This window comes from Halorubrum sp. Ea8, from assembly GCF_002252925.1.
Taxonomy (GTDB): Archaea; Halobacteriota; Halobacteria; order Halobacteriales; family Haloferacaceae; genus Halorubrum.
On the sequence record NZ_NHPF01000134.1, the window covers coordinates 1 to 54,671 of the forward strand.

Annotated in this window: 56 protein-coding genes, 1 tRNA gene and 3 pseudogenes (1 of these 60 running past the window's edge); 27 read left to right on the top strand and 33 right to left on the bottom strand. The window is 69.8% G+C overall.

Annotation, left to right across the window (positions count from 1 at the left end):
- A pseudogene (locus DJ74_RS19735) lies at positions 1–155 on the bottom strand (methyltransferase type 11); the annotation flags it as partial.
- A gap of 80 nt (positions 156–235) precedes the next feature.
- Here DJ74_RS19735 and DJ74_RS15815 point away from each other — a divergent pair.
- Positions 236–850, top strand: coding sequence for a GNAT family N-acetyltransferase (locus tag DJ74_RS15815; protein WP_094527874.1), 615 nt, complete (start codon positions 236–238; stop codon positions 848–850).
- Positions 851–859: 9 nt separating this feature from the next.
- Here the strand turns inward: DJ74_RS15815 and DJ74_RS15820 are convergent, their stop codons facing one another.
- From DJ74_RS15820 to DJ74_RS15830, 3 genes are all read right to left on the bottom strand, one after another.
- A complete protein-coding gene (locus DJ74_RS15820; RefSeq protein ID WP_094527875.1) occupies positions 860–1,378 on the bottom strand; it encodes a TspO/MBR family protein in 519 nt (172 codons plus the stop codon).
- A gap of 63 nt (positions 1,379–1,441) precedes the next feature.
- Positions 1,442–2,491, bottom strand: coding sequence for an AI-2E family transporter (locus DJ74_RS15825; RefSeq protein ID WP_094527876.1), 1,050 nt, complete (start codon positions 2,489–2,491; stop codon positions 1,442–1,444).
- A gap of 59 nt (positions 2,492–2,550) precedes the next feature.
- The gene (locus tag DJ74_RS15830) at positions 2,551–3,147 is read right to left on the bottom strand and encodes a DUF6149 family protein (protein ID WP_094527877.1); all 597 of its coding nucleotides are present in this window, start codon (positions 3,145–3,147) and stop codon (positions 2,551–2,553) included.
- Positions 3,148–3,279: 132 nt separating this feature from the next.
- Here DJ74_RS15830 and DJ74_RS15835 point away from each other — a divergent pair, with 132 nt between their 5' ends.
- From DJ74_RS15835 to DJ74_RS15855, 5 genes are all read left to right on the top strand, one after another.
- Positions 3,280–3,867, top strand: coding sequence for a DUF1684 domain-containing protein (locus DJ74_RS15835; RefSeq protein WP_094527878.1), 588 nt, complete (start codon positions 3,280–3,282; stop codon positions 3,865–3,867).
- An 86-nt stretch (positions 3,868–3,953) separates the two neighbouring features.
- Positions 3,954–5,192 (top strand): NAD(P)/FAD-dependent oxidoreductase, encoded by a 1,239-nt coding sequence (locus DJ74_RS15840; RefSeq protein ID WP_094522035.1) that lies wholly within the window; start codon positions 3,954–3,956, stop codon positions 5,190–5,192.
- A gap of 116 nt (positions 5,193–5,308) precedes the next feature.
- Complete coding sequence (locus DJ74_RS15845; protein WP_094522034.1) at positions 5,309–5,524, top strand: hypothetical protein; 216 nt, start codon at positions 5,309–5,311, stop codon at positions 5,522–5,524.
- 82 nt (positions 5,525–5,606) lie between these two features.
- Positions 5,607–6,026 (top strand): hypothetical protein, encoded by a 420-nt coding sequence (locus tag DJ74_RS15850; RefSeq protein ID WP_094522033.1) that lies wholly within the window; start codon positions 5,607–5,609, stop codon positions 6,024–6,026.
- 89 nt (positions 6,027–6,115) lie between these two features.
- Positions 6,116–6,982 carry a molybdenum cofactor biosynthesis protein B gene (locus DJ74_RS15855; protein WP_094527879.1) on the top strand — a complete coding sequence of 289 codons (867 nt, stop codon included), beginning with the start codon at positions 6,116–6,118 and terminating at the stop codon, positions 6,980–6,982.
- A 33-nt stretch (positions 6,983–7,015) separates the two neighbouring features.
- Here the strand turns inward: DJ74_RS15855 and trpG are convergent, their stop codons facing one another.
- From trpG to DJ74_RS15885, 6 genes are all read right to left on the bottom strand, one after another.
- The gene (trpG, locus tag DJ74_RS15860; RefSeq protein ID WP_094527880.1) at positions 7,016–7,633 is read right to left on the bottom strand and encodes an anthranilate synthase component II; all 618 of its coding nucleotides are present in this window, start codon (positions 7,631–7,633) and stop codon (positions 7,016–7,018) included.
- Positions 7,630–9,282, bottom strand: coding sequence for an anthranilate synthase component I (gene trpE, locus DJ74_RS15865; protein WP_094527881.1), 1,653 nt, complete (start codon positions 9,280–9,282; stop codon positions 7,630–7,632). Before trpE ends, trpG begins: the two co-directional genes overlap by 4 nt.
- The gene (locus tag DJ74_RS15870) at positions 9,279–9,923 is read right to left on the bottom strand and encodes a phosphoribosylanthranilate isomerase (protein ID WP_094522029.1); all 645 of its coding nucleotides are present in this window, start codon (positions 9,921–9,923) and stop codon (positions 9,279–9,281) included. The genes trpE and DJ74_RS15870 overlap by 4 nt, the downstream gene beginning before the upstream one ends.
- Complete coding sequence (gene trpD / locus DJ74_RS15875; RefSeq protein WP_094527882.1) at positions 9,923–11,002, bottom strand: anthranilate phosphoribosyltransferase; 1,080 nt, start codon at positions 11,000–11,002, stop codon at positions 9,923–9,925. The genes DJ74_RS15870 and trpD overlap by 1 nt, the downstream gene beginning before the upstream one ends.
- A 126-nt stretch (positions 11,003–11,128) precedes the next feature.
- Positions 11,129–13,675: a DUF2309 domain-containing protein gene (locus DJ74_RS15880; protein WP_094527883.1), complete on the bottom strand. Its 2,547-nt coding sequence runs from the start codon at positions 13,673–13,675 to the stop codon at positions 11,129–11,131.
- Positions 13,672–15,174, bottom strand: a complete 1,503-nt coding sequence (locus DJ74_RS15885; protein WP_094527918.1) for a proton-conducting transporter membrane subunit — start codon at positions 15,172–15,174, stop codon at positions 13,672–13,674. Before DJ74_RS15885 ends, DJ74_RS15880 begins: the two co-directional genes overlap by 4 nt.
- A 350-nt stretch (positions 15,175–15,524) precedes the next feature.
- Between DJ74_RS15885 and DJ74_RS15890 the strand changes: the two genes are divergently transcribed.
- Positions 15,525–16,541 (top strand): amidohydrolase family protein, encoded by a 1,017-nt coding sequence (locus DJ74_RS15890; protein WP_094522026.1) that lies wholly within the window; start codon positions 15,525–15,527, stop codon positions 16,539–16,541.
- A 14-nt stretch (positions 16,542–16,555) separates the two neighbouring features.
- On the opposite strand, the gene DJ74_RS15895 is transcribed toward DJ74_RS15890, so the two are convergent.
- The 3 genes from DJ74_RS15895 to DJ74_RS15905 form a co-directional block, all read right to left on the bottom strand.
- Positions 16,556–17,029 (bottom strand): Lrp/AsnC family transcriptional regulator, encoded by a 474-nt coding sequence (locus tag DJ74_RS15895; protein WP_094522025.1) that lies wholly within the window; start codon positions 17,027–17,029, stop codon positions 16,556–16,558.
- An 85-nt stretch (positions 17,030–17,114) separates the two neighbouring features.
- Positions 17,115–17,738: a universal stress protein gene (locus DJ74_RS15900; RefSeq protein ID WP_094522024.1), complete on the bottom strand. Its 624-nt coding sequence runs from the start codon at positions 17,736–17,738 to the stop codon at positions 17,115–17,117.
- Between the two features lie 62 nt (positions 17,739–17,800).
- Positions 17,801–19,084 carry a tRNA pseudouridine(54/55) synthase Pus10 gene (locus tag DJ74_RS15905; RefSeq protein ID WP_094527884.1) on the bottom strand — a complete coding sequence of 428 codons (1,284 nt, stop codon included), beginning with the start codon at positions 19,082–19,084 and terminating at the stop codon, positions 17,801–17,803.
- Between the two features lie 129 nt (positions 19,085–19,213).
- On the opposite strand from DJ74_RS15905, the gene DJ74_RS15910 reads away from it, so the two are divergent.
- The 3 genes from DJ74_RS15910 to DJ74_RS15920 all read left to right on the top strand — a co-directional run bounded on the left by DJ74_RS15910 (position 19,214) and on the right by DJ74_RS15920 (position 23,635).
- Complete coding sequence (locus DJ74_RS15910; protein ID WP_094527885.1) at positions 19,214–19,600, top strand: DUF5830 family protein; 387 nt, start codon at positions 19,214–19,216, stop codon at positions 19,598–19,600.
- 341 nt (positions 19,601–19,941) lie between these two features.
- A complete protein-coding gene (locus tag DJ74_RS15915) occupies positions 19,942–21,282 on the top strand; it encodes a hypothetical protein (RefSeq protein ID WP_141212732.1) in 1,341 nt (446 codons plus the stop codon).
- 652 nt (positions 21,283–21,934) lie between these two features.
- The gene (locus DJ74_RS15920) at positions 21,935–23,635 is read left to right on the top strand and encodes a tryptophan--tRNA ligase (protein WP_094527887.1); all 1,701 of its coding nucleotides are present in this window, start codon (positions 21,935–21,937) and stop codon (positions 23,633–23,635) included.
- 406 nt (positions 23,636–24,041) lie between these two features.
- Here the strand turns inward: DJ74_RS15920 and DJ74_RS15925 are convergent, their stop codons facing one another.
- A complete protein-coding gene (locus DJ74_RS15925) occupies positions 24,042–24,404 on the bottom strand; it encodes a DUF5518 domain-containing protein (protein ID WP_094527888.1) in 363 nt (120 codons plus the stop codon).
- Between the two features lie 292 nt (positions 24,405–24,696).
- On the opposite strand from DJ74_RS15925, the gene DJ74_RS19460 reads away from it, so the two are divergent.
- Positions 24,697–25,599 carry a helix-turn-helix domain-containing protein gene (locus DJ74_RS19460; RefSeq protein WP_217900347.1) on the top strand — a complete coding sequence of 301 codons (903 nt, stop codon included), beginning with the start codon at positions 24,697–24,699 and terminating at the stop codon, positions 25,597–25,599.
- Positions 25,592–27,589 (top strand): ATP-binding protein, encoded by a 1,998-nt coding sequence (locus DJ74_RS15935; RefSeq protein ID WP_394338319.1) that lies wholly within the window; start codon positions 25,592–25,594, stop codon positions 27,587–27,589. The genes DJ74_RS19460 and DJ74_RS15935 overlap by 8 nt, the downstream gene beginning before the upstream one ends.
- 209 nt (positions 27,590–27,798) lie before the next feature.
- On the opposite strand, the gene DJ74_RS15940 is transcribed toward DJ74_RS15935, so the two are convergent.
- Positions 27,799–28,758 (bottom strand): acetamidase/formamidase family protein, encoded by a 960-nt coding sequence (locus DJ74_RS15940; RefSeq protein ID WP_094527889.1) that lies wholly within the window; start codon positions 28,756–28,758, stop codon positions 27,799–27,801.
- A gap of 227 nt (positions 28,759–28,985) precedes the next feature.
- Here DJ74_RS15940 and DJ74_RS15945 point away from each other — a divergent pair, with 227 nt between their 5' ends.
- Together DJ74_RS15945 and DJ74_RS15950 are read left to right on the top strand one after the other, a co-directional pair.
- A complete protein-coding gene (locus DJ74_RS15945) occupies positions 28,986–30,440 on the top strand; it encodes a lamin tail domain-containing protein (RefSeq protein ID WP_094527890.1) in 1,455 nt (484 codons plus the stop codon).
- Positions 30,437–30,733, top strand: a complete 297-nt coding sequence (locus DJ74_RS15950) for a DUF3006 family protein (protein WP_094527891.1) — start codon at positions 30,437–30,439, stop codon at positions 30,731–30,733. Before DJ74_RS15945 ends, DJ74_RS15950 begins: the two co-directional genes overlap by 4 nt.
- Positions 30,734–31,171: 438 nt before the next feature.
- Here the strand turns inward: DJ74_RS15950 and tnpA are convergent, their stop codons facing one another.
- Complete coding sequence (gene tnpA / locus DJ74_RS15955; RefSeq protein WP_094527892.1) at positions 31,172–31,570, bottom strand: IS200/IS605 family transposase; 399 nt, start codon at positions 31,568–31,570, stop codon at positions 31,172–31,174.
- A gap of 53 nt (positions 31,571–31,623) precedes the next feature.
- On the opposite strand from tnpA, the gene DJ74_RS15960 reads away from it, so the two are divergent.
- A complete protein-coding gene (locus DJ74_RS15960; RefSeq protein WP_094527893.1) occupies positions 31,624–31,779 on the top strand; it encodes a DUF2080 family transposase-associated protein in 156 nt (51 codons plus the stop codon).
- The gene (locus tag DJ74_RS15965) at positions 31,776–33,071 is read left to right on the top strand and encodes an RNA-guided endonuclease TnpB family protein (protein WP_094527894.1); all 1,296 of its coding nucleotides are present in this window, start codon (positions 31,776–31,778) and stop codon (positions 33,069–33,071) included. The genes DJ74_RS15960 and DJ74_RS15965 overlap by 4 nt, the downstream gene beginning before the upstream one ends.
- Positions 33,072–33,148: 77 nt before the next feature.
- Here DJ74_RS15965 and DJ74_RS15970 read toward each other — a convergent pair whose 3' ends face one another.
- The 7 genes and pseudogenes from DJ74_RS15970 to DJ74_RS16000 all read right to left on the bottom strand — a co-directional run bounded on the left by DJ74_RS15970 (position 33,149) and on the right by DJ74_RS16000 (position 37,994).
- Positions 33,149–33,700: a hypothetical protein gene (locus tag DJ74_RS15970; protein ID WP_094527895.1), complete on the bottom strand. Its 552-nt coding sequence runs from the start codon at positions 33,698–33,700 to the stop codon at positions 33,149–33,151.
- Positions 33,701–34,021: a hypothetical protein gene (locus DJ74_RS15975; RefSeq protein WP_170938244.1), complete on the bottom strand. Its 321-nt coding sequence runs from the start codon at positions 34,019–34,021 to the stop codon at positions 33,701–33,703.
- Positions 34,022–34,193: 172 nt separating this feature from the next.
- Positions 34,194–34,487: a chorismate mutase gene (locus tag DJ74_RS15980; protein ID WP_094527896.1), complete on the bottom strand. Its 294-nt coding sequence runs from the start codon at positions 34,485–34,487 to the stop codon at positions 34,194–34,196.
- Between the two features lie 15 nt (positions 34,488–34,502).
- Complete coding sequence (locus DJ74_RS15985; RefSeq protein ID WP_094527897.1) at positions 34,503–35,414, bottom strand: shikimate kinase; 912 nt, start codon at positions 35,412–35,414, stop codon at positions 34,503–34,505.
- A gap of 121 nt (positions 35,415–35,535) precedes the next feature.
- Complete coding sequence (locus DJ74_RS15990) at positions 35,536–36,144, bottom strand: hypothetical protein (protein ID WP_094527898.1); 609 nt, start codon at positions 36,142–36,144, stop codon at positions 35,536–35,538.
- Between the two features lie 53 nt (positions 36,145–36,197).
- Positions 36,198–36,660, bottom strand: a pseudogene (locus tag DJ74_RS15995) (hypothetical protein).
- The gene (locus DJ74_RS16000; RefSeq protein ID WP_094527899.1) at positions 36,660–37,994 is read right to left on the bottom strand and encodes a hypothetical protein; all 1,335 of its coding nucleotides are present in this window, start codon (positions 37,992–37,994) and stop codon (positions 36,660–36,662) included. Before DJ74_RS16000 ends, DJ74_RS15995 begins: the two are co-directional and overlap by 1 nt.
- A gap of 137 nt (positions 37,995–38,131) precedes the next feature.
- Between DJ74_RS16000 and DJ74_RS16005 the strand changes: the two genes are divergently transcribed.
- The 5 genes from DJ74_RS16005 to DJ74_RS16025 all read left to right on the top strand — a co-directional run bounded on the left by DJ74_RS16005 (position 38,132) and on the right by DJ74_RS16025 (position 40,138).
- Positions 38,132–38,590, top strand: a complete 459-nt coding sequence (locus DJ74_RS16005; protein WP_094527900.1) for a DUF5796 family protein — start codon at positions 38,132–38,134, stop codon at positions 38,588–38,590.
- Positions 38,587–38,826, top strand: a complete 240-nt coding sequence (locus tag DJ74_RS16010; protein WP_094523439.1) for a hypothetical protein — start codon at positions 38,587–38,589, stop codon at positions 38,824–38,826. Before DJ74_RS16005 ends, DJ74_RS16010 begins: the two co-directional genes overlap by 4 nt.
- Positions 38,827–38,926: 100 nt before the next feature.
- A complete protein-coding gene (locus DJ74_RS16015) occupies positions 38,927–39,280 on the top strand; it encodes a ferredoxin (RefSeq protein ID WP_094523436.1) in 354 nt (117 codons plus the stop codon).
- 85 nt (positions 39,281–39,365) lie between these two features.
- Positions 39,366–39,450: transfer RNA gene (locus DJ74_RS16020), tRNA-Leu, on the top strand.
- 376 nt (positions 39,451–39,826) lie between these two features.
- Entirely contained in the window at positions 39,827–40,138 is a 312-nt protein-coding gene (locus DJ74_RS16025) for a HalOD1 output domain-containing protein (protein WP_170938245.1), read from the top strand.
- 184 nt (positions 40,139–40,322) lie between these two features.
- Here the strand turns inward: DJ74_RS16025 and DJ74_RS16030 are convergent, their stop codons facing one another.
- A complete protein-coding gene (locus DJ74_RS16030; protein WP_094523432.1) occupies positions 40,323–40,763 on the bottom strand; it encodes a MoaD/ThiS family protein in 441 nt (146 codons plus the stop codon).
- A 69-nt stretch (positions 40,764–40,832) separates the two neighbouring features.
- Between DJ74_RS16030 and DJ74_RS16035 the strand changes: the two are divergent.
- A pseudogene (locus tag DJ74_RS16035) lies at positions 40,833–41,684 on the top strand (cbb3-type cytochrome c oxidase subunit I); the annotation flags it as partial.
- Between the two features lie 89 nt (positions 41,685–41,773).
- Here the strand turns inward: DJ74_RS16035 and DJ74_RS16040 are convergent.
- Positions 41,774–42,220, bottom strand: a complete 447-nt coding sequence (locus DJ74_RS16040) for a hypothetical protein (RefSeq protein ID WP_094527901.1) — start codon at positions 42,218–42,220, stop codon at positions 41,774–41,776.
- 82 nt (positions 42,221–42,302) lie between these two features.
- On the opposite strand from DJ74_RS16040, the gene DJ74_RS16045 reads away from it, so the two are divergent.
- A complete protein-coding gene (locus DJ74_RS16045) occupies positions 42,303–43,130 on the top strand; it encodes a BtpA/SgcQ family protein (protein WP_094527902.1) in 828 nt (275 codons plus the stop codon).
- An 18-nt stretch (positions 43,131–43,148) separates the two neighbouring features.
- Here the strand turns inward: DJ74_RS16045 and DJ74_RS16050 are convergent, their stop codons facing one another.
- From DJ74_RS16050 to DJ74_RS16070, 5 genes are read right to left on the bottom strand one after another with little or no spacing between them, the layout of a single operon-like run.
- Entirely contained in the window at positions 43,149–44,189 is a 1,041-nt protein-coding gene (locus DJ74_RS16050; RefSeq protein ID WP_094527903.1) for a carbohydrate kinase family protein, read from the bottom strand.
- Positions 44,190–44,216: 27 nt separating this feature from the next.
- A complete protein-coding gene (locus DJ74_RS16055) occupies positions 44,217–44,750 on the bottom strand; it encodes a nucleoside deaminase (RefSeq protein WP_094527904.1) in 534 nt (177 codons plus the stop codon).
- Positions 44,751–44,808: 58 nt separating this feature from the next.
- Entirely contained in the window at positions 44,809–45,165 is a 357-nt protein-coding gene (locus DJ74_RS19320; protein WP_094527905.1) for a hypothetical protein, read from the bottom strand.
- Positions 45,166–45,174: 9 nt separating this feature from the next.
- A complete protein-coding gene (locus DJ74_RS16065) occupies positions 45,175–45,879 on the bottom strand; it encodes a hypothetical protein (protein WP_094527906.1) in 705 nt (234 codons plus the stop codon).
- Positions 45,880–45,881: 2 nt separating this feature from the next.
- A complete protein-coding gene (locus tag DJ74_RS16070) occupies positions 45,882–46,061 on the bottom strand; it encodes a zf-TFIIB domain-containing protein (protein ID WP_094522008.1) in 180 nt (59 codons plus the stop codon).
- A 161-nt stretch (positions 46,062–46,222) separates the two neighbouring features.
- Between DJ74_RS16070 and DJ74_RS16075 the strand changes: the two genes are divergently transcribed.
- The 4 genes from DJ74_RS16075 to DJ74_RS16090 all read left to right on the top strand — a co-directional run bounded on the left by DJ74_RS16075 (position 46,223) and on the right by DJ74_RS16090 (position 51,819).
- Positions 46,223–47,173, top strand: a complete 951-nt coding sequence (locus DJ74_RS16075) for a permease (RefSeq protein ID WP_094527907.1) — start codon at positions 46,223–46,225, stop codon at positions 47,171–47,173.
- Between the two features lie 431 nt (positions 47,174–47,604).
- Positions 47,605–48,471 (top strand): PHP domain-containing protein, encoded by an 867-nt coding sequence (locus tag DJ74_RS16080; protein ID WP_094522006.1) that lies wholly within the window; start codon positions 47,605–47,607, stop codon positions 48,469–48,471.
- A 94-nt stretch (positions 48,472–48,565) separates the two neighbouring features.
- Complete coding sequence (gene glp, locus DJ74_RS16085; RefSeq protein WP_094527908.1) at positions 48,566–49,855, top strand: gephyrin-like molybdotransferase Glp; 1,290 nt, start codon at positions 48,566–48,568, stop codon at positions 49,853–49,855.
- On the top strand, positions 49,852–51,819 hold the full coding sequence (locus tag DJ74_RS16090; protein WP_094527909.1) for a molybdopterin biosynthesis protein: 1,968 nt from the start codon (positions 49,852–49,854) through the stop codon (positions 51,817–51,819). The genes glp and DJ74_RS16090 overlap by 4 nt, the downstream gene beginning before the upstream one ends.
- Here DJ74_RS16090 and DJ74_RS16095 read toward each other — a convergent pair.
- The 3 genes from DJ74_RS16095 to DJ74_RS16105 all read right to left on the bottom strand — a co-directional run.
- Positions 51,789–52,250: a PaaI family thioesterase gene (locus tag DJ74_RS16095; RefSeq protein ID WP_094527910.1), complete on the bottom strand. Its 462-nt coding sequence runs from the start codon at positions 52,248–52,250 to the stop codon at positions 51,789–51,791. The two genes, DJ74_RS16090 and DJ74_RS16095, sit on opposite strands and share 31 nt — an antisense overlap.
- Positions 52,251–52,539: 289 nt before the next feature.
- Complete coding sequence (locus DJ74_RS16100) at positions 52,540–53,520, bottom strand: hypothetical protein (protein ID WP_094527911.1); 981 nt, start codon at positions 53,518–53,520, stop codon at positions 52,540–52,542.
- A 104-nt stretch (positions 53,521–53,624) separates the two neighbouring features.
- A protein-coding gene (locus DJ74_RS16105; protein ID WP_094522001.1) for a histidine kinase N-terminal 7TM domain-containing protein crosses the window boundary here: on the bottom strand, positions 53,625–54,671 show its 3' portion. 633 nt of this gene lie beyond the right edge of the window; only the last 1,047 of its 1,680 coding nucleotides appear in the window; the start codon falls outside the window, past its right edge; the stop codon is at positions 53,625–53,627.

Consider the following 54,671-nt stretch of genomic DNA (forward strand, 5'->3'; position numbering starts at 1 on the left):
CGCCCCGACCCCCCGCCGACGTCGAGCAGGCGGTCGATCGGTCGCGTCGCGTGGGCGAGCCCCGCGGCCAGCGCCTCGCCGTTCGCCGGCGGCATGACGCGGTCGTACAGGGGGGCCACCCGGTCGAAGAAGCGGACGTCGCCGAGGCCGTACATGGTCGCTCTCGGCGGCGGAGCCACTTAACAGGCCGCGGGGGCGCCGCTCCGTATTTATCCGAACGGGCCGTAGCGCAGGCATGGAGTACGCGCTCGTCGGCGATCCGGGCTCCGGGGCGACCCTGCGGCTGGACTACCGCGCGTTCGCCTACGCCGGCAAGTTCGTCGTGGGCAAGCCCGGGAAGGCCGTCCTCCGGACGCCCGACGGCTCGCCGGCGGTCCCGCGGTGGGAGCCGGAGGAGCCGCTGCCGCCGACCGTCGAGGCGAGCGAGTTCGACGACGACGTGGTCGCCGCGGTCTCCTTCTCCCCCGACCGGACCGACCCCGCCTGCTGCCGCCTCCGGTACGTCACCGTCCACGTCGCACGCCGAGGAGAGAGGCTCGGTCCGCGGCTCGTGGACCGGACCGTCTCGCGGCTCGCGGCGGACGGCTACGACCGGGTCCGGATCGCCGTGAACAACCCGTTCGCCTACGCGGCGCTCCACAAGTCCGGCTTCGCGTACACGGGCGAGCGGACCGGGCTCGCCGAGCTGGAGCTGGAGCGCCCGGCGACCGAGCCTGCCCCGGAGAGCGACGGTGACGGGGAGCGGTACCGGGCCGGGCTCCGGGCGTTCCGCGAGGACGACCGCGAGCTCGACCCCCGCGAGCGGCGGTTCATCGCGGAGCGACTCGGAGAGGAGCCGGAGTCAGGGTGACCGACCGGCTCAGTTCAGCGCCCAGATCCCGTAGTTGAGCGCGGTCGCGAAACAGACCCACGCGAGGTAGGGGACGAGCAGGGCCGCGGCGCGCCGGTCGACGCGGTCGAAGGCGAGGATCGTCGCGGCGACGAGCGGGAGGAGCGCGACGAGCACGGCGAGCCCGAGGTCTGGGCGTTCGAGCCCCCAGAAGACGGGCGACCACGCGACGTTGACGCCGAGCTGGACGGCGAACAGGCCGAGCGCGGTCCGGGCGTCGCGGGCGATTCGGGCGTCGCGGGCGTCGCGGCCACGGAGGTAGACGAGCGCCGCGGCGGCGCCGAGCAGCGCGTACAGTATCGGCCAGACCACGCCGAACGCCCACCCGGGCGGGTAGTACGCCGGCAGCGCGAGCTCGGCGAACCACGCGCTCTCGGTGGCGGTGAAGGGGACGCCGACCGCCCCGATCAGGTTGACCGCGACGGCGGCGGCGACGATCAGGAGGGCGTCCCGGCGGTCCGGCAGCCGGGATCGGGCGGCGGTTGCCATAGGTCCGTGTACGCGGCTGATCGGTTTAAATCACGCCGCCGGCTACCCGCTAAATCACGCCGCCTACCCGCCGCCGATCGCGTCGTAGTCCTCGCGGAACGTCTCCAGCGTCGCCGCGAGCACGCCGATGACGATGGGGCCGACGAACAGCCCGGTGAACCCGACCGAGTAGATCCCGCCGAACACGCCGAGGAGGATCACCGCGGGGTTCAGGTGCGCCTGCTGGTCGATGACGATCGGCCGGGCGTAGTTGTCCACCAGCGCGATGACGAACACCCCGTACAGCGCGAGCAACACCCCGGCCGTGACCTGGTCGACGACGACGAGGTACGCCGCGGCCGGCCCCCAGACGAAGAACGCCCCGATCAGCGGCAGCAGCGCGAGCACGGCCATGACGAACGTCCAGAAGACGACGTTCGGGACGCCGGCCGCCCACAGGCCGACGCCGGCGACCAGCGCCTGCAGCAGCGCCACGGCGATGTGTCCGATCACCACGCCGCGGGTCATCGCGTCGACGCGGTCGACGAGGTCGGCGGTGACCTCCGCGGGAAGCGGGCTCGTGTCCCGGATCCAGCCCACGAACGCCGGTCCGTCGAGCAGCGTGTAGTAGACGAGAAACAGCGCCAGAGAGAGGCCGACGGACGCCCGAAGCGCCGTGGTGACGACCCCGCTGACTCCGCCGAACAGCGTCTCGACGAGGAGCTGTCCGGCCATCGCGAGCACCTCGCCGACGTCGATCTCCCGGCCGGTGAGCACCGCGAGCTCGGCCTCGATGGCGCTCACGTCGATCTCCGTGTTCCCGCGGGCGATCTCGGTGAGGTCCCGGATGAAAACCCACGAGATGTACGCGAGCGGAATGATGACGGCGACGACGGACGCGAGGATGAGCGAGATGCCCGAGAGCATGCGGCCGAGCCGGGTCGACACCGACTCCCGCACGTGGCCCGCGAGGCGGTCCCGAAGCCATCTCGAGAGCCGCACGTGGAACGGGTAGAGGACGTACGCGAGGATCGCCGACGCGACCACGTACTCGACGAACGGGAGGATGACGAACAGCGTCAACAGCGCGACGATACCGATGAGGAGGAGGAGAAACGATTGACCGCGGTTCATGTCGCCCGCTCTCGCCGCCGAAGTATAAACGTGGGCGGCTCTCGGGGCGACCGGCTTCGTTACGCGCTCGCCTCGTCCTCGTCGAGCCCGGGCGCGGCCGACGGGTCGACGTCCTCGGGCTCCTCGGCCCCCCCGCCGACGACCGTCTCGCCGTCGTCGGTATGGACGTACACGTCGTCGGCGAAGCCGGCGAGCGCGTTCTCGTACTCCGCGGTCTCCAGCCGCTCGGGCGTCTCGGGGGCGACGGCGACGCCCTCGATCGGCCGGAAGTCACCGAGCGGGTCGTCGATCGTGATCCCGTGCTCGGTGAAGAACTCCTCGTAGCGTCGGTAATGTTCCTCTAACTCGTCGCCCGGGATCTCCATCATCTCCGTCCAGCCGTGGTTGAAGAAGTCGAAGTTGGCCTGGACGTGCGTGATCTCGCGGGCCTCGGCCTCCGGGAAGCCGGTCTCTAAGCCGGCGACGTAGGTGTCCATCGTCGCGTCGAAGAAGTCGTCGAGGTGCTCGCGGCGCTCCTCCCGGCGCTGTTCGTCGGCCTTGTTCAGGAAGATGCTCGTGTGGAGGTCGACCAGCTTGTCGTTCGCGACGTCGCCGACGACCGGCGTCGTCAACGCCTTCTTGGCGGCCCAGTGGCGGATGTTCTGCCGGATCTTCATACGTCTCGTTAGGTCGGCACGTCCTTGAATCTGTGGCGCCTCGGCCGCGACGGACCGCGGTCGCGGCGGCGGTCCACCGCCGCACGGACCGACGCAATTGTTATTGCATAGTAAGCACAATATTACGGTGTGATGAACGCGAACGAGACCGACGACTGGGCGCGGCGGATCGAACGGGAGCGTCGCGCGAAAGAGGAGCAGTTCCGGGAGTCGGCGCGGTCGCCGCTGCCGATCGAGATGCGCGGCGACGCGTTCCCCGGGCTCTCGTTCTACGACCCCGACCCGGCGTATCGCTTCGTGCTCCCGCTCCACGAGCACGACGAGACGGAGACGATATCCGTCGAGACCACCGCGGACGGCGAGCAGACGTACCGCAGATGGGGGGAGTTCAGGTTCGAGTTCGACGGCGACGCGCACTCGCTACAGGCGTACCGTCCGACCGACGGCTCGGACCGGTTCTGGGTCCCCTTCCGCGACGACACCAACGGCGAGGAGACGTACGGAGCGGGGCGCTACCTCGACCTCATGCCCGACCGCGACCGCGTCGACGGGGAGTGGACGCTCGACTTCAACGTCGCGTACAACCCCACGTGCGCGTACAACCACGCGTACGAGTGTCCGCTGACGCCGACGGAGAACTGGCTCGACGCTCGGATCGAGGCGGGCGAGCGCGATTTCCCCGCCGAACCCGCCGGTGGCGGCGACCACGGCGGTGAATAAGTCCGACCGCGGCCTCGAGCGCAAGTGTATCACGGGTATCAGTGCGGATGGCAACCCACATTAACCCCGAATCCGAACGCCCGCACATGAGCGATTCGTACGTGATCGTCGGGGACGGTATCGCGGGTGCGTCCGCGGCCGAGACGCTGCGCGAGCAAGCGCCTGACGCCGAGATCACGGTTCTCACCGACGAGGGAGAGTCCCTCTACAACCGGATCCTGATCAAAGAGTACGCGAAGGGGAAGCTCCCCGAGGCGCCGATCTCGATCCACCAAGAGGAATGGTACGACGAGCACGACGTCGACCTCCGGCTCAACACCGTCGTCGTCGACATCGACGTGGAGAACGACGCGGTCCACACCCACGAGGGCGAGACGTTCGAGTACGACTCCCTCCTGCTCGCGATCGGCGGCACCCCCCAGCAGCTCCCCGTCGAGAACGCGGACGCGGACGGGATCCACCACTTCTGGACGTTCCAGGACGCTCGGCGGATCAAAGAGAGCGTCGAGGGCGCCGAGCGGGCTGTCATCGTCGGTGCGGGGCTCCTCGGGATCGACTTCGCGGCCATCTGCGGCGCGCAGGATGTCGAGGCGAAGTACCTGATGCGCGGCGACTGCTGGTGGCGCTACGCGCTCTCCGAGGAGGGCGCGTCGATCATGCACGACGCGATGCGCGAGCGCGGCGTCGAGCCCGTCTTCGGCTCCGGCGTCGATCACTTCGAGGTCGACGACGACGGCCACGTCGAGGCCGCAGTTGACCCGAACGGCGAGCGCTACGAGTGCGACTTCGCGGGCGTCGCGATCGGCCTGAACTTCAACACCGAGATCGTCGAGCAGACCCCGCTGGAGACGGACAACGGCATCGCCGTCGACGAGTACATGCGAACCAACGTCGACAACGTGTTCGCGGCCGGCGACATCACCACGTTCAACGATCTGGTCCTCGGCGAGCAGGGGAAGAACGGCTCGTGGGGCTCGGCGAAGGAGCAGGGAACGATCGCCGCCCGCAACATGCTCGACTACGGCAGCGAGGCGTTCGAGTGGGTCTCCTCGTACTCGATCACCCACTTCGACTTCCCGTTCCTCTCGTTCGGCCACCCGACCATCGGCGACGACTCGGTCGAGGCGACCACGGCCGAGGGCGAGTGGCGCCGCGTGGCCCTCAAGGACGGCAAGGTCGTCGGCGGCGTCCTCATCGGCGACCTCTCCCCGCAGTCCGCGTTCAAACAGCTCATGCGCGAGGGCCGCGACGTGAGCGATCAGACGGATCTCCTCATGGAGCCCGGCTTCTCCGTCGACGACCTGGCGGCGACGACCGAGCAGTAACGCGGGACGCTCGCCCCCGATCCGTCCGTTTCTCCGGTCGCTCCGTTTACGCTCGTTCGACCCGCTCGCTCGGAACCGACGCAACGTTTATGATTAATCGTGACATGCGTTATCGTATGCCACTCCGAGAGACGGGGCGACGGCTTCGGCTCCGGCGGACCGGCTGGATCCCGCCGGGTGCTCGCGTGCGTCACTACGACGAACTCGGCGAGGACGCACAGATCCTCGTGCGGAAGCTCGCCGGGCGACCGAGAACGGCGCCGGAACACGGCGACCTCGACGACGGCGACTTCGTGAAGTTCACCGACTACTACCAGGTTCGCACGCGCTGAGGGTCGGAGAGGCGACGTCGGTCCCACGCGAACGCCACCCCCGAAGCGAAGTTGTTTTCGCTCGCCGCGCGAACACGGATCCATGGACAGTGGCGGATCTACCGACATGACGCTCGCGTTCGAGCTGGAGGCGCTGAAGACGCTCGCGGACCCCAACGACGTGTTCAACAACGCCCGGCAGTGGACGGAGTACGTCGGCGTGGTCAGCGAGAAGCCGACGTACGTCGTCACCAACTTCACGCGCAAACACCGCGTTCGCCAGGACTTCTTCTCGGGCCCGCGCGGCGTCGAGGAGAGCCTGGAGAACATCGCCGGCCAGTTCGACACGGACCGGCACGTGTTCGTCGGCGTCGACGACGAGGACGAGGCGGTCGCCGAGGCCACCGGCTGGGAGTTCCTCCACGTCGAGGACGCGGCCCAGGCCGCGGGGTGGATCCTCGCGGCGGACGAGCCGGACGAGGAGGAGGCGCCCGAGGAGTCGTCGCGGGACGACTGGCCCTAGGTCGGTCCGATAGCGCGCGAACCGGGCGACCGCCGCGTCCGGGGGTCGGAGGTGGTGGTGTTTTCACCGTCGCCGGGAAACGTGGTGCCATGAGCGACGCGCACGACCACGGCGAGGGCGAAGCGGACCACGGACAGGGCGGCGACAGCGGAGAGGACGCGGACGGCGGCCGCGGGGAAGACGGCGACCGCGGCCACGACCACCACCACGACGACGGAGACCACCACGACGGAGACCACCACCACGATGACGACCGCGGCCACGACCATCACCACCACGACGCCGAGTCGGTCGAGGTCGCGGTCGTGACGGTGTCGTCCTCGCGCTCGCTCGACGAGGACCCGTCCGGCGACCACGTCGCCGCCGCGTTCGAGGACGCGGGCCACGAGGTCGCCGTCCGCGAGCTGGTCCCGGACGAGTACGACAGCGTGCAGGGGACCGTAGACCGATTGGCCCGCCGGAAGGACGCCGACGTCGTCGTCACCACCGGCGGCACCGGCGTGACGCCGGACGACGTGACGCCGGAGGCGGTCGACGGCCTCTTCGCGAAGAAGCTCCCCGGCTTCGGCGAGCTGTTCCGCCGGCGCTCGGAGGCCGAGGTCGGGACGCGGACCATCGGGTCGCGGGCGACGGCCGGGATCGTCTCCGCCACGCCCGTCTTCTGTCTCCCCGGCTCCGAGAACGCGGTCCGGCTCGGCGTCGACGAGATAATCCTCCCGGAGGTCGGCCACCTCGTCGGGCTCGCCGGACGCGACGCGGACGACGAAGACGACGAGGAGGAGACGGAGGGCGACGCCGGCACCGAAGAGGAGACGGAGGGCGACGCCGGCACCGAAGAGGAGACGGAGGGCGACGCCGGCACCGAAGAGGAGACGGAGGGCGACGCCGGCACCGAAGAGGAGACGGAGGGCGACCGCGAGGCGAGCGGGGAGTCGGCGGACGAGGGAGCGAAGTAGGACCCGCGTCGCCGCGCGGTCTCGACGTCCGCCTCAGACGGCTTCGAGGAAGTTCCGGATCAGGTCGTGGCCGGCCGCGGTCAACACGCTCTCCGGGTGGAACTGCACGGCCTCGATCGGGTGCTCGCGGTGGCGGATCCCCATCACGATCTCGTCGTCCTCGTGGTCCGTCGTCGCCGTCACCGCGAAGGCGTCGGGGACCGCCGTGGCGGCCAGCGAGTGGTACCGCCCGGCGCGGAACCCCTGGTCGAGCCCGGCGAACACCCCCTCGCCGTCGTGATCCACCGGGAACGCCTTGCCGTGGATCGGCTCCGGCGCGTGACCGACGGTCCCGCCGTACTCGTACACGGCGGCCTCTAGGCCGAGACAGACGCCGAGCGTCGGGACCTCGGGCGAGAGCTCCCGGAGCACGGCCGTCGTCACGCCCACGTCGCGCTCGTTCTTCGGGTGACCAGGGCCGGGGCTGATGATAACCGCGTCCGGGTCGGCGTCGCGGATCGCCGCCAGCGACGCGGTGTTCTTGAACACCTCGACGTCGATCGGCTCCGGGTCCCCGCTCGCGTCGTCCTCGCCGTCGAGCGTCTGATCGGAGACGTACTCGACGAGGTTGTAGGTGAACGAGTCGAAGTTGTCGACGACGACGACGTTCATTCGTCGACCTCCGCGCCGGCGGGGAGGGGGTCGTCCGCGGGCGACTCCTCGTCCCGGATCCGGTCGATCGCGGTCAGCACGCCGTCCATCTTCTGCTCGGTCTCCTCGTACTCGGCGGCCGGATCGGAGTCGGCGACGAGCCCGGCGCCGGCCCGGACGGTCACGGCGGCCTCGTCCGGACCGCTCGCGCCCGCCGGCGACTCGTCGAGCGTCGCGGTCCGGATCACGATGGCGAAGTCCGCGTCGCCGGTCCACGCGTAGTAGCCGACGCCGCCACCGTACGCCTCCCGCGGCGTGGTCTCTAACTCCTCGATGATCTCCATCGCGCGCACCTTCGGCGCCCCCGTGAGCGTGCCGGCCGGGAACGTCGCGCGCGTGGCGTCGAAGGCGTCGGCGTCGGCCGCCATCGTCCCCGTGACGGTCGACTCGATGTGCTGGACGTGGCTGTACTTCAGCACGTTCATGAACTCCTCGACGCGGACCGATCCCGCCTCCGAGACGCGCCGGACGTCGTTGCGCGCGAGGTCGACGAGCATCGTGTGCTCCGCGCGCTCCTTCGCGTCGGCGAGCATCTCGCCGGCGAGCCGGCGGTCCTCGACCGGGCTCGTCCCGCGGGGACAGGTGCCCGCGATGGGGTTCGAGACGATCCGGTCGCCCTGCACCGACACCAGCGTCTCCGGGCTCGCGCCGACGATGCTCCGGTCGTCGTGGCGCAGCACGTACATGTACGGCGAGGGGTTCACCTCGCGGAGCGCCGCGTACAGCCCCAGCGAGTCGACCTCGCCGCGGAGCTCCCGGCTCCGCGAGATCACGCCCTGGTAGATGTCGCCGTCGAGGACGTGGCGCTTCGCGGTCCGGACCGCCTCCTCGTACGCCTCGCGTGGGTCCGCGGACTCCGCGTCGACTCGGATCCCGTCGGGCTCCGGCGGCGCGGCCTCGCGGAGCTCGGCGCTCACCCGCTCCGCCTCGGCGACGAGGTCGTCGTACACCGCCGCCGGGTCGTCGTCGACGCCGATGACCGGCGTGAAGACGAGCTCGGCGCTCCCCTCCTTCTCGTCGAAGACGACCGTGCGGGTCGTGAACGCGAACTCGGCGTCCGGGAACTCGGTCTCGGGGCGCTCGACGCCGACCTCCTCCAGCCAGAGGTCGTAGACGGCCTCGTACGCGAGGAAGCCGACGAACCCGCCGGAGAGGATCTGCCGGTCGGTGTCGGGGAACCCGCGCAGGCTCACGTCGGGGAACGACGCGCGGATCCGGTCGACCGCGTCGCCCGCGCCGGGGCCGATCTCTTTCTCAGATCCGTCCCCGACGAACTCCGCCGCCGGCCCGAGCCGGGTCACCTCGGTGCGGTCGGGGTGGACGGAGACGATCGCCTCGGGGTCGTAGCCGACGAACGAGTAGCGGGCGTGCCGGTCGGCCTTCCCGCCCGACGTGAACGCGCCGTCGGGGTCGCTGGAGGCGACCTTCTCGCCGGACTCCAGGAGGAACCCGTACGGCCCGTCGCCGACGAGGGTCGCGTACGCCGCGAGCGGGGTCACGTCGGCGTCGAGCGCCGCGGACGCCCGGACGACGACCGGCTTCTCCGCGTCGTCGGCGAGCTCGACGAACGCGGCCTTCGAGCGGTCGAGCGGGGAGCCGTCGTCGCTCATGCGAGCTCCATCTCCCGGCCCGCGTTGGCGACGAACCGGGCCACCGCGTTGTGGTCCTTCCGCCCGTCCGCCAGCTCGACGCCGGAGGCGACGTCGACGGCGTACGGGTCGGCGACGCGGACGGCCTCGGCGACGTTGTCGGCCGTGAGCCCGCCCGCGAGCACGACCGGCGACGTGAGCCGGGCCGCCAGCTCGCCCGTCTTCGCCCAGTCGTGGGCCTCGCCGGTGCCGCCGGCGCCGGAGTCGTCGGTCGAGTCGATCACGAGCGCGTCGGCGACCGCGTCGAACTCCTCGGCGCGGGCCGGGTCGTCGGCGTCGACGGCGAGCAGCACCTTCCGCTCCGTCTCCGCGCGGATGTACCGGATCTCGTCGGGCGTCCACTCGCCGTGGAGCTGAATCGCGTCCGGACCGACCGTCCGCAGGAGCTCGACCGCGCGCTCGGCGGAGTCGGGCATCGTGACCAGCGTCGCCGTGACGAACGGCGGGACGTCCGCGAGCAGCTCCGCCGCCGTCGCCGAGTCGACCTCGCGCCCGGAGTCGACCGGCACCTCCGAGATCACGCCGACCGCGTCCGCGCCCGCGTCGACCGCGGCCCGGAGGTCCGCGGCGTCCGTGAGCCCGCAGATCTTCACCCGGGCCATCAGTCGTCGCCCTCCGAGCCGGCGGTCGTCGCCTCCTCGGCGTCGTCCGCCGGGGTCGCCGCTCCCTCCGCGATCCCGTCGTCGCCGCACAGCGCCGCGAACTTCTCGGCGGCCGCGCCGGAGTCGATCGCCTCGGCGGCCCGCTCGACGCCCGCCGCGAGCGTGTCGGCCTCGCCGGCGACGTAGATCGCCGCCCCCGCGTTCGCGAGGATCAGGTCGCGCTTCGGCCCCGTGACGGAGCCGTCGACGATCCCCCGCAGGTCGGCCGCGTTCTCCGCCGGCGTCCCGCCCGAGACGTCCTCGATCGGGGCGCGGTCGAGCCCGAGGTCCTCCGGCGCGATCGTGAACTCGGTCACCTCGTCGCCGACGACCTCGGCGGCGACCGTCTCGTCGTGGATCCCGATCTCGTCCATCCCCGCGCCGTGGACCACCAGCGCGTGCTCGACGGGCATGCGCGCGAGCGACCGGGCGATCGTCCCGACGAGGTCGGGGTCGTAGACGCCGAGCACCTGCGCGTCGGCGCCGGCGGGGTTGGTGAGCGGGCCGAGCACGTTGAATATCGTCCGCATCCCGAGCTCCTTGCGCGGGCCGATCACGGCCTTCATCGCCGGGTGGAAGACGGGCGCGAGCATGAAGCCGATCCCGTCGGCCTCGATGGCGTCCTCGACCGCCGGCGGCTCGGCCTCGACGTCGGCGCCCGCGACCTCCAGCACGTCGGCGCTCCCGGAGGAGGAGGAGACTGAGTAGTTGCCGTGCTTGGCGACCGTGACGCCCGCGCCCGCGGCGACGATCGCGGCGGTCGTCGAGACGTTGATCGTGTCGTAGTCGTCGCCGCCCGTCCCGCAGGTGTCGACGAGCGGCTCGCGGGCCGGCTCGATCGTGCGGGCGGCGTCGCGCATCCCCTGCGCGAAGCCGGCGATCTCGGCCTCGGTCTCGCCCTTCGCCCGGAGGGCGGCGAGGAGGGCGCCGATCTGCGCCTCCGTGGCCTCCTCGAAGACCAGCCGCGCGGCCTCGCGCGACTCCTCGACAGTCAGATCCGTCCCGTCCGTCACGCGTTCGACCGTGTCGTTGATATCCATAGTGTTCACCGATGTATTACTTCGCGTTGTGATGTACAAGTCTGTACACCGATTTAACGCTGTCGCCGCGGTGGTACTCGGTCACGCGGAGCGCGGAAGGAGACAGAACGGGACCGCAGGGACGGCTCAGTCGTCCGCGACGGTGGGAGCGACCGGCGCCTCCGGTTCGGTTTCGGTCGGCGCCTCCGGTTCGGTTTCGGTCGGCGCCTCCGGTTCGGTTTCGGTCGGCGCCTCCGGCTCGGCGGCGGCCGGCTCCGAGGCCGGTGCCCAGCTCAGGTCGCGCTCGTACTCGAACGCGCGGTGGTCGCGCGTCGGGTCGACGACCGTCAACGAGAGCCAGTCGTTGTCCAGCAGTTCCGTCACCTCGTCGTGGTCGGCCAGCGCGTCGGTGACGCGTTCCACGGGGGCGTGCACGACCGTCGAGAGGCGGAGCGGCTGGTGGTACGGGACGCCGTCGGCGGCCATCAGCGACTGGCTGGGGAGCCCGGTCATCAGATCGCCGCCGTTCCCCTGGTAGACGCCGACGTTGCCGACGGGGTTCTGCGTCGCCTTCGACCCGCTCCCGTAGGTCGCGTTGTCGACGGTCGAGAAGTAGTACTGCGCGTTGATCCACTGGGTGACGACCATCGGCCCGGCGAGGATCGCCTCGAGCGCGTCGCCGTCGGGGTCGGTCGACCAGTCGTACGAGTGGAGGAACGCGCGGCCGTCCAGGTCGAGGTCGCTCGTCAGCTCGCGGGGCCCGACGACGAAGCCCGCGTTGCCGGCCAGTCCCCACTCGGGGCGCGTCTCGGCCCAGTCGCCGGCGCGGCGCTCGGTCTCGCCGACGCCCGCCGAGGCGTCGGCGCCCATCGCGTCCGCGCGTTCGGCGGCCGCGCTCTCGCGGGCCGCCGCGAGGTCCGCGCGCAGCGCCGCGAGGTCGTCCGCGTGGCTCTCGGGCACGTCCCCGTAGAGCTCGATCTCGTCGGTCGTCGTGTTGTGTTCGCCGGCGAGGAAGACGGTGTCGTCGGGGACGTCGAAGCCGCGCTCGCGCAGCGCCGCCTTCACGTCGGGGTCGGCGCAGATCGCCGCGAGGACGCGGGCGTTCGGCCCGCCGGGGTTGCCGGCACACGCGCCGCAGTCGAGGCTCGAGTCGTAGGGGTTGTTGGTCGTCTCGCTCGCGTGGCCGGCGAACACCACGAGCCGGCCGAACTCCGTCCAGCCCATCAGATCGAACGCGGTCGCGGCGTACTCGACCTTCTCCTCTTGGATCAGTCCGATCGGGAGATCGCCGGCGTAGGCGTGCTGGTGGTGGACGGTCTGCTCGCAGAACTCGCGGTCGTCGGGCACCGCGTCGTCCGCGGCCCCCAACAGGTCGCGAACGCGGCTCGGCACCAGCGTGCGGGCCGCGAGCGCCAGTCCGTACCCGCTCCCCGCGTTCTCCACGAAGCCGAAGGCGCTGGCGGGGTTCGTCTTCAGCTTCTTGACGACGTCACCCGCGACCTCGCGGACGCTCGACCGGCGGTCGCGGCGCGCCTGCGCGTCTCCGTCGGTCGGTATCTCGCTGATGCGGTGCCGGGGATCGAGGATGGGCGGGCAGGCGTCGACCGACACGTCGGCGTCGTACGCCTGATACTCCATCGGAACGCCGAAGAAGCCGGCGTACCCGTGGGTCTCGTACTCGCCCTCGTCCTCGATGTGACGCCGGATCACCTCCGACCGCGTGTCGATGCAGAACACCAACTGCGCGTCGGGGCGGGCCGACGGGTCGCTCTCGCCCGAGGAGTCGCCCCCGGCCGGCGGGTCGCTCTCGTCCGGCGACTCGCAGCCGGCCAGGGACCGGCTCTCGGCGAGCGACCGGCTCTCGGCGGTCACGCGCCCGACGACCTCGGAGCGGTAGCTCGCCTCCCAGGCGCTCAGAAACGCCTCGGCGAGCTCGTCGGCCGGATCGGCGTCGGCGCTCCCGGGATCAGTGGACGGCTCGACATCGACGCCGAACCCGTCGAGGAGCGCGAGACGGACCGCGACGTAGTCCGCGAGCGTGATCGGGTGGGCCGACTGCCACGCCCCCTCGTCGTCCGCGCGCTGCTTGATGAACCCGGCCCAGCCCGGAAGCGCGGCCAGCTGTTCCTCGAAGACGGGGACCCACTGGCTCTCCGGGTACGGCTCCAAGACGGCCTCGATGGCCTCGGTCGGGGTCTCCGGGAGCGACGCGACGACCCCCTCGTCCGGGACGTCGGCGTCGTGCGGTGCCAGCTCGCGGAAGGCGGCGTAGAACCCCTCGTCGCGGTTCGGCATCGGCCACGCGGCGCCGCCCTCGTCGAGGAACGCCGACAGCCACTTCGTCAGCACGTGATCGACCCGCTCGGCTCCGCCGTCCGGCGCCGCCGACTCGACCGACGCGTCCACGCGTTCGAGCAGCGTCTCCGGGTCGGCCTCGTAGCCGCGGTCGGCGAGCTCCGCGGCGAGCGTCTCGCGGTCGATCCGGCCGTCGTCCAGCGCCGCGCGGAAGACCTCTCGGCTCGGGTAGCCGCGTCCGCCCAACACGTCGGCGGCCTGCGTCACCGCCTCGTCGAACGGTATGTTCTCGAACCCCGAGAGGGGGTTCGCCGTCACGAACGAGTGGATCGGCCAGACCGATCCGACCGTCGCCGCCGCGTCGTCGATGCCGTCTCGGATAGTGGATTGAGTGCTCATTGAACTCCTCCGTTGTCGTACTCCTCTGCGTTCGTCAGCACGGTTCCGGACGACGGGTGGCCCCAGTTCAGGAGCGCGACGTAGAGCCGGCGACTGCGCTCGTGGACGCCGGTCTCTATCGCCACGTACGCGGCGAGGAAGGCGGCGGCCACGAGCCCGTGTAGCGCGGTCAGTTCGGTCGGCGCCGCGACGACCGGGAGCCCGGTGAGGAGCGACGAGACGCCCCTGTAAACGAGCGCGTACACGGTGATCGCCGGCAGGAAGACCAGCGGGACCGCCCCGTAGCGGACCGCCGGCGGCAGCGACGCGTGCCGGACCGCGCCCCGCGCCGCGTGGAGGGTCGTGAACACCACGAACAGGACGAGCAGCAGGCCGGAGTCGACGCTCGTTCCCTTCCCCGTCAGGAGCACGAACGCCGCGCCGCCCGCCAATCCGGTCAGCAGCGTCACCGCGCCGTCGGCGACGCCGGAGACGCCCGTCCGGGGGGCCGTCTGCCCGCTCGGGGCCGTCCGTTCGACCGCACCGCCCGCACCGAGGAAGTGGTAGGCCTTATAGAAGCCGTGCAGGATGAGGTGGGTGACGGCGGCCCCGAAGAACCCCAGACCGGCCTGCATGATCATGAATCCCATCTGCCCCACCGTCGAGCAGGCCAGCTTGCTCTTGACGTCCGGCCGGACGGACTTGAGGAGCTTCCCGAGCAGCGCGCTGGTCGCGCCGACCGCGACGATAGCGAGCATGAGGCCGGCGTCGACGGTGACGACCGGCGCAAACCGGAGCAGCAGGACGCCGCCGGCGTTGACGAACCCGGCGTGCATCAGCGCCGACGCCGGCGTGGGGGCGGTCATCGACGAGAGCAGCCAGCCGTGGAACGGAAGCAGCGCGGACTGGATCATCGCCGCGAGGACGAGCGCGCCCGCGGCGACGACCCACAGCGGTCCGCCGAGCCCGTCGGCGGCCGCGGCGACGCCGGAGACCGTCGTGGCGCCGGTCGTCCGCCAGAGCGCGGCCAGCGCGACGCCGAGGAGCGCGCTGCTGGCGACGAAGTACCGCCGAGCGAGCGACGCGGCGGCCCGCGCCTGTCTCCACCCGTCGACGACGCCGATGAGCCTCGCCATCACCAGCCCCATCGCCAGCCACAGCAGTCCGAACGCGGCGAGGTGGTCGGCCGCGACGAGGGCCATCACGGTCACCTCGAAGGCGAACACGGCGAGGAAGAACCGCGTCTCGTGGGCGCTTCCCGCCATGTACCGGCGCGAGTAGCTGTGGACGACGCCGCCGAAGAAGGCGACGACCACCCACATCAGGACGGTGAGTCCGTCGACGGCGAACGCGCCGGGGACCGCCGGGGCGAAACCGAATCGGACTCGGGCGACGAGGACCGCGAGGCTCGCGGCGAACAGCGACCAGGCGAGCCACGTGAGTGCGACGGGCGCGAACGGCGTCTCCGCCGTCGCGTCCGGGAGCGCTCCGACCGTCGTTTTCGAGTTGGATTCCGACATCGTTCGGCTCGTGCGACCAATCTCCGTAGCCGACCCGCACGGCGAACCGGTATCGGTCGTCTTCACTCCGTCTAGTGAACAGATTGTGTATTAAATCTGTTTATCTTCACAAACTGTTCGATATAATCTCATTATAGAACATTATAGTTATCGCGAGGAGACGGGTCCGCGTCGTGAACCGAGCGAAGCGGGTTCGCAGGCGTAATCGTGGACGTGTCCGGACGGGGTTCGTCCCGAGCGGCTCGTCCGCGGGTCCGTAACGGATACGTCGCCGACGGCCAGTCCAGTTCTCGGTCCGTTCGCGAATCGCGTTCAGAAAACCATATCGTTATCCGATCCGCAGTGTCGGTATGGAGGAACTCACCGGGACCGTCCTCGCCGGCGAGTCGTTCGAGCCGACTCGCGGGCGTCTCGTCGTCGACGACGGTCGGATCGAGGCCGTCGAGGAGACCGACACGGAGTCGACCGACATCGTCCTGCCCGCGTTCGTCAACGCCCACACGCATCTAGGGGACTCCGTCGCGAAGGAGGCGGCCGTCGGGCTGTCGCTCGACGAGGCGGTGGCCCCGCCGGAGAGCCTGAAACACCGGCGGCTGGCGGCCGCCGACCGCGCCGACCTCGTGTCGGCGATGCGCCGAACGCTCCGGTTCGCGCGGCGGACCGGTACGATCTCCTGTTTGGACTTCCGGGAGAACGGAGTGGCCGGGGCGCGGGCCCTCCGCGAGGCGGCGTCGTCGGTCGCCGTCGACCCGTTCATCTTCGGGAGCGGCGACCCCGCCGTCCTCGACGTCGCCGACGGGTACGGGGCCTCCGGGGCGAACGACGACGACTTCGCCGACGAACGCGCCGCGTGCGAGGACCGCGGCGTTCCCTTCGCCATCCACGCCGGCGAGCCGGACGCGACCGACATCCACCCGGCGCTCGACCTCGATCCGGACCTGCTCGTTCACATGGTACACGCCGAGCGGGAGCACCTCGAACGCGTCGCGGACCGGTCGGTCCCGGTCGCCGTGTGCCCGCGCGCGAACGAGGTCCTCGACGTCGGAACGCCGCCGGTCCGGGAGCTGCTCGACCACACGACCGTCGCGCTCGGCACGGACAACGTCATGCTGAACGCCCCGTCGATGTTCCGCGAGATGGCGTACACGGCGAAGCGGTTCGACGTGACCGCCCGGGAGGTGCTACGGATGGCGACCGCCGCCGGCGCCGAGATCGCGGGGCTCGACTGCGGCGTCATCGCGCCCGGGCGACGGGCCGCGCTCGTCGTCCTCGACGGCGACTCGGACAACCTGGCCGGCTCGGAGGACCCGGTGCGGGCGGTCGTCCGGCGCGCGACCGCGCTCGACGTCAAGCGGGTCGTCGGGTAGCGACCGGTCCGCGTTCAGGAGTCGGTCTCGGCGTCGAACTTGCCGAACGGCGTCGCCTCGTGGCTCCGAACGAGCACCTCGTCCGCGACGGTGAGCCCCATGTCGAGGAGCTCCTGTGCCACGGGCGTGATGTCGCCGTCCGACTCGCCGACCGCCGTCACGAGGAGGTTCTGTTCGCCGGTGACCAGCTCCTGCACCGAGATGACGCCGTCGATCTTCAGGATCTCGGGAAGCAGCTCGCCGCGCTCGGGTATCGACGCGGTGCAGTAGAGCAGCATCCGGAGCGGATACCCCGATTTCTGGTAGTCGACGTCGGCGCTGTACCCCTTGATTATCCCGTCTGACTCGAGGCGCTGGATGCGTTTGCGGACGGTGCTGTCCGACGTCCCGGTGCGCTCCGCGATGTCCCCTGACGAGGTGTTTCGGGCGTCCTCTTGGAGCGCGTACAGGATCGCCCTGTCCACGTCGTCGATCGCTTCGTCAGCCATACCGGAGCCTCCGTGGCATAGCCACTTTACTGTTCTATGTCGCTTTTAAACGGAGCGGGGACGCCCGACGCGAGTCCACCGCGGCCTACGCCACGTCCAGCGACGTGTCACCCTGCGCCTCGACGACGACCACGGGGACCTCGGCGTCGTCGATCACGGTGTCCGTCGTGGAGCCGAACACGAACCGGCCGACGGCGCCAGTGGTGGGGGCGCCGACGACCACGAGGTCGTAGTACGGCGACTGCTCGACGATCGCGCCCGCGGCGGTCCGGTCCTCGACGAGCCAGCGGTCCACCCGGTCGAAGTCGCCGAGGCGGTCGCGGGCCGACGAGAGGAGGCGATCGCCGGCCGCGGCGTACTCGGCGGCGTCGGCGTCCTCGCGGTCGCCGACCGGCGTCGCGTCCCCGTCGACGAGCGCCTCGTCGGAGGGGACGACGTGGAACAGTTCGAGCCAAGAGCCGGTCGCGTCGGCGATCTCGCGGGCCACGTCGACGGTCGCCCCCGTGTGCGGGCCGGCGCCGACGGCCACGAGGATCGAGGACACGCGGTCCGGCCGCGCCGCTCGGTCTTTCCCCTTCAGACGGGCGTGCGCCGCCGTCGTGGTCGACGCGGCCGCCTCCCTGACCGCCGGTTCGACGACAGGCTCGCCGACACCGTCGCCGACCGTCGGCGCCTCGGCGCTCGCTTCGTCCGCGTCGCTCCCGTACATACCCCCAACGTCAGACGCGCGTCAGATAAATCCCGCCGGTCCGCGCCGACCGTTCGGGGGCGTCAGTCTCTGAAGAACGCGTCGCGCTCGAACGGCTCCGCCTCGCCCTCGACGGCGACGACGTCGAGCGCGGTGACTTCTGCGCCGACGCCCAGCAGCCCGGCGAGGCTCGGCTCGGTGCGGCCCTCGTCCCCCGAGATCAGCTCCTTGATGTAGAGCCCGCCGGCGCCGCGGACCTCGACGGTCGCGTGACGCGGGTCGTCGATCTCCGCGGTCGCCTCGTACACGTCGCGCTCGCGGGTGAGGCTCGCGCGCCGGTGGTCCACTCGGTTCGGGGTGTACTGCTCGACCGTCGTCCCCTCCAGTTCGTCGACCGCCTCGGCGAGGGCGTCGGCGTCGACGTCGGCGTCGAACGCCACCTGCGCGCGGTAGCGCTTGGCGGCGTCGTGCTCCTTCACGCGCTCGACCATGTCGTAGGTCGCGAGCCGGAGCCCCTCGACCTCGACGGCGCCGTCGGCGAAGGCGTTGATGTCCGACTGGAGGCGCTCGACGTCGACCCGACGCCGACGCGGCTCCTCCACCTCGATCACGAACGGCCGTCCGGTGCCGAGCATGAGCGCGTCGACGTCCTCGCGGCCCGCCCCGTGGAACGTCGCCTCCGTCCCGTCCATCACGTCCTCGACGATCGGCGCGGTGTACTCCTCGACGCTGTCGTCGTAGAGGTAGCCGGAGCCCCCGCAGTGGTCGCAGGGGTCCGCGCCCTGCCGGCCGGAGCCCTTGCACTCGCGGCAGGGCCACTCGGTCTGGGGGATGTCGCGCTCCAGTTTCCTGTATCGCCCGTACACGAACGTCGAGTTCACCTTCGCGTCGATCGCGTCGTCCGCGAGGTCGATCGTGAACTGCACGTCCGGGCGGTCGAAGGACACCTCCGCGCCGGTGAGTCGGCCGAACCGCTTGCCGACCTCGCGGTTGAACTCGGATTTAAACGGTTCGCCCGCGTCCTCGTCCAGCCCGGCGTCGGCGCGGAGCAGCGCCTCGTTCTCCTCGATCAGCGGCGGCGGGCGCGTGCCGACGTTGTACGTGGCGAACTCGATCCCCTCGACCGCCTCGGCGGCGCGCTCGGCCCACGCGTCGAACTCGGTGCAGCGGCCCTCGCAGACCCAGCAGTCCGCGGTGTCGACCGGTTCGTGGTCCTCGTCGTCGCGCAGCGAGAGCGAGACGCGCAGCGCCGACCCGCGCTCGGCGTTCGACAGCCCGAAGCTCCGGTCGGCGACGAGCCGGCCGAGACAGGCGTCACACACCGGTCCCGTCTCGGTCGCCCGCGCCGCGACCTCCAGTACGTCCATACGCCCTCCAGCGGCCCGCGTGGTAACTGTCTTACTACATCGGGGGCGACGGGCGGTCGCGGGGGACCGGCGCCGCGGGACGCGCGGCCTCCCGGCCGACTTAAGAGGGTCCGATTCGTTTCGCCGGGCGTGAACGAGCCGGCGTCCCGGGAGGAGAAGCTGGAGCTCGGCGTCGAGCTGCTCGCGCACCTCGAGCACGAGGAGCTGGCGCTCCCCGACGCGATCGACCGGATCGAGACGGTGACGACGAGCCCCGCGCTCACCCGCGACATCCTCGACGCCGCCGAGAAGCGCGGCGTCATCGAGCGCGAGGACGCCCGGCTCCGAGTCCAGCGAGGCGGCACCTACGTGAACTACGACAGCCAAGTCACCCAGCGCGAGGGCGACTTCGAGTGCCGCCGCTGCGGGACCTCCATTACGACCGGCCACTTCGTGAAGCTCGACGCGGGCGAGCTCGGCCCGTTCGGATCCTCCTGCATCCGAAAAGTGACTGGGCGCGATAGCGACGACGAGTGAGCGTCGCAGCCGCGACTCACGAATGTGAGGCCCTGTTGAAATCCACCATAGCTGATAGTTTGGAGAGGCCGTGATGAATACAGCGCGCGTGTCTCGCACTGATAGGGTGGCAGATCAAGATGACCGGCTCAGTTTGATTAGGGAGACCACATAACATACAGACCGTCATTCTATCCGGTTTCTGTCACAAGCGCCGTACAAGACTCAGAGTCCGAATTCAGTATATGTTAAAGGCAGACTGTATCAGTAATTAAGCCTTAGAGCGGGTAATCCCTGTATATTAATGTTAGTTCTTTGAGATTATATCATGCCCCTCGTAAGATTAGGGGGGAGGGAGAGCCATGACAAGAAGAAACCGACCGTTTCAGCGACGCAACGTGTTAAAAACAATCGGTACGGCGGCTCTGGGGGCCGCCGTTTACACAGGGAGTGCCACGGCGCAAGCCGATATCAATGTTCCCGATGATTACGGGACTATTCAAGAGGCGGTCAACAATGCTAACGTTGGCGATATGATTGAGGTTTCGGCGTCGGGCGGACCCTACAACGAAAGTGTCGATATCGACGGACCGGACAGCCTCACGCTACGAGGGGTCGACGATCCGACGGTCGTCGGGGATGGTACCGGCAGTCGGCCCCTCGCCACGTTCCACGTCGACGATGGGAATGGTCCCATCCGGAACGTCGCCATCGAAGGGTTCACCGTACGGAATCCGGACGGGAAGTTCGGCATCTTCGCCGGGACGGGAACGACCAATAGTAATCCCGATGGGATCGGTGGACTCGTTGTCCGGAACAACGTCGTAGAGGACATCTCTACTAACAGCACTGGCGGCTCACTCACGGGCGGCCCTGCGGGGATCGGTATCCGCGGTGACTACGGCACCGACGGGAACCCCGGAATCGAGATCAGTGACAACGAGGTCAAAAACGTCCAGACGAGCAGTAGCGTGAATGCGGCCGGGATCACGCTCAAAAGCTTCACTGGCGATGCGGGGTTCGGCAGGGACTCCAACGGTGATAGTGTGAGCGACCCCTCCAGTCCACCTGCCACGGACACTGACATTCGCAACAACGACATCTCGGACATCGCCGGCGGCGGCGGGAGTCGTACGAAAGGCATCTCGGTCAGTGGTGAGTTCGAGGACGTGCTCATCAAAAACAACAGTATCACTGATATCAGTAGTTCTGGCTCGACGACCCTCGCAATCACCCTCACCGAGAACGGCGGTTCGTTCAGCGGCAATGGATACGACATCGATGACGACGGTAACGGCGAACGCATCGGCCCGCGGAACTTCGTGATCGAGCGTAACGATATCGACAATCTCACTGGACTGAGTGGCCGTGTGTCTGCCCTGTTCATCGGTGGCTACGAGGACCTCGGCGACGACCACGATGTCCACTTCAACAACTTCCTCTCCGGCGCGGTCTCCCGGATCTTCTTCGATCAAGACGGATTTCAGGAAGCTGATGCAGACGTGCTCTCTGCCAATTGTAACTACTGGGGCCACGCATCTGGACCCGACGACGGAGACCAGCCACAGGGCAAGGGCCAACCTGTTTTCGGTGAAGTCGACTATCGTCCGTGGTCCGTTCGAGAGATCGGACAAGGAGAAAACCCCGACAAATCGTGTGTCGGTGGAAAGAACGATGACAGAGGAGGGGGACAAGGAAACTAATACTATCCGCTGAATAGATCTGCTTATCGTTCTCTCCGTATTGATCGATTTTTCCTATCCCTCCGTTACGATCTATATAGGGTGCAGAATACACGCTGTGTGTAGGACCGGTGGGGGATACCGCCCTTTTCTGACAAGATTATGAGTGGTCAGTATGTCGATCTTTCTCCTTCTGATTCAGAACCGCTTGCCTGGAAGAGCGGGCTCTGGATTGCTGCATACGACCTCTGTATCTCGCACCCAGCTTGTATCAGTTTCATAGGATTTCAACAGAGCCGAATGTGAAGAATTTGCGCAGTGGCGCGTGCGACTCTCGGCCTTCGGCCGCTCGTCAACACGCGCGAGGTCGCCGGCGCTACGCGCCGGCTGCCAGAGAATCTCCGATTCTCGCTGGAGCCCGCGGCCGCCGGCGGCCGCGACAGGGCGAGAGCGAAGCTCTCGCTTGCGACCGGACGTAGTCCGGTGACGAGGCTGGCGAGGCGTGAGGTGCGGTCGCTGTGCGGGGCGGGTCTCGAAGGGGCCGCCTCGAGGCGGCCCATTCGGTGGAGTTCACCGCAGCGTGGTCGAGCACGTATCGCGGGCGACCGACCTCGCATGCCACGTCCTCACGCGCAAGCGAACGGTTTTTGCGTCGACCGACGGGAGGAGACGTATGGACGAGGACACCCCCGAGGAGACGGGGTCGGCGGCGGGCGGTGCCCGCGACGAGACCCCGGGATCGCCCCGCGCCGACGGCGGGACGGAGCGCGCGGACGGACCGACCGAGGACGTCGCGCTCGACCCGTGGGGGTCGGCGTCGGTCGGCGACTACGCGGACCTGTTCGAGGAGTTCGGCATCGAGGCGTTCGACGACGTGGCCGACGACGTGGTCGACCCGCACTACCTGATGCGCCGCGGCGTCATCTTCGGGCACCGCGAGTACGACGCCGTCGCCGAGGCGATGGCGAACGACGAGCCGTTCGCCGCGCTCTCCGGGTTCATGCCGACCGGCGACCCGCACATCGGCCACAAGCTCGTCTTCGACGAGATCATCTGGCATCAGGAGCAGGGCGGCGACGCGTTCGGCCTGATCGCCGACCTCGAGGCCCACTCCGCGCGGGGGATGTCGTGGGACGAGATCGACGAGCACGCGCGCAACTACCTCCTCAGCCTCCTCGCGCTCGGCTTCGACGCCGAGGACGGCGAGCTGTACCGGCAGTCGGATAACCGCGAGGTCCAGGACCTCGGCTTCGAGCTGGGCTCGAAGGCGAACTTCTCGGAGTTCGAGGCCATCTACGGCTTCGACGGCGAGACCAACATCTCGCACATGCAGAGCGTCGTGACCCAGACCGCGGACATCCTCTACCCGCAGCTCGTCGACGAGCCGAAGCCCACCGTCATCCCCGTCGGCCCGGATCAGGACCCGCACGTCCGGCTGACCCGCGACCTGGCGACGCGGATGCGCTACTTCAAGGTGACCGAGGCGTTCGCGAGCTTCGAGCTGGACGACGCGGAGCGACAGCTCGTCCGGGCCGCCTACGACGCGCTCGCGGCCGACGTCGACGACGCCGAGACCGACGTGCGTTGCGAGGGCGCCGCCGCGTGGCTCGCCGACTACGAGCCGCCGGAGGCCGGCGCCGCCGACAGAGACGCCGCCGATGGGGACGCCGCCGACGGAGACGCCGACGACGCCCCCGACCTCGCGGCCGCCAAGTCGACCGCCCTCGACAAGCTCCGCGCGGGCGGTAAGGAGCCGCTCCGCCCCCGCGTGCGCTTCTTCGACCGCAACGCCACCGACGAGGCGTTCGAGGCCCTGATCGAGGCGGTCGAGGGCGACAAGCGCGTCTTCGAGGGCCACGTCGACGCCTTCGACCTCACCCGCGGCGAGGCCGAGTCGCTCGCGCGCGAGGTCGAGATCGATCACGACGGGTTCGGCTTCCGCCAGCCCTCCTCGATCTATCACCGGTTCATGACCGGGCTCACCGGCGGGAAGATGTCCTCGTCGATCCCGGCGAGCCACATCTCCCTGCTCGACGACCCCGAGGACGGCTACGAGAAGGTGAAGGCGGCGACCACCGGCGGGCGCGACACCGCCGAGAAGCAGCGCGAACTCGGCGGCGAGGCCGACGAGTGCCCCGTCTACGAGCTGTACGCCTACCTGCTCGCGGGCGACGACGACGAGCTCACGAAGACCGTCTACTCCGAGTGCGTCAACGGCGAGCGCCTCTGCGGCGGCTGCAAGGAGCAGGCGGCCGAGCTCATGCGAGAGTTCCTCGAAGACCACCAAGAGAAGCGCGAGGAGGTCGAGGAACTCCTCGACGACCTCGACATCGACCTCGACTCCGACCGGCGCGGGACGGGCGGCGAGCACTGAGGCGTCTCCGCTGGAGTCGCGGGCCAACTCTCACGCACTCTTTTATAAATAAACGGTGCGGTGGCGCGTGCCGACGAGCGTCCGGAGGGCGCGAGTCGCACGCGCGAGGGAGTCGGCCGACCGGAAGGAGGCCGACGAGGCTGGGGAGGCGTGAGGCTGTGGTGCGGTCGCGGTCGGGTGAGACTCGAAGGGGCAGCCGCGAGGGCGAAGGCGCGCGACGCAAGGACCGCAGGCGCGAACGGAGTGAGCGCCGAGGACTGCAGCGAGCGCACCGAGTCCTCGCGGCTGGGGCTTTGGTGGTGCTCGCTGTCGATCCGGATTCGATCATTTATATGTGAGTGGCTGGGGCTTCGGAGGTGTTCGCCACCGATCCGAATTCGATCATTTATAAGTAACAGCGACCGACCTACAGCTCGTTTTTTACGTACACGCCCAGCAGTCCGCCGAGCGCGCTCAACACCACGGAGTAGGCGACGCCGCCCAACACCACGATGACGGCGACGAAGACGATCCCTCCGGCCGCGAGGCCGACTTCGAGCGGGAACCCGAAGACTCCAAGGAACGGAAGGATCACCAGCGCGAGCAGCAGCAGCCCGACGATCGGGATCGACGCGATCGCACCGGAGAGCGCGCCGACGCGCAGCCCGTCGTCGCCGTTTAAATACCCGGCGACCGCGCCGCCGAGGAGCGGTGAGATACCGGTAAACGAGAGGAGGGCCGACGCGATAGCGCCGACGACAGCGTTGAGGAGGGTGTTCTCGGTGTCCATGTGCCGTCGGTCTTCCGGGGACGGCATACGTCTTGCGGACCTCGAAGTGCGAGCCATCCACGACCGACGCGACCGGCCGACGACCGAGGCGATAGTTTATGAGGCGGGCGCCACCTCTCACGGGTATGAGCGAGCAGGAGACGATCCACGTCGCGGACGTCAGCGAGGGGATCGGCGGCGACGCGACGGTACGGATCGGGCTGTTCCAACCTCCTGAAGAGTTACGTGACATCACATGACTAGTACCCAGCATGAACGGGACTCTCACTCACGAGCGAACCGGATGTCTGAAATGACCGAGGAAGCCCCGTGGAGGCAGGCGGATCGCCTCCGATCGCTGTACATCGGAGAAGACCTGTCGACGAGCGAGATCGGTGAGCAACTCGGTTGTAGCCGCAAGACTGTCGAGAACTGGTTAAAAAAGCACGACATCGAGAAATCCAGACCTTGGGAAGACGAGGAACGACTTCGCTCTCTCCGCCAACAGGGAATGAGCGAAGCCGACATCGCAGACGAGTTGGACTGTAGTCAAGCAACCGTTCACAACTGGCTAACCAAATTCGGGATCGACACGAGTCGGACGCGACCGGAACGGCCGTGGCACGACGAGGAGACGTTACGTGAACTGTACGTCGAATCGGAGATGACGATGGACGAAGTCGCCTCGGAACTCGGCTGTGGTCGGCAAGCGATAGAGGTGTGGATACATCGTCACGATATCGAAACGCGGTCGTACAACCCGGAAACGCCGAAAGCACTTCAAGATGAATCGAAGCTCAGATCGATGTATCTCTCGGACGGAATGAGTACGTACGCGATAGCAGAGCAACTCGACTGTGCTCCGTCTACAGTCCATGACTGGTTACACGACCACGGAATTGAAACCCGGACAGTCGGTTCACAGCCCGGAGAACTACACCATCGCTGGGAGGGTGGTGTAGACGAATACTACGGCGACAACTGGGCGAAACAGCGGCGTAAGGCCCTTCGGCGAGACGACTACGAATGTCAACGGTGCGGCATCACGCAGTCCGAACACAGGAACCGGACTGACATCGGCTTAGACGTTCACCACAAAACGCCGATCCGTACGTTTCAGTCCCCCGAAGACGCGAACACGTTGGATAACCTTGTAACGCTTTGTCGTTCGTGTCACAATACCATTGAGCCGCCAAACGAGAACCAAAATGACTGACGCTCAACAACAGATCCCTGTCGGCGTCGATCAGGAACAGGACACGGAAATTTCACTCCCAGTAGTGGAGCTGCTCACCGGACGGGGATTTATAACGGGCAAGTCCGGATCGGGTAAAAGCAATACCGCCTCGGTCGTCGCCGAGAAACTCCTCGATTCGGCGCTTGGTATTCTCATCGTTGACGTAGACGGTGAATATTACGGTTTGAAGGAAGAATACGAGATCCTCCACGCCGGCGCCGACGACGAGTGCGACATCGTCGTCTCGCCCGAACACGCCGAGAAGCTCGCGACGCTCGCCCTCGACCAGAACGTCCCGATCATCCTCGACGTCTCCGGCTACCTGGAGGAGGAGACCGCGAACGAGCTCCTCTTGGAGGTCGTCAAGCAGCTGTTCGCGAAGGAGAAGCGCATGAAGAAGCCGTTCCTCCTCGTCGTCGAGGAGTGCCACGAGTACATCCCCGAGGGCGGCGGGATGGACGAGACGGGCAAGATGCTGATCAAGGTGGGCAAGCGCGGCCGGAAACACGGCCTCGGCATCGTCGGGATCAGCCAGCGCCCGGCCGACGTCAAGAAGGACTTCATCACGCAGTGCGACTGGCTCTGCTGGCACCGGCTCACCTGGGACAACGACACGAAGGTGGTCGGGCGGATACTCGGCTCCAAGTACTCAAGCGCGGTCGAGGACCTCGGCGACGGCGAGGCGTTCCTGATGACCGACTGGGACGAGTCGATCCGCCGGATCCAGTTCCACCGCAAGGCGACGTTCGACGCGGGCGCGACGCCCGGGCTCGACGACTTCGAGCGCCCCGAGCTCAAGTCGGTCTCCAGCGACCTCGTCGGCGAGCTCCAGTCGATCTCCGACGAGAAGGAGCGCCGCGAGTCGGAGATCGCCGACCTCCGGCAGGAGCTCGACAAGAAGGACCGGCGGATCGCCGACCTCGAACGCGAGCTGGAGGAGGCCCGCGACCTGAGCAGCATGGCCGACCAGTTCGCGCAGGCGCTCCTCGGGAAGGCCGAGGCGCCCTACCGGGGCGGCGGCGGGGCCGCGCCCGGTACCGAACCGTCTGCGGTCGGCGCCGGCGAGAGGGTCGGGGACGGCGGTGACGAGGACCAGTCGGTCCTCAAATCGTATGACGAGGCGGTCGCAGCGACCCTCGACGGCGACGACATATCCGACGCCGACGGAGGGACGGACGCCGACGACGCGACCGAGACCGCGGCGGACGCGGACGACGCCGAGGACGCCCTCGACGCCTCCGACGCCGCCGACGCCCCCGCCGCCGTCGACGGCGACCCCGAGGACGCCGCCGCGCCGCCGGACGAGGACGTCGAACCCGTGACGCGCGCGGACGTGGCCGAGAGCGCGCTCCGCTTCGACGACGCGGTCGAACTCGGCACCCGCGAGGCGGTCATCGAGGAGCTCCGCGGCCGGATCGAGGCCCTCCCGGAGCTGTCGCGAGGGATGCTCCGTCACTACCGCCGCGAGGGCGTCAGCGACCCCGTCGCCGCCCACATCGACGCCGGCGGCGACGGCGACTCCGGCCACGCCTACAGCCGCCATCGCCCGGTCCGGCGCGCGGGGCTGATCCGGCACGCCGGGCGCGGGCACTACGCTTACGCCGTCCCCGACCTGATCCGGGAGGCGTACGCCGACCGCCTCGACGAGGAGAGCGTCCGGGAGATCGTCCGGGCGGTCGAGACGGTCTTCGTCCCGCCGGCGGAGCGGAGCTATCCGCCGGACGCGGACCCCTCGGCGGTCGATCCGAGCCGAGATCGGACGCCGGGCGACGAGGGCGACGCGGCGCTCGTCAGCGGCGACGGCGGCGCCCCAACCAGCGACGGGTCCGACGTCGGCGACGGAGACGCGCCCGACGGTGCCGCGGACGCGGACGAGAGCCCGGCGGAGACCACCGACCGATCGGACGCCGGCGGCCTGACCGACGCGGCGCGGCGGTTCGCCGACCGCGGCCCGACCGCCGACGAGTGAGCCGGCGGCGGTCGGGGCGCTCGCGGCCTTCGACTCGCCGGTCACCGTCGTCGGACTGCCGCGCCTCGCCGCCGGACTCGCCGCGGTCGCCGCCCTCCTCGCGGCCCGCGGCGGCGGCCTCCCGCGCGCCTGGCTCGTCGGGTTCAGGCGGCTGGGCGGTTCGGCGACGGGGGCGCCGAGTCGGAGTCGGATCGGCGCGGCGGCGACGCTCAGAACGGGACCGAGAGGTACTCGCTCGGCACCGCGTTCCGCGCCGTCACCTGCGGGTCGACCACCTGACTGATCTCCAGGCCGCCGACGAGGCTGGAGAACAGGTACGCCTCGGTCTTGGAGAGGCCGTGGTCGCGCGCCAGCAGCCGAACGATATCGCGGTTCGCGATCGCCACCGCCTCTTCCATCGTCTCGGCGCTCGCGACGGTCTTGACCGCGTCGCCGGTGTCGACGAGCGGGCGGTCGAGCGGGACCTCCGGCTCCTCGATCACGGACAGCGTCACGTCGATCTCGGTGGCGATCTCGGCGCCGGTCCCGCACATCTCGCCGTCGGCCATCGCGGCCTTGGAGTCGCCCATCGCGAGCATCGCGCCCGCCTGGAAGACCGGGAAGTACGCGGTCGTCCCGGCCGTCATGTCGGTCGTGTCGAGGTTCCCCCCGTGGTCGTCCGGCGTCAGGGTCGAGATCGCCTCGTCGGCGGTGGCGACCCCGATCGTGCCGATCACGGGATCGATCGGGACGTCGATCCCCTCGAACTCGATCCGGTCTCCGCCGCCGATCCCGTCGCTCCCGCTGCCAGCGCCGTCGCTCCCGTCGCCCTCGCCGTCCACTTCGGTGATCCGCGTCGCCGGATGCTCGATCTCCGGGTCGTCCTGCAGGAGGCCGAACCCGGGCGCCGTGAGGACCCGCCCGCGGTCCTCTGCGACGCGCACGTCCTCGATCTTGACCGCGAGCACGTCGCCGGGGCTCGCCCCCTCGACGGCGATCGGACCGGTCGCCGCGTTCACCTCCTCGGGGATCGCGTCCAGCAGGTCGTCGTCGCTCTGGATCTCGCCGTTCAGGCTGTCGATGGTCTCGATCGTGAGCGACTCCCCGTCGGCCGCCTCGTAGACCGGCTCCATCTCCGGCGCGAACTCATACACGTGGCCGTCGGTGTGTGAGATCACTTCTCGTGACATGTCGGTCTCGACTCGGGGGCGCGCCGTCAAAAATCCCGGCGGGGAGGTTCCGTTTGAACGGGACGGCGGAACGGAACGCGCGAGAGGGTACAACGGAACGCACGAGAGGGTACAACGGAACGCGCGAAACGACGGAACGGAACGCCTCTCTCACCACCGCGGCTCCAAGTAACGGATATATTTCACGTTAGATCAACTTTACAGGTAAACGTCTCTCATGAGGAACAATGACATCTTCTCGGGGGCTGTCCCGCGTGCTTCTCGTCGTCTGCCTCGTCGCTCTCGCGGGGTGCGCGGGCGCGTCGCTCGGTGACCCGGCGCCCGACACCGGGTCGACGCCCGATACCGGGGCGGCGACCGACGGCGGGGCGGACGTCGCCGCGGCCAACGGCTCCTTGGAGGTCCACTTCGTCAACGTCGGCCAGTCCGTGAGCACGCTCGTCGTCGGACCGGACGGCGAGACGATGCTCGTCGACACGGGCCACTACAACGACGACGGGGAACACGTGCTGGAGTACCTCCGGCGGCACAATATCACGCGGATCGATCACCTCGTGACCACGCACAACGACGCGGACCACATCGGCGGGAACGCCGCGATCATCGACTACTACGAGACGGAGGCCGACGGGATCGGCGCGGTCTACGATCCGGGGATCGCGGCAAGCACACGAACGTACGGCGAGTACCTCGACGCGATCGAGGCGCACGACGTGACGCTGTACGAGACCCGCGAGGGCGACTCGATCGCCTTCGGCGAGGTCGACGTCGACGTGCTCGGTCCCCCGGAGCCGTACCTCGAGAACGAGGCCCGCAACGAGAACAGCGTCGTGCTCAAGCTCGCGCACGGCGAGACGAGCTTCGTGCTGTCCGGCGACGCCGAGGACGACCAGGAGGCGTACCTCGTCGAGACGTACGGCGATGAGCTCCGGTCGACGGTGTTGAAGGCGGGCCACCACGGGTCGAGCAGCTCCTCGAGCGAGGCGTTCGTCGACGCCGTCGACCCGCGGGTCGCGGTCGTGTCGAGCGCCTACGACTCGCAGTACGGGCATCCGCACGAGGAGGTCCTCCGGCGCTTCGCCGACCGCTCGGTACCGACCTACTGGACCGCGACGCACGGCGACGTCGTCTTCGTCAGCGACGGCGCGAACGTCTCGGTGCGGACGCAGCGGGACGCGCCGACCGAACCGCTGTCGCTCCGCGACGGCGACCCGGTCGGTCCCGGAGCGGGCGGTGACGTGGTGGAACGGGCCCGAATAGGCGGCGGCGGGGCGGTCGCCGTCACCGACGGGGGCACCGACGCGGGCGACTCCGGCGGGAGCGGCGACGAGACGGCCGCCGATTCGAACCGCGCGCTCGCGGTCGCGGCGATCAACGCCGACGCCGCGGGCGACGACCGCGAGAACCTCAACGACGAGTACGTCGTCTTCGAGAACGCGGGCGACGAGACGCTCGACCTGTCGGGGTGGACCGTCGAAGACGAGGCCGGGAAGCGGTACGAGATGCCGGACGGGGTGACGCTCGCCCCCGGAGAGACGCTGACGCTCAGGACGGGGAGCGGGACCGACACCGAAACCGACCTCTACTGGGGCGCCGGATCGCCGGTCTGGAACAACGGCGGCGACACCGTGATCGTCGAAAACGCTACCGGGGACCGCGTGCTAGCGGAGTCGTACGAATGACCGAGATCGATCTCGCGGACGGAACGTACACGGCGGTCGTTGACGCGGTCGAAGACGGGTTCGCGACGCTCTTCTTCGAGCGCGACGGCGACGAGGTCGGTAACGTCGTCCTCGGCGTCGACCGATTACCGGACGACGGGCGACACGCGGACGCGATCCTAGACGTGGAGGTCGAGGACGGATCGATCGCGACCGCGACCTACGAACCCGAGCGCACGTCGTCCCGTTCCGAGGCCGCGCAAGACCGGTTCGATCGGTTATCGAGCCGACCGCCGAAAGACGGTCGGGAGTAGCGGTCCGGGTGCGCGGGCCGCGACGCCGGGACGGGACCCACCGCGGGCCGAGGCGGGCGCGTCTGTTCTCGTGTGTCCCGTGAACGGCTAGGCCGGCGGCGAGGTCGCGGTGACGCACTGTCCGCTGGACGCGCCGGTGCTTCACCTACTGAGCGCGGGACGCGAGTCGAACGAGGTGAAGTTCAAATCCGGTGCCGAGCTCTCGAAGAGCGTGAACTGAGGCGTCGCGGTTCGGCGACTCTCCAGTTGTTCGACCTTGTTCAGGTAGCTGACATTTATGACGGACTCCCTGAAATAGTATCCAACGACACGTCCGATACGACAGAATTCAGGTCGCAAAGGGCGTGTATCGGTGGCGTATTTAGCTGAGATGTCCTTGCTCTACAGAGAAAATAAGGCGAGTGCCTCGGGGCTTGACCCCGAGGGTGAAGCCAACACTTAGACGTGTTCTGTTCGTTCGATATACCGTTCAATCGTTTCCGTTGAGACGGTTCCCGCAGTCCCGATGTAGTACGAACGTTCCCAGAACCCACCACCCCACAGATACTCCTCCAAGAACGACTCGTGCTGTTCCCACATCTTCCGGGCCGTGACGCTCTTGACCGTCCGAACAATCTCGCTCGGCGCGTGCTTCGGGTGAGCAGAGAGGAACAGATGTACGTGGTCTGGTGAGATGTACAACGACAGTATCTCGTAGCCGTACTCGTCGCACACGTCCCGAAAACTCGCTTCCAACGAGTCTTCGATTGGTTCGAGTATCGAGTGGCGATACTTCGGACACCATACGAAGTGGTAGTTGACGTTGTACACCGTGTGATTCGACCGTTTCTCGCCCATATCGAACACACTCCACCAACACAGTTAAGTATATCCAAAGGATATACACAGGTATGGCGAATAGCTTTGAAATCGACGGCGAGGAAGTTATTGACGGCGAGGTCAAGCCGTTCGGGAATAGCGCCCACGTCACCGTCCCCAAACGGTGGCGAGGGGCCGACGTGAAAGTCGTCCGAACCTCAGAACCCACCGATCAAGACGAAGAATGACTGACTCACAGACCCTCGTCAAGACGCTGGACTTCCAACTCGACATCCAGAGTGACAACGAGGGTCTGCTGTACGACGCCACGCTCGAAACCCGCCGAGTGTACAACGAAACCATCCAGCTCGCCAAAGAGGGCGTAGACTGGGATTCAATTTCGCCTCGCCTCGAAGACGATGCCGACCTCGTGAAGAACACGACCCAACGCATCGTCGCCAAGGCACTCGGGGCAATGGAGAACTACTACGAGTACGACGACTTCGGCAAACCCAGCCACACAAAGGATGGCACGTACCCGCTCCGGGCGAACTACAAGGAGGGCTACAACCTGTCGCTCACCGATGACGGCGACGTGGCGTTCCGTATCAGCGCGAAACCCTACAAACACGTCAAGGGCGTCCTTGACGGAAGTGATGCTCATCTCGATCTTCTCAAGACCGCGCTCACGGGCGACGAGTGGACGGTCACAACGTCCGAGACGCTGTGGCGTGACGGTGAGCCGGAACTCCACGTCAATATCCGCAATAGCGAGCAGACCGTTCGAGACAAGCAAGACTCGCGGACGGTCGTTGGTGTGGACGTGAACGAGGACAACGTGGCCCTTACCGCACTCTCAGAGGATGGCGTCGAAGACACGCTGGTCATCGACTTCCCCGAGATCAAGTTCGAGCGCCATCGCTACTTCACGATGCGAAAGCGCGTGCAGAACGCAGAGAAGTCAAGTATGCACGACACGCTGGAAGGGCGTGAGGAACGGTTTGTTCATGACCGACTCCACAAGGTGTCTCGGCACGTCGTGGAGTGGAGTCGTCAGTTCGAGAAGCCGTGCATCGTCTTTGAAGACCTCAAAGAGATGCGCGACAGTATCGACTACGGCACGCGGATGAACCGACGCTTGCACCACCTCCCGTTCCGCGCCCTCCAGTTCTATACGTCGTACAAGGCAGCATTCGAGGGGATTCCGACGGGTTGGATTAACCCGGAGTACACGAGCCAACGGTGTCCGATGTGCGGGCACACGGAGCGAGCGAACCGGAACAAGAAGCGGTTCAAATGCCGGTCGTGTTCCCATCAAGACCATAGCGACCGGAGTGCAAGCGTCAACATCGCCGTGAAAGGCATCAAGAAGCATCAAGATTGGAATGTGCCCGCTCTCAACAGCCTTCCCCAAGTTCGGAAGGTGCGACGGCGGGCATCGGGGGCCGTGGACGCCCCGACCGCAACCCACTCGTCCGTTCGAGACGACCGTGACCCATCTCGGGGTGTGGCGTCGAGGACGGTGGGAGTGTCCGATTAAACTGCGGGAAGACAGAAGCCTCGGGGCTTGACCCCGAGGCGGTTCACGGAGAGTCGTTCCGATCGGCTAGCGCGTGTCTAACGAGTCGATCCCTTCGGATCGGGTTGCTCGTTATTGCGTTGCTGTCGAAGCGTAGACCGCGCCCGCTCGACGTAGGAGTTCGACGACCAACTGCGAGCGTCACTCATCTCGGCCAAGAACTCGTCGGCAGCGTCCGGCGAGATCGCGTCGTTGCGAACCAGCGCGGTGAGGAGGATGGGCGTCGTGACGAGGCGGGTCTCGGCCAGCGAGGCGTGGACGAGCGCAAGCCGATTGAATTCGTCGCAGATCAGTTGTACGGCGTCGATATCGTTCGCCAGCGTAACCGCCGCGTTCTCGCCATCGTCCAGGGGGAACGTCTCGTCTAGTTCGACGGAACGAGTCTCGAACGCAGAGCGACGGTCGAGAACCGCCTGTGCCGCCTCACCGGATGCGTCGTCGTAGGACGCAGTCTCGGTGAGTTCGTCGATGACCTGCTCTGGGACGACCACGGTGTGCGAATCGAGGAGGAGGTCGAGTGGATTCGGTGAGCCCCCCGCCACCGTCCCGAGGCTTACGAGAGCCGACGTGTCGGCGACTATCAGAACCATCTACGAGTCGGCCAGCTCCTCCGCGACCTCGTCCACGAATTCGTCGGTCAGTTGCTCTTTCAACAGGTGGAAGTTGGCGGCCTCCTCGTGCCCGACGAGGTCTTTCAGTTCCTCGAACGTGATATCGTCGTCGTAGAAGGCCTCCGCGATCTCCTGTTTCACCTCGTCGGAGTGCGCGGCGTCCCGCAGGTAGTCCCGAAGCGCGGAGATGAGGATGTCCGTCCGATCCGTCTCGAACACCGCAGCGAGCGCGTCGGCCCGGTTTACTAGTCCCCTCGGTGCACGGAACTGGACGCGCTTCTTTTCGGACTCGGAACTCATATGTGTACATTGTGAGCACAGAGCCAAAACGCTTGCCCTCTTGTCACTACCACATCCTTCGGAGCCACCGCGGACATGGTGTTTTTCATCGAGTCTGAATCGAAAGAGCAGCTATCGGAAGGTGATTCGGCAGCCAAACCGGCAACAAACGGCCTAAGATACCTGTTTGTAGCTACCGAGACTCGCGCTGCTCAACTTTGTTCAGCTCGATCAGCAGCCGGAAGATCGCTTTCACGAGGTTGGCGTCGACGTCGAACCGCTCGGCGTTCTCGCCTGCGCGCTCCATGACGCGCTCCTCTTGGCCCTCGTCGGTCGTCGGGAGGTCGCGCTCCTCCTTCACGGCCGCCACGGTGTCCGCGACGTACGTCCGGCGGGCGATCAGTTCGACGATCTCTCGGTCGATGTCCTCGATCTCGTGTCGCAGTTCGTCGAGACTCCGGTCGTCAGCGTTCGGTGTGTCACTCATTGGTAGATGGGATTGTCACTCGACGGCCGCGCCGTCGTTCCTCGTGGTCGTCCGCCGCAGCGTTCCGGGGCGCTCGCCCCACGCGTCGGCGAGCGCGTCGAGGTCGGTCGCCGGGTCGGTCGGGTCCGCGACGGCGACGACGCTCGGTCCGGTGCCCGACAGCGACACCCCGGTCGCGCGCGGCATCGCCTCGACCGCGGGGTCGGCGTCGAACCCGAGCGCGGCCGAGAAGGCGAGGCCGTTGACGGTCATCGCCTCGGCGTACCGGCCGTCCAGCGCGAGGTCGGCCACGAGGTCCGCCATCGGCGCGACCGCCTCGCAGCGGGCCACGTCCGCGTCCGCGCTGTAGGCGCGCTCGGGCGGGGTCCACACGAGCACGTCCCAGTCGACGGCCTCGCGCGACCGGAGCTCGTCGCCAGCGTTGTCGGTGACGGTCACGCCGCCGAGCATCGAGGCGGTCGCGTCGTCGAACGCACCGGTGACGGTCACGCCCGCCTCGCGGGCCGCGCGCACGCCCAGCCGGCAGGCCTCCAGCCGGGTGACGTCGGCGGCCGGGTCCGGGTCGCCGACGTCCCCGTCGCTTCCGTCCCCCACACGCAGTCCGAGCGCGTCGCAGGTCGCGAGCACGGTCGCGTTCGCGGCCGCGCTGGAGCTCTTGAGCCCGGCCGCGAGGGGCACGTCGCTGTCGGTCCGAACGGTGCCGCCCTCGCCGTCGCCCCACCGCTCGGTCGCGAGCGCGACGCAGCGCTCGATCAGGGCGGAGTCCGCGTCGGGGTCCTCGGCGATGGTCCCGTCGACGCCCTCGGCCGCCGGGTCGAGCGCGACGCTGGCCCGGGTCTCGACGTCGATGCCGAAGGCCGCGCCGGTGCCCGTCGCGAGCGCGTTCAACACGGTGCCGGCGCCGAGCGCCGCGGCCCGTCCCTCCATGCACTCACGGCTCGCGAGCGCGGACAAAGAGGTAGCGATCACGGCGAGACTCTCGGCGGCGCGGCCGGCGGCGTAGCACGCGGGTACGACGGCGCGGCACGGGGGGCCGGGGCGGCTCGGCTCAGACCGGCTCCGCGCGCCGCACCGCGGCGTCGACCTCGTACCAGTCCACGTCGGCCGGGACGTCCGTCTCCCGACTCCGGAACGTGATCGAGACGTCGAATCGGCGGACCCCGTCGCCGAACCGGTTTCCGGACGGGAACCGCTCCGTGTCGTACGCGAAGCCGGCCGAGTCGCGCTCGGCCGAATTCGGGCGTGTCGCGTACGCATCGGCGCGGAACTCGACCGTACCGTACGTGAACCGCCCCCGGTTCTCGACGGTGAGCCGAGCGTCGACGGTCGTCTCGTACCCCTCGTCGGCCACGTCGAGCACCTCGGCGTTCGCGACGACCAGCCCCGAGCCGTCCGGACCGACGGCGTCGGGGACTGAATCGTCGTCGACCTGGTCGGTGCCCTCTCGGTCGGGTTCGGACCGGTCGGCGGTCGAGCCGTCACCGCCGGTCCCCCCGTCCGTTCCCGTCTCGGCGTCGCTCTCGGACTCACCCCCGTCCGCGCCGGCGTCCGGCTCCGCGACCCCGTCCCCGCCGTCCCCCGACTCCACGAGACAGCCGGCGAGCAGGCCGGGGACGGAAGCGGCGAGCAACCGCCGCCGAGAGAGCGATCGCCTCACGGCTCCCTCCTCGCCGCCGCCCGAGGGTGCGGTGGGTCTCGGTCCCGCATCGGTCACCCCGTCACCGACCCGAGCGCGCCGGACGCCGCGCCGACGACGGCGGCGACGACCGCGGTCGTGAGCACCGGTCCGAGCGCGTCGGCGATCCCGTGCGCCTGCGTGGCGGCCTCGCCCTGCGAGGCGACGACGAGGACGACGACGAGGAGCCCGTATATCAGCGCGCCGACCCCGCCGCGCGACCCCCGACGTCGCGGCCGCCCCCTGGACGTCGTACGCCCGCGACCCGAATAGCACGCCGAGGACGCCCGCGAGGAGCGGCGCGCCGACCAGGGCGGCGGCGGTGACGGCGAGGTACGACTGCGCGACGAACACCGGTCCGAACCGCGCGGTCTCGCCGGTCGCGGCCGTCGCGAGCGCGGCCTCCGCCCAACCCGTCCCGACCGCGGCGACGAGCCCGACGCCGACGCCGGCCACTGAGAACACCGCCGCCGTGAGGCCGACTCCGTTCGCGTTCATCAGACCGCCCCCCATCCGTCGGCCAGCCGCCCCTGCCACCCGGCGCGCTCCTCCCACGCGTCGCCGGAGAACCCGGCGGCGAGCAGGAACTCGCCGGCCCGCACGACGTAGCCGTACTGGACCCCGGCGTGCTCGTCGAAGCCGTAGCGCTCGCCCTCGGCCTCGTCGTGGTAGAGCCGGTGCCAGCGAGCGGGTCCGTCGTCGGCGCCGGTCTCGTCGCCGTCGGCCGATCCGCCGTCGCCGTCCGCCGAGCCGTTCCCGGAGAAGTCCGAGCCGGCGGCCGTGGCGCCGGGATCGATCGGCGCCCGCCCCTCGGTCGACGCGTCGGCGAGAACCGCCACCAGCCGCTCGCTCGCGGTGTCGGCGTCCGGGTAGCGCTGGACGTACAGGGGCGTTCCGTCCAGCTCGGAGGCCCACCCCTCGAACGTCTCGCTCGGACGGTTGCCGGCGGACGGGCGGTCCGCGAACGCGACGAACAGCTCATCGGTCCGGTCTTCGCTCCGCGGTACCGGTCCCAGCCGGGCGCGGAGCTCCTCGCGCCGGTCCGCCCCGAACGCCCCGCCGTAGATCCGCGGGATGCGGGAGCGGTCGTACCGGTCGTCGTCGTACGGCTCGTGCGCGAACGCCGCGAATCCGCGGCTCGCGAGCGCGACCTCGACGAACGCGGTCCCCCGGACCTCCCGCCGCCGCTCGTCGCCCTCGGGGAGGGGGTACAGCAGTCGGTCGAGCAGCCGGTTGTGGATCGGGTCCCGGGAGAACGCCTCCGCGACGTAGATCGCGGTGCCGATGCTCGCGAACCCTCGGCGCATGCGGTCGAGCTCCTCTAAGAACCGGTCGACGTCGTTCCGGGGCGCGACCGTTCGGAGCTCCTCGACGTGGCGCCGCGCTCGCCCGCGGATCCGGGCCTCCGGGTGGAAGTGCGGCTCCAGGGCCTCGGCCGCGCGATCGGCGGCGGCGCGTGCGGCGGCGTCCAAGCGGTCAACCATTTCGACGGTCACCGCGTCGCTCTCGTCGGCCGCCGCGCGGACGGCGTCCACCTCGGCGACGACGCCGGCGATCGCGTCCCTGTACGTCGCGACCGCGTCGGCGTACTCGGTCGCGAACCAGACCGCGTCGTCGACCACGTTCCGCGTCGCCGCCGCGAGCGACTCGTTCAGGACCGGATCGGGGTCGTCGAGTTGCTCGTCGCCGGGAGGATCAGGTTCGCCGTCGTCGCCGTCGGTCGCGTCCGGGGCCGCGTCGGGGTACTCGACGCCGCGAACGCCGAGACACCCCGCGGCCCCGGCGGCGATCCCGACGCCGGCGCCGAGCAGGCCCCGTCGCGTCCGTTGCATACGGTACTCTCCCGTCGGTGGGGACTTAAATGTGGGATGCCCGATTCTCGAAAGTGAGTGCGCGCCGCACGTCGCCGTGGACCGTCCGGCCGCCGCCGAGCGCGCCCCTTTTGAGGCGGGCGACCCGAGCGGCGCGTATGTCAGCGCCTTCACGCAGCGACGTCCCGCCGACGTCGATCGGGATCGACCTCCGCGAGGAGGGAGTCGTCGTCGAGTACCTCGACGGGCGGAAGACCCTCTACCGCGGCGCTCCGGACGCGGTGGAGGGTTCGGTGACTGCCGGTCCCGGCAAGGAGACCCACGTGCTCGTCACCGACCCGACCGAGACCGAGGGCGTGATGACCTACGTCAACGACTACAACACCGACGACGAGATCCTGGAGGACTCCGGCGTCGGTCGCGTCATGGTCGAGGAGGGCGAGCGGGAAGAGGTGTTCCCCGGCGTGATCGTCGGCCGGACCGACCAGCGAAACGAGGTGATCGCGGACCCCGAGATCGCCGGCGGCCGCGTGTTCGTCTTCGTCGAGGACGGCTGGACAGAGGGGAGCTTCGAGATCGTCGAGGGCCCCGAGGACGGGCTCGACGCGCACCGGTGAGCCTCGCGAAGCCCTGGCGCGACCTCGACCGCTCGACGGTCGGAAGCGCCCCGACTCGGTACGCGCTGTACGAACTCGGAGACGCCGACGGCGACACGGTCGGGTTCGGCACCGGCGTGCTCCGCGACGAGCTGAAGGAGGCGCTGGCGTACGGGGACGCGGCCAAGGTGCGGTGGGAGCTCGCGGACTCGGCCGAACACGCGGAGCGGCTGCTCGCGGAGCACGTCGACGCGTGAGCGAGGGGCCGAGCCGCGGCGCGCCCCCGGCCTCCGGAACGGGCTGCACTCGCGGGGAACGACCGACAGAGGAAAGTCCAGCGGTCGCCGATGGGCAGGTATGAGCGAGGACGCGGACGCCGACGGCGACGAGGCGGTGCGCGCGAGCGACATCGGCGGCGAGGGGCCGCCGGTCGAGGAGAAGCCGTACAAGATCGTGTTCGAGGCCAACAAGTGCTTCGGAGCGGGGAAGTGCGCCGAGGTCGCCGACAACTGGGTGATGGACATCCAGAGCGGGATGGCGCAGCCGCGGTCGTACTACATCGGCGAGGACGAACTGGAGGAGAACGTAAGGGCGGCGGAGGTCTGTCCCGCCAAGAAGGAACGGGGCGTCATCCACGTCGTCGACCGGCGGACCGACGAGGAGATAGCGCCGAACCCGCACGGCGACGGGACGCTCTCGGTCGACTGGTAACGGGGACCGCCACCGACGGACCGGCCTCCGGACGGCGCCGCCTATCCGAAAGGGGTTTCACCCCGCCGCCGGAACCGAAATCCGCGCGGGGGTGGCTGAGCCTGGCCAAAAGCGGCGGACTTAAGATCCGCTCCTGTAGAGGTTCGAGGGTTCGAATCCCTTCCCCCGCATTCCTGCTGCGAGCGATTCGCGAGCAGCAGGAATCAGAAAGACGGGTTCGAACCCAGAAAGTCGGAGCCCGGACCGGCGAGCGCAGCGAACCGCATGCCCGGAACGTCTTTCGTTGGTTCGAATCCCTTCCCCCGCATGCTGTCGCGAGCACTCCGCGAGCGACAGCACTGGGCCGAGAAGGGGTTCGAATCAGGGAAGGACGCGAGCGTAGCGAGCGGCGTGACCGCGGTTCGAATCCCTTCCCCCGCATATCGCGGCGCTCACCGACAGATGATGTCAGTATTCTGGCCAAATATATCCGGTGCAAACGACTTATGCCTCGGTCCCTGACAGCCTGTGTTAGAATCGTAACCCGAGTCTTGTAATACAGCCACAATGAATATTGAAACAAACCGGGACGGAGACGTCCCTGTGTACAAAGTCGATCTGAACGAGGCCGCCGATCAGTCTACGAGCTATACAGTAGTCGAAAGTATTGCAGACTTGACCGACCGAGACCCGGGCGACCTCGAACCGCTGTGGGATAGCGTCGATCCGGAGGCGTTGGACTCGTTCGTCGGCCACGCGAGCGAATCCTCGACGCCGTATCGACTCGCGTTCCAGTATCAGGGATACACGGTCGAGGTCGTCGAGAACCGGTGGCTCCGACTCGTCCCGAACGAGGAACCGGCCGCGTTCGCGAAGTAGCTTCGAACGGCGGCGACTACCGGCCGCCACCCGAGCGCCAGGCTCCTCTTGGTCTATCTGTCGCTCCAGACTACCAGGCCTGTCCAGAATACCGGCCCCTCCTCACTCGTCAGTGAACGGAGTGACTCGGTCGTGAGTACGTCCAGAGAAGCGGTTTCCGGGGAGCCGTACCGACGCAATTCGACTAACAACAGAACATGAACGGGTAGACGAGGGCGACGCGGTCGCCCGCTTCTAACGTCGTGTCGAAGCCGTTCTCGTTCTCGTTGAAGTGGCCGTTCACGAGGATCCGGGCGTAGGCGGTGGTCTGCTCACCGACCGGGTTCTTCGTCCACGTGCCGGGAAGCTCCTCGGGCGCCGGCGCCCACCCGCTGTGGGTCGCGTCCGCCTCGGTCTCGGCGATGAGCATGTCCTGTAGCTCGGGGTACTCCTCGAACAGCTCGTCGAGGAACGCGCGGAGGGTGTCGCCCTCGAACGTGTACTCGAACTCGTACTCGCCGAGCTCCGTGCGGACGTGCCCGGTACAGCGCACCGTGACCGTCGTCTCGGCTTCCGTTTCCCCTCCGGCCGCGGCGTCCGGCGCGCTCTCGACGGCGGGCTCTGCCGCCTGCTGACTCGAGGTCATACCGTTCTGTAAGGCGTCTCGGGGCGTAAGCCCCGTTGCGAACATGTTCGGCACCATTCGGGCCGCCGCCACATGTGGGTCGAGGGCGCCTTCGAGTTCTTCATCGTCGCCATCATCGGGCTCACGCTCGTCTCGATGAACCTCCTCACCCGACGCAGCGCCGAGAAGTCGGTCATGCTGCAGGCGCTGCTGGTAATGGGCACCGGCGTCATCGGGGTCTCCCACCACTACTGGTGGGTCGGCATGCCCGACTACTGGGCGCCGATCGGGAGCGTCTTCTCGACGCTGGAGCTGCTCCCGCTGATCTTCATCCTCTACGAGGCGATCGGTCAGTACCGGGCGATGACCGCCTCGGGCGGGTTCCCCTACACGCTCCCGTTCATGTTCATCGTCGCCAGCGGGGTGTGGAACTTCGTCGGCGCAGGCGTGCTCGGCTTCTTCATCAACCTCCCGCTGGTCAACTACTACGAGCACGGCACCTACCTCACCGTCGGCCACGCCTACGCCGCGATGTTCGGCGCGTTCGGGTTCCTCGCGCTCGGGATGGTCGCGTACGTGCTCCAGCTGTCGATCGACCCCGAGCGCTGGGACGGCTCGTGGCTCCGCGCGTCGTTCTGGCTCTGGAACGTCGGGCTCGCGCTGATGGTGTTCGTCTCCGTGCTCCCGGTCGGGTTCCACCAGCTCGACGTCGCGTTCACCGAGAGCTACGCGGCGGCCCGGAGCCTCGCGTTCTACGAGCGGCCGCTCGTCCAGTCGCTGTTCTGGGCGCGGCTCCCCGGCGACACGCTGCTTATCGCCGGTACCGCCGTCTACGCCGCCGACGTGGCTCGGAAGCGCTTCGCGCTCCGGCGCTCCGAGGACGACCCGACCGTCGACGACATGGCCGTCGCGGAGGGGATCGTCGGCGGCGACGACGACTGACCGGAAACCTTGGTTTTAATCCTCGATCAGTTGTTTAGAATCCAGTTCCGTCGGCGACGGAGCGACCGCTCATCAAAGCCGGTCGCTCATCAAAGCCGGTCGCTCACCGCGCGGCGGATTCGGTCGATGAACCCCGAGTCGTCGGCGGAGCGAGGGTCGGAGAGCTCCCAGTCGGCCTTCTCGGCCGCCTCGCCGATCGGGCGGTACTCGAAGCCGACGTGGGTCGCGACGCGGCGGTCGGACGGAGAGGTCCCGACGAAGACGTGCCGCGGCGTGTCGGCCTCGTCGTAGACGTCGCCGAGCGTCCCCCACTTGTCCCAGTTGCGGAGCGCGTAGTCGTTCTCGACGCCGTGCTCGCGGACGAACCGCTCGACAGCTTCGGCGTCGTTCGCGACGATCCCGACGTACCGGCTCCACCGGCGGGCCTCGGCGAACGCCGCCTCGGGGTCAGCGAGCCGCCGCGCAGCGCCGAGCGAGAGGACGAGCGTCAGCTCGCCGCTCCGGGTCACGGGGTCGGCGTCGACGTCAAGGCTCATGACCGTTCGTCCCGAGTTCGACCCGGACCGACTAAACCGTGTGGGGAGGCTTATGAGGGGAGCGGGCGTCGCTGGGGGTGACATGGAGTTCGAGGCCACCTTCGGCACGGACGCGCCGGTGATCGGCATGGTACACCTCCCGCCACTCCCGGGCGCGCCGAAGGCGCCGGCGGACGGCGCCCGCGCGATGCGGGACGCGCTCGACCGCGCCGCGGCCGACGCCCGCGCCCTCGACGGCGGCGGCGTCGACGGGATCATGATCGAGAACTTCGGCGACGCCCCCTTCTACCCGGACGACGCCCCGAAACACGTCGTCGCGGCCGTCACCCGCGCCGCGACCGCTGTCGCCGACGAGACGGACCTCCCGCTCGGGATCAACGTCCTCCGGAACGACGCCGAGGCCGCGCTCTCCGTCGCGGCCGCGGTCGGCGCCGACTACGTTCGGGTGAACGTCCACACCGGCGCGCGGGTCACGGACCAGGGGGTCGTGCAGGGGCGGGCCCACGAGACGCTCCGGCTCCGGGACGCGCTCGGCGTCGACGTCGGGGTGTTCGCCGACACCGACGTGAAACACTCCGCCCCGCTGTCGGCCGAGGGGTACACCGCGGAGTCGTTCGCCGACACCGCCGAGCGCGGGCTCGCCGACGCCGTGATCGCCTCCGGACGGGGAACCGGCGAGGCGACGGACCCGGAGGCGCTGGAGGCGGTCGTCGCCGAGCGCGACGCGCACGGGCTCGACACGCCGGTCCTCGTCGGGAGCGGGGTGAGCGCGGAGACGGTCGCCGGGACGCTGTCGGTCGCCGACGGCGTCATCGTCGGCACGGCGCTCAAGGAGGGCGGCGAGACCACCGCGCCCGTCGACGCGGACCGGGTCGCCGAGCTCGTCTCGCGGGCCGACGAGGCGCGCTGAGGTCGCCCTCGGTCCGGGTCAGTCCCGTTCGGCGAGGAACCGCGCGACCGCTTCGCGGGTCGGGAGCCCGCCCTGCGCGAACCGCTCCGTGCAGTTGATCGCGGCGACCGCGGCCGCGAACCGGACGCCGTCCGCGACGCTCTCGGAGCCCGCGGCGTCGGCGCCGGCCCCGTCGCGCCCGCCGGCCCCGTCGCGCCCGCCGGCGACCCACTGATCGATCAGCCCGGCGACGAACGCGTCGCCGGCCCCCGTCGCGTCGGCCACGTCCACGTCGAACGCCTCGAACCGCCGGACCGCTCCGTCGGCGATCACGGTCATCCCGTCGGCGCCGTGCGTGAGGACGGCGCGCGGCCAGTCCGCCTCGGCGCCGCCGGGAACCGCGCCGCCCGCGTCGACTCGCGCCCGCTGCGCGGCCGCGCCCCGTTCGACCGCGGCCGCCTCGTCTCCGAAGTAGGCCGCGGCGGCGACGTCGCCGGCGACGAACAGGTCGGCGGCGTGGAGGAGTCGGTGAATCGTCTCGGGCTCGGTGCCGCGGCCGACGAGCTCCTCGACGGGGCCGGAGAGGTCGAAGACGAGCGCGGGCGGGTCGCGGGCCGACTCGACGAGGCCGAGGACGTCCCGCGAGACCGCGTCGGGCGTGTAGCCGGTGAGGAAGGCGACGTCGGCCGCGGCGATCGCCTCGCGGTCGGCGGTCGAGAGCCGGAGCTCGCGGAAGCTCTCGCCAGTCGTGACGATCGCGCGCTCCCCGTCGGGCGCGCTGAGGATGAGCGACCGGGTCGACGGGTCGTCGCCGACCCGCACGCGCGAGGCGTCCACGCCGGTCTCGGCGAGGTACTCGCGCGCCCGGCGGCCGTACTCGTCGTCGCCGACGCGGCTGACGAGGCCGACGTCGCGGCCGAGGCGGTCGAGCGCGACGGCGACGTTCGCGCCCACGCCGCCGAACGCGCTCGTCACCTCGCCCGCGAACGCGCCGCCGTCCGGCTCGGGGATGTTGCTGACGGCGTACCACTCGTCTATCGCCGCGGCGCCGACCACGACGGTCTCGGGGTCGCCGGTCATCGCGCCGGCGGGTGTCGACCCCGCACGCTACGACTCCCCCGCGGGTCCGGCCCCGTAGAACGACTCGTGGAGCGCCATCGCGGCCTCGGTCGCGATCGGCCCCTCAACGGTCGTCTCGCCGCCGGCGCGGCGGATCACCTCCTCGCAGGGGACGGTGACGACGCCGCCGGTGAGCCCGTCGAGCGTCTCGCCCGAGACGCCGAAGACGACCCGGTCGATCCCCGCGTAGTGGACCCCGGTCGCGCACATCGGACAGGGCTCCGTGCTGGCGTACATCGTGCAGCGCGCCCGCTCGTCGGGGTCCAACTCGCGGGCGGCGCGCCGCGCGAGCGTCAGCTCCGGGTGCGCGGCCAGGTCGTCCTCGGTCCGCGTCTCGTTGCGCGCCTCGGCGACGACCTCGCCGTCGACGACGAGGAGCGCCCCGAACGGGGTGTTCCCGCGCTCCACCGCCTCCTCGGCGAGTTCGATCGTCCGGTCGACGAACGCGCGGTCGCGGGCGGCCGCACCCTCGCCGTCGGCGTCGCTCTCGGCCTCGCGGTCGCCCTCGTTGGGGTCGGTCATACGGGCGTGTTCGGGCCGGGGCACCTAACGTTTCGTGCGGCGGACGGCGACGGAGCGATCAGGGCGCGTCTCGGTCGTCGCCGCCGGCCCCGTCGGCGTCGACCCCGTCAGCGTCGACCTCGTCAGCGTCGACCCCGTCAGCGTCGACCTCCGTCTCACCGCCGGCCGGGGCGCCGTCGTGCGATCGCCTGACGTCCCGGAGCGCGTCGACGGCGTCGTCGGTCGCCGCGGTCCTGGTCTCGGTCGCGGCGCTCGGGTCGAGACCGGTCGGCTCGTCGCCCGCGTCGCTCCCGTCGGCGTCGCTCTCATCCGCACCGCTCTCGTCGGCACCGGACTCCTCGGCCGGCGACTCGCCGCGCTCGTCGCCGCCGAGAACCCCGCCGATCCACGCGCGCAGTCTGGACAGCAGTCCCATCGGTTCGCGTCAGTAGTTCCTGAACAGCACCGCGCGCACGTCGTCTTTGGTGCGCGCCGTCTCGACGTCGCCGTCGGGCAGTTCGACCTCGTACCGCGCGTCGCCGTCCGCCTCCCGCCACTTGTCGTCGTGGGTGTCGAGGAGGCTCATCATCGCGTTAAGCTGGCTGGCGCCGGCGTCGCCCTCGCTCTCGGTCTCCGCCTCGTCGTCCGCCGGCTCCGGCGTCTCGCTCTCGTCGGAGGGAGCCGGTTCGGACGCGTCGTCGCCGAGGTCGACGTCGACCCACGAGAACGGGTCCGCCGACAGCGACTCGGCCGCGTCGAGGACCGCGTCGACCAGCTCCGCCTTCGTCATGTCGCTGCGGCCGATCACGTCGAACGCGGCCGCGATCTCGTACAGGTCCGCCTCCTCGGCGGCGTCCGGGTCGCCGTGCCGGCGCGGGCGCGACTCGAGCCGCTCGCGCGTGCGATCCCGGTCGAACGCCGTCTCGTCTCCCGGGGCCGCGCGCGCCGCGTCGTCCGTTCGATCGCCGCCGAGCGCGGCCGGGTCCGCCTCGCGTTCGGGGTCGTCGACGGCGTCGGCCAAGTCCAGGAGGTACGCGAGCGTGTCCCCCGTGTCGACCGAGGCGTACGGCCCGGCGTGGGCCGCGGTCAGTTCCTCGCGGAGCGCCTCGATCCGGTCGCGGTCGTCGTCGGTGATCTCGATGGTCGGCATGGTCAGTCGTGTTGCTCCTGAAAGCGCGCGAACGCCTCCTCCCAGCTCTCGGCGAGTCGCGGCTCGCCCGAGTGGTCGGCCTCGACGCCGGCGTAGCCGCAGTCGTCGCAGGCGACCGCCGTCGCCCCGCCGAGCGCGAACGTCGACAGCGTCGTTCCGCAGCGAGGGCAGTCGAGTGACACGGGCTATCGCCTGAAGGGTGGACCCGTGCCCTCAAAAGCGCACGGGGTGACGCGGGCGGAGCGACGCGACCGGGGGTGACGCGGTCGGGCTTCGCGCCGCCCGCGGCGCGACCGCGGGCTCGCGGGGTAACAATCATTAGAGTCGGCGGCGACCCTCCCGTATGAGCGAATCGAACGCGGAGAACCGCCTGCTGGAGTACTACCGGCGCTACGTCGGCGACCCCGACCGAGCGATCGACGTGTACGCGGGGTTCGGGCTCTTCTTCGCCGGGATCGGGCTCGGACTGGTCGGCGTCGCGATCTTCTTTTACAGCGCGACGCTCCCGTCCGAGGCGCTGTCGACGTACGCGGTCCGGGAGGTCGCCGCCGTCGCCGCCGCGGTCGGGCTGCCCGCACTCCTCCTCGGCGTCGTCGTACTGCTCCCCGTCGACCGGCGGATGGTGTACCTCGCCGGCGTCGGCACCGCGATCACCCTCGTCGCCGTCGGGCTGTTCACCTGGGCGTACCCGTACTACTGGAACGTTCCCGACACCGACTACAGCGCGCAGGTGGTCGCGGTGTACACTCTCGGGCTCGTCGCCGTCATCGCCGCGACCGGCGGCGCGCTGGTCGCCCACCGCGTCGAGCGCGCGACGGGCGTCGCCGGCGGTGCGGCCGGAGGCGGCGCGGCCGGAGCCGGGTCCGCCGCGGGCGGCGTCGGCGACGACGGGACCGCCGGGGGCGCGGGCGGCGACGGCGACGCGGTCACCGACGCCGAGGTCCGAGCCGACATCAAGCGCGAGCTGGAGGACGCGGAGCTGACGTGGGGCGGCGTCGAGCGCACCGAGACCCGCCGGCTGGAGCTGGACACGAGCGCGGTGGACGACGTCGACGTCGACCGCGAGAAGCTGGCCGGATCCGCCACGGAGACCCGGACGAAGTCCGGGACCGTCAACGACGCGGTCTCGGAGCTGAAGGGGCTCCAGGGCGGCGAGAAGAAGACCGCGAGCGGCTCGGGGACCGACGACCAGGCCGCGAAGCTCCGCGAGCTCCGGGAGCAACAGCGCCAGGAGTCCGAGGCGAGCGACGAGGAGGGGTCGGTCGTCGACAGAATCAGAGGGCTGTTCGACTGAACGTTTTATAACTTGCGTCCGTCGCGGGATACGCTTCCGGAGTCGAGCGCGCTCAGTGAGAACCGATCGAGGACGGCTCGCAGAGCGCTTCCAGAGCGCTTCCAGAGCCCTTCCAAAGCGCTTCCAGAACTCTTCCAGAGCGCTTCCAGAGCCCTTCCAGAGCTCTTCCAGAGCGCCAGCCGCCTGTTTATAAATAGTTGAGTTCGGACCGCTGACGAACAGCTCCAAAGCCCGTACCGCGACCGCAGCCTCACGCCTCCCCAGCCTCGTCAGTCGCCTCCGCTTCGCTCCGGCGACTGACTCCCTCGCACGCGCTCCTCGCGGTCGCCGCGGGCGACCGCTCGGAGGCGCGCGCCGCGGCAGGGTTTCGTGATAACTGAGCGTCGGACGTCCTTCGCGCATTTAAGTATCTCCCGTCGCCTACTCCGGGTGTGTCCAGCGTCACGGTCAGCATCGACCCCCACGTTCACTCTGACGAGAGCTACGACGGCCACGAGCCGATCGAGCTCATCTTAGAGCACGCCGCGGAGATCGGTCTCGACGCGGTCGTGATCACCGACCACGACGTGATCGGCGAGTCGAAGCGGGCGGCCGAACTGGCCCCGGAGTACGGCCTGATCGGCATCCCGGGCGTCGAGGTGTCGACCGCGCACGGCCACCTGCTGGCGGTCGGCGTCGAGCGGATGCCGCCGCGCCGGCGCCCCTACGACGAGACGATCGCGTGGATCCACGAGCGCGGCGGAGTCGCGATCGTCCCGCACCCCTTCCAGCGCTCGCGTCACGGCGTCCGACAGCGGAACATCCCCGTCCCGGAGACGAGAGACGAGGAGGTCCTCGTCGCCGACGGCGACGGGATCGACGAGGTCGACGCCGTCGAGACGTTCAACGCGTGGCTGTTCACCGGCTACCGGAACCGCCGCGCGCGGCGCTTCGCCGCGAAGTACGACTACCCGGGCGTGGCCGCCAGCGACGCGCACCACCTGGAGTACGTCGGCCGAGCGTTCACCGACGTGGCGGTCGACGGGCGCGAATCGGTCGCCGACGTCACCGCCGATGACGTCCTCGACGCGATCCGGGAGGGGACGACCACGGTCGACGGTCGCCGCGCCCCGATCCGGATGGCCGCGAAGCACTACGTGGGCGCCGCGGGGCGCAAGTCCGGCTACTACGCCCGAACGAGCGCGGTCCGGAGCGCGACCGCGGCGCGGCGAGGGGCCGCCGAGACGCTCTCGGCCGCCCGGGTCGCGGCGATTCAGGGCACCCACCGCGCGGCACGGGTCCTCTCGTGGATCACCTGAGGCGACCGCGACGGCGGTGAGCCCGCGGTCGGAGCCCGGCGAGGCGACCGCCAGGGGAGCGGGGTTTTTGCACGCGGGCCCGAAACGAACGCCCATGAGCCACGACAGACGCGAGGCCGGCTTCAAGCGGCGGACCCGCGTCGCGGACGCGCTGGCGACGCTGCTGGACGCCGCCGAGCCGCACGGCCGGACCGAGTCGCTGCCGACGGCCGACGCCGACGGGCGGGTCGTCGCCGAGCCGATCGACGCGCCGGCGCCGGTCCCGAGCTACGACCGGGCGGCGATGGACGGGTACGCGGTCCGCGCCGAGGACACGTTCGGCGCCTCCGACCGCTCGCCGGCGGTGCTCCGCGCCGCGGGCACGGAGGCCGAGTCGGTCGCGCCCGGCGAGGCCGCGCGGGTCCACACCGGAAGCGCGGTGCCCGAGGGCGCCGACGCCGTCGTGATGATCGAACAGGTGGAGGAAGTCGGCGAGGAGGTCGAGGCGTTCGACGCCGTCGCGACCGGCGAGAACGTCGGCGAGGCCGGCGAGGACGTCGCCGACGGCCAGCGCCTCTTCGACGCGGGCCACGTCCTTCGCCCCTCCGACCTCGGGCTCCTGAAGTCGGTGGGGCTCGACGCGGTCCCGGTGTACGACCCCCCGACTGTCGCCGTGATCCCGACCGGCGAGGAGCTGGTCCAGTCCGACCCCGACCCGGGCGAGGTGATCGAGACGAACGGGCTGACCGTCTCGCGGTTAGTCGAGCGGTGGGGCGGCGAGGCGCGCTACCGCGACGTCGTCACCGACGACGAGGAGGCCCTCGCGGCCGCGGTGGAGGCCGACCTCGACGCCGACGTGGTCGTCACCACCGGCGGGTCGTCGGTCGGCGAGCGCGACCTGATCCCCGAGGTCGTCGACGGGCTCGGCGAGGTGCTCGTCCACGGCGTCGCCCTGAAGCCGGGCCACCCGGTCTGCCTCGGCGTCGCCGACGGCACGCCGGTCGTCTCCCTGCCCGGCTACCCGGTCGCCTGCATCGTCAACGCCGCGCAGTTCCTCCGGCCGCTCCAGAAGCGCGTCGGCGGGACGACCGCCGACCCCTTCCCGACGCGGCGCGCGGTCCTCGACCGGAAGGTACCGAGCGAGCCCGGGACGCGGACGTTCGCGCGGGTGGCGCTCTCCGAGCGCGAGGGCGACGAAGCGGACGGCGACGAGGGGGGAGACGGGGCGAACGACGGCGACGGGGGAGCGGCGAACCTCCCCGCCGCGACCCCGACGCGCGCGAGCGGTTCCGGCATCCTGTCGAGCGTCGCGCTCGCCGACGGCTGGGTCGTGGTCCCCGAGCCGCGGGAGGGCCTCGACGCCGGCGAGGTCGTCGACGTCGAGCTCTGGGAGGTGACGCCGTGAGCGACCGCAAGGAGTTCCGGGACCTCGCGACGCCCGCGGCCGCCCGCGAGGCGATCGGTTCGCTCGACCTCGCGCCGGAGTCGGAGACGGTCCCGCTGGCGGAGGCCCGCGGGCGCGTCCTCGCGGAGCGCGTCGACGCCGCGATCGACGTCCCCGGCTTCGACCGGGCGTCGATGGACGGGTACGCGGTCCGCGCCCGCGACACGTTCGGCGCGGACGAGGCCGACCCCGCGGAGCTCGACCTCGTCGGGGCGGTCCACGCCGGCGCCGCGCCAGAGGTGACGGTGGCGCCGGGCACCTGCGCCGAGGTCTCGACGGGCGCCGTGATGCCCGAGGGCGCAGACGCCGTGGTGATGGTCGAGCGGACCGACGAACTGGACGGCGAGGGGGAAGCGGGGGACGGAGACCGGCCCGACCGCATCGCGTTCCGGACCGCGGTCGCGCCCGGCGACCACGTGATGAGCGCCGGCGCGGACATCGCCGCGGGTGCCCGGGCGCTCGGTCCGGGAACGCGGCTCACGCCACGGGAGATCGGGCTCCTCTCCGCGCTCGGCGTCGACGAGGTCCCCGTCGAGGGGAAACCGCGGGTCGGGATCGTCTCGACCGGCGACGAGCTGGTCCGACCGGGCGAGTCGCTCGACCCCTCGCGCGGCGAGATATACGACGTGAACTCGACGACGATCGCCGCGGGCGTCGAGGAGGCGGGCGGCGAGTCGGTCCTCTACCCGCACGCGGGCGACGACTACGACGAGATGGAGCGGCTGCTCCGGCGCGCGGCCGACGAGTGCGACCTCGTGCTCTCCTCGGGGTCGACCTCGGCGAGCGCCGTCGACGTCATCTACCGGGTGATCGAGGAGCGGGGCGAGCTGCTGCTCCACGGCGTCGCGGTCAAGCCCGGCAAGCCGATGCTCGTCGGCCGCCTCGACCGCCGCGGCGACGAGAGCGGGTCGGCCGCGACCTCGGCGTACATCGGTCTCCCCGGGTACCCGGTCTCCGCGCTCACGATATTCCGGACGTTCGTCGCGCCCGCGATCCGCGAGGCGGCCGGCCGGCCCGAGCCCGCGACGGCGACCGTCGAGGGACGGATGGGGCTCGGCGAGCGATACGGGGAGGGACGCATGCGGCTGATGCCCGTCGGACTCCTCGACCTGGCCGACGGCGACCTCCCGCTCGTCTACCCGGTCGACAAGGGCTCCGGGGCGACGACGAGCCTCGTCGAAGCGGACGGCGTCGTCGCCGTCGACCCGGACACGGAGTACCTCGACCGGGGCGAGCGCGTCACCGTGCGGCTGTTCTCGCCCGAGGTGCGCCCACCGAGCCTGCTCGGCGTCGGCGAGGACGACCCGGCGCTCAACCGCCTGCTGGACCGCTTGGAGAACCCGCGGTACCTCCCGGTCGGCTCCCGCGAGGGGCTCCGGCGGCTGCGCGACGGCGTCCCGGACGTCGCGGTCGTCGCGGGACCGACCGACCGCGAGGTCGAGTCGGTCGAGCTCGGCGGCTGGACCCGCGAGTGGGGGCTCGTCGTCCCCGCGGGCAACCCGGCCGACGTGACTGGCCTCGAATCGGTCGTCGACCGCGACCTGCGGTTCGTCAACCGCCCGACCGACTCCGGGCTCCGGCGGAGCTTCGACGACGCGCTGGACGCGCTCGCCGACGAGCGGTCGACCTCGCGGAGCGAGCTGATCGAGGCCGTCGCGGGCTACGAGCTCACCGTGCGGGCGTTCGAGAGCCCGGTTCGGAAGGTGATCGCCGGCGACGCCGACGTCGGGGTCGGACTGCGCGAGACGGCGAAGCGGCTCGACTGCGAGTTCGTGTCGCTCGGCGAGCAGTCGGTCGTCGTCCGCGCGGCGCCCGACCGGGCCGAGCGCGACGCGGTAACCGAACTCGCGGGCGCGCTCGACGACCCGGCGGACCTCATCGACGGTCTCGCCGGCTACTCGCGGAACAGTCGGAACGACCCCTGACCGACGACGACCTCGTCGGTCTCGCCGTTGGTCGCGCTGGTGACGGTCATGTCGCTGACCCCGATCGACCCGCCGGACCTGACGATCGTCGCCTCGGCGCGGAGGTCTCCGGTCGCCGGGCGGAGGTAGTTCGCGTTGAGGTTCACCGTCGCGACGCCGCCCGAGAGCGGGTCCTCGAAGGCGGTGCGCTGGACGATTCCCCCGGCGGTGTCGACGAGCGTCGCCGCCACGCCGCCGTGGATGGTGCCGCCGTCGCTGTTCGTCAGCTTGTCGTCGTACGGTATCGAGAGGACGACCCGCCCCCGCTCGACGACGTCCACCGACGTGTTCAGCCACGAGAGGTAGCCGTGCTCCTCCTCGATTCGCCGTTCGACGAGCGCGACGGCTTCGGCCGGCAAGGGGTCCAAATCCGCGACGTCTGTCCGGTTCATACCTCCAACTCACGAGGGTCCCGCTTGTAGCCCCCGAAACGGGAAACAACTGGTCCGGGGTTGGCGCGCCGGCGGCGGTCGGGGACCGGTGTTTCGAGGTCCGCCCGGTCAGCGGTCTGACCGATCGCTCCGAGCCCGCCCGACCGCTCTTGTCCGATGCCGAGCCACCCGCCCCGTGACCTGACGCTTCGCCCGCGGCGGCCGAGACGGGAGTCCGGCGCACCGCCGCGGGAACCGCCGAACGCGCCGGCCGTTCGCCAGCCGTCGTTCCCCTCGCGCTGACGGAACCTCACCCCACTCCGAGCCGGATCGGGTCGTCGCTCGGGACCACGTCGAGCGACACCGCCTCGCCGATCGCGAACTCGCGGTCCGGGCAGACGACCTTCGCGCCGTACCCCGCGTCCCGCGCCGCGAACAGCGACAGCCCCACGACCCGCTCGCCGTTCGCGAGCACGTCGACGGGGTCCCACGCGAGTCCGCGACCCGCCGCGACGCCGACGCGTGTCCCCCACAGCGTCGCCGCCGCCCCCTCCTCGAACCGGCCGAACCCGTCGCCGCGTCCGGCCGGGTCGCCGTGTTCGACCGCGTCGCCGCCGGGCGTGCCACCGTCGAGCGCGCCGCCGGGCGTGCCCGCGCCGAACGCGCCGCCGCCGGCGTAGTGGGCCAGTCCGCCGTCCAGCGGGATCCGCTCGTCGCTCGCGAGCGCCGCGAACGACTCGCCTGGATCGGGGTGGACCGGCGCGTCGAGGATGACGTGCGTCGGCCCGCGTTCGACCACGACGCCCTCCCCGTCCCACGGGATGGGGGCGACCGCGACGTCGACGTCAACCGGGAGCGACCCGCTCGCCCTGAGCGCGCTCGCGCCGGGGGCTCGGAATCCGAGGTGGACGTGGTCGTCGACCCACTGCCCGAAGAACCCGGAGCGCGTCGTCGGCCCGAGGTCGTCGCCGACATCGACGCGGTCGCCGGGGGACACCTCGGGGACAACGTGGAGGATCCGAGCGGCGGTCCCGGGCGCGGCGCCGGCCCGCCGACACCACTCGTCGTCGAGGTCGACGACGATCAGATGGTCCTCGCTCGCGGCGTAGGATCGGTCCGGACAGCCGACGGTACGCGTCTCGCGAACGACGCCCGAGACGGGCGATACTCCCCGACCGTCCTCGGGGTACAGATCGACTGCGCTCCCGTCGTCGTGTGCCGGGTACGGCGAGTTGAACCGCGAGAACCGACGGTAGCCGTCGAGCGAGTCTGGCGGCAGCGTGACGGACATCGTCGTTCGGAGGGCGGGGCTCGACCGACAAGTGGCCGTCGACGCCGGTAGCCCGGGCCGGAGGTCGACACCGCGGAGTCGACCCGCCCGTCCGCGCCGTCGTCTCACCCGTCAGCGGGTTCGATCCTGGCGATCACGAAGCGGGCGCCGCCGGATTCAGACTCCTCGACGGAGAGCTCCCAGCCGTGCGCCTCCGCGATGTCGACGACGATCGCGAGCCCGAGCCCGGTTCCGCCGTCCAGCGAGACGCCCCGTTCGGTCACTTGGGAGCGCTGTTCCGGGGGGACTCCCGGGCCGTCGTCGGCGACGGCGAGCGCGACGCCGCCCGGTCGCCGCTCGATCTCGACCCGCACCGAGACGTTCGCTCCGGCGTGTTCTATCGCGTTGCGGAACAGGTTCGAGAGCAGCTGCTCGAGCCGATCGCCGTCGGCGAGGACGGTCGGGTCCGGCCCCTCGACGGAGAGCGTCGCGTCCGCGGTCTCGAGCCGCGACCAGACCCGCCGGACGGTCGCGTCGAGGGACACCCGATCGGCGGAGTCGACGGAGCGCCCCGCGGTCGCCAGCGAGAGGAGCCCCTCGATCAGGTCGTCCATGCGCTCGTGGGCGTTCGCCGCCCGGTCGAGCGCGTCGTCGTTCTCTCCGCCGTCGTGGCGCGCGAGCTCGACCGCCGCGGTCGCCGCGGCGAGCGGGTTCCGGAGGTCGTGGGAGACGACGCCGGCGAAGTCCTCCAGGCGCTCGTTCTGCCGTTCCAGCTCCGCCTCGCGGTGCTCCAGTTCGGTCTGGCGACGCTCCCGCTCCGTCACGTCACGGAGCAGGAACACGTGACCGCGGTCCGTCCCGCGGGGGTCCGTTATCGGGTCCTCCTGGATGTCGAACTGCCGCCCGTCGATGGCGATCGGGTGTTCGACGCCGATCTCCAGCCGCGGGAACACCGCCGAGAGCGACGACCCGACCGCGTCCGGCGGGAGCAGCTCCTCGGCGGCCGGGTTGAGGTCGCGGATCCGACCGTCGGACCCGGCCACGATCACCGGGTCCTGCATCACCTCGACGGCGGTGTCGCGGGCGACGACCGCGGCGTCGAGCGTCCCGAGCCAGAACACCGTTCCGTACAGGAAGACGCCGTGGACGACGAGCGACGACGGGAACCACGC

Bases quoted from the DNA above. Each gene is read 5' to 3' on its own strand.
- DJ74_RS15815 (WP_094527874.1), top strand. From the start codon at position 236: ATGGAGTACGCGCTCGTCGGCGATCCGGGCTCCGGGGCGACCCTGCGG.
- DJ74_RS15820 (WP_094527875.1), bottom strand. From the start codon at position 1,378: ATGGCAACCGCCGCCCGATCCCGGCTGCCGGACCGCCGGGACGCCCTC.
- DJ74_RS15825 (WP_094527876.1), bottom strand. From the start codon at position 2,491: ATGAACCGCGGTCAATCGTTTCTCCTCCTCCTCATCGGTATCGTCGCG.
- DJ74_RS15830 (WP_094527877.1), bottom strand. From the start codon at position 3,147: ATGAAGATCCGGCAGAACATCCGCCACTGGGCCGCCAAGAAGGCGTTG.
- DJ74_RS15835 (WP_094527878.1), top strand. From the start codon at position 3,280: ATGAACGCGAACGAGACCGACGACTGGGCGCGGCGGATCGAACGGGAG.
- DJ74_RS15840 (WP_094522035.1), top strand. From the start codon at position 3,954: ATGAGCGATTCGTACGTGATCGTCGGGGACGGTATCGCGGGTGCGTCC.
- DJ74_RS15845 (WP_094522034.1), top strand. From the start codon at position 5,309: ATGCCACTCCGAGAGACGGGGCGACGGCTTCGGCTCCGGCGGACCGGC.
- DJ74_RS15850 (WP_094522033.1), top strand. From the start codon at position 5,607: ATGGACAGTGGCGGATCTACCGACATGACGCTCGCGTTCGAGCTGGAG.
- DJ74_RS15855 (WP_094527879.1), top strand. From the start codon at position 6,116: ATGAGCGACGCGCACGACCACGGCGAGGGCGAAGCGGACCACGGACAG.
- trpG (WP_094527880.1), bottom strand. From the start codon at position 7,633: ATGAACGTCGTCGTCGTCGACAACTTCGACTCGTTCACCTACAACCTC.
- trpE (WP_094527881.1), bottom strand. From the start codon at position 9,282: ATGAGCGACGACGGCTCCCCGCTCGACCGCTCGAAGGCCGCGTTCGTC.
- DJ74_RS15870 (WP_094522029.1), bottom strand. From the start codon at position 9,923: ATGGCCCGGGTGAAGATCTGCGGGCTCACGGACGCCGCGGACCTCCGG.
- trpD (WP_094527882.1), bottom strand. From the start codon at position 11,002: ATGGATATCAACGACACGGTCGAACGCGTGACGGACGGGACGGATCTG.
- DJ74_RS15880 (WP_094527883.1), bottom strand. From the start codon at position 13,675: ATGAGCACTCAATCCACTATCCGAGACGGCATCGACGACGCGGCGGCG.
- DJ74_RS15885 (WP_094527918.1), bottom strand. From the start codon at position 15,174: ATGTCGGAATCCAACTCGAAAACGACGGTCGGAGCGCTCCCGGACGCG.
- DJ74_RS15890 (WP_094522026.1), top strand. From the start codon at position 15,525: ATGGAGGAACTCACCGGGACCGTCCTCGCCGGCGAGTCGTTCGAGCCG.
- DJ74_RS15895 (WP_094522025.1), bottom strand. From the start codon at position 17,029: ATGGCTGACGAAGCGATCGACGACGTGGACAGGGCGATCCTGTACGCG.
- DJ74_RS15900 (WP_094522024.1), bottom strand. From the start codon at position 17,738: ATGTACGGGAGCGACGCGGACGAAGCGAGCGCCGAGGCGCCGACGGTC.
- DJ74_RS15905 (WP_094527884.1), bottom strand. From the start codon at position 19,084: ATGGACGTACTGGAGGTCGCGGCGCGGGCGACCGAGACGGGACCGGTG.
- DJ74_RS15915 (WP_141212732.1), top strand. From the start codon at position 19,942: ATGACAAGAAGAAACCGACCGTTTCAGCGACGCAACGTGTTAAAAACA.
- DJ74_RS15920 (WP_094527887.1), top strand. From the start codon at position 21,935: ATGGACGAGGACACCCCCGAGGAGACGGGGTCGGCGGCGGGCGGTGCC.
- DJ74_RS15925 (WP_094527888.1), bottom strand. From the start codon at position 24,404: ATGGACACCGAGAACACCCTCCTCAACGCTGTCGTCGGCGCTATCGCG.
- DJ74_RS19460 (WP_217900347.1), top strand. From the start codon at position 24,697: ATGACCGAGGAAGCCCCGTGGAGGCAGGCGGATCGCCTCCGATCGCTG.
- DJ74_RS15935 (WP_394338319.1), top strand. From the start codon at position 25,592: ATGACTGACGCTCAACAACAGATCCCTGTCGGCGTCGATCAGGAACAG.
- DJ74_RS15940 (WP_094527889.1), bottom strand. From the start codon at position 28,758: ATGTCACGAGAAGTGATCTCACACACCGACGGCCACGTGTATGAGTTC.
- DJ74_RS15945 (WP_094527890.1), top strand. From the start codon at position 28,986: ATGACATCTTCTCGGGGGCTGTCCCGCGTGCTTCTCGTCGTCTGCCTC.
- DJ74_RS15950 (WP_094527891.1), top strand. From the start codon at position 30,437: ATGACCGAGATCGATCTCGCGGACGGAACGTACACGGCGGTCGTTGAC.
- tnpA (WP_094527892.1), bottom strand. From the start codon at position 31,570: ATGGGCGAGAAACGGTCGAATCACACGGTGTACAACGTCAACTACCAC.
- DJ74_RS15960 (WP_094527893.1), top strand. From the start codon at position 31,624: ATGGCGAATAGCTTTGAAATCGACGGCGAGGAAGTTATTGACGGCGAG.
- DJ74_RS15965 (WP_094527894.1), top strand. From the start codon at position 31,776: ATGACTGACTCACAGACCCTCGTCAAGACGCTGGACTTCCAACTCGAC.
- DJ74_RS15970 (WP_094527895.1), bottom strand. From the start codon at position 33,700: ATGGTTCTGATAGTCGCCGACACGTCGGCTCTCGTAAGCCTCGGGACG.
- DJ74_RS15975 (WP_170938244.1), bottom strand. From the start codon at position 34,021: ATGAGTTCCGAGTCCGAAAAGAAGCGCGTCCAGTTCCGTGCACCGAGG.
- DJ74_RS15980 (WP_094527896.1), bottom strand. From the start codon at position 34,487: ATGAGTGACACACCGAACGCTGACGACCGGAGTCTCGACGAACTGCGA.
- DJ74_RS15985 (WP_094527897.1), bottom strand. From the start codon at position 35,414: ATGGAGGGACGGGCCGCGGCGCTCGGCGCCGGCACCGTGTTGAACGCG.
- DJ74_RS16000 (WP_094527899.1), bottom strand. From the start codon at position 37,994: ATGCAACGGACGCGACGGGGCCTGCTCGGCGCCGGCGTCGGGATCGCC.
- DJ74_RS16005 (WP_094527900.1), top strand. From the start codon at position 38,132: ATGTCAGCGCCTTCACGCAGCGACGTCCCGCCGACGTCGATCGGGATC.
- DJ74_RS16015 (WP_094523436.1), top strand. From the start codon at position 38,927: ATGAGCGAGGACGCGGACGCCGACGGCGACGAGGCGGTGCGCGCGAGC.
- DJ74_RS16025 (WP_170938245.1), top strand. From the start codon at position 39,827: ATGAATATTGAAACAAACCGGGACGGAGACGTCCCTGTGTACAAAGTC.
- DJ74_RS16030 (WP_094523432.1), bottom strand. From the start codon at position 40,763: ATGACCTCGAGTCAGCAGGCGGCAGAGCCCGCCGTCGAGAGCGCGCCG.
- DJ74_RS16040 (WP_094527901.1), bottom strand. From the start codon at position 42,220: ATGAGCCTTGACGTCGACGCCGACCCCGTGACCCGGAGCGGCGAGCTG.
- DJ74_RS16045 (WP_094527902.1), top strand. From the start codon at position 42,303: ATGGAGTTCGAGGCCACCTTCGGCACGGACGCGCCGGTGATCGGCATG.
- DJ74_RS16050 (WP_094527903.1), bottom strand. From the start codon at position 44,189: ATGACCGGCGACCCCGAGACCGTCGTGGTCGGCGCCGCGGCGATAGAC.
- DJ74_RS16055 (WP_094527904.1), bottom strand. From the start codon at position 44,750: ATGACCGACCCCAACGAGGGCGACCGCGAGGCCGAGAGCGACGCCGAC.
- DJ74_RS19320 (WP_094527905.1), bottom strand. From the start codon at position 45,165: ATGGGACTGCTGTCCAGACTGCGCGCGTGGATCGGCGGGGTTCTCGGC.
- DJ74_RS16065 (WP_094527906.1), bottom strand. From the start codon at position 45,879: ATGCCGACCATCGAGATCACCGACGACGACCGCGACCGGATCGAGGCG.
- DJ74_RS16075 (WP_094527907.1), top strand. From the start codon at position 46,223: ATGAGCGAATCGAACGCGGAGAACCGCCTGCTGGAGTACTACCGGCGC.
- glp (WP_094527908.1), top strand. From the start codon at position 48,566: ATGAGCCACGACAGACGCGAGGCCGGCTTCAAGCGGCGGACCCGCGTC.
- DJ74_RS16095 (WP_094527910.1), bottom strand. From the start codon at position 52,250: ATGAACCGGACAGACGTCGCGGATTTGGACCCCTTGCCGGCCGAAGCC.
- DJ74_RS16100 (WP_094527911.1), bottom strand. From the start codon at position 53,520: ATGTCCGTCACGCTGCCGCCAGACTCGCTCGACGGCTACCGTCGGTTC.